Annotated in this window: 48 protein-coding genes; 22 read left to right on the top strand and 26 right to left on the bottom strand. The window is 63.5% G+C overall.

All coding sequences use genetic code 11. The annotated features are described in order from the left end of the window. Positions 1-332 precede the first annotated feature (332 nt). The 4 genes from recA to rimO all read right to left on the bottom strand — a co-directional run bounded on the left by recA (position 333) and on the right by rimO (position 4,582). Positions 333-1,334 (bottom strand): recombinase RecA, encoded by a 1,002-nt coding sequence (gene recA, locus GWP04_02030; protein NIA24328.1) that lies wholly within the window; start codon positions 1,332-1,334, stop codon positions 333-335. Positions 1,335-1,503: 169 nt separating this feature from the next. After that, the gene (thpR, locus tag GWP04_02025) at positions 1,504-2,046 is read right to left on the bottom strand and encodes an RNA 2',3'-cyclic phosphodiesterase (GenBank protein NIA24327.1); all 543 of its coding nucleotides are present in this window, start codon (positions 2,044-2,046) and stop codon (positions 1,504-1,506) included. Further along, positions 2,040-3,278, bottom strand: coding sequence for a competence/damage-inducible protein A (locus tag GWP04_02020; protein NIA24326.1), 1,239 nt, complete (start codon positions 3,276-3,278; stop codon positions 2,040-2,042). Before GWP04_02020 ends, thpR begins: the two co-directional genes overlap by 7 nt. Further along, the gene (rimO, locus tag GWP04_02015; protein NIA24325.1) at positions 3,275-4,582 is read right to left on the bottom strand and encodes a 30S ribosomal protein S12 methylthiotransferase RimO; all 1,308 of its coding nucleotides are present in this window, start codon (positions 4,580-4,582) and stop codon (positions 3,275-3,277) included. Before rimO ends, GWP04_02020 begins: the two co-directional genes overlap by 4 nt. Positions 4,583-4,647: 65 nt before the next feature. Here rimO and GWP04_02010 point away from each other — a divergent pair, with 65 nt between their 5' ends. Further along, the gene (locus GWP04_02010; GenBank protein NIA24324.1) at positions 4,648-5,424 is read left to right on the top strand and encodes an SDR family NAD(P)-dependent oxidoreductase; all 777 of its coding nucleotides are present in this window, start codon (positions 4,648-4,650) and stop codon (positions 5,422-5,424) included. A gap of 44 nt (positions 5,425-5,468) precedes the next feature. On the opposite strand, the gene GWP04_02005 is transcribed toward GWP04_02010, so the two are convergent. The 5 genes from GWP04_02005 to dapA form a co-directional block, all read right to left on the bottom strand. After that, positions 5,469-6,821 carry a hypothetical protein gene (locus GWP04_02005; protein NIA24323.1) on the bottom strand — a complete coding sequence of 451 codons (1,353 nt, stop codon included), beginning with the start codon at positions 6,819-6,821 and terminating at the stop codon, positions 5,469-5,471. Positions 6,822-6,861: 40 nt separating this feature from the next. Then, on the bottom strand, positions 6,862-8,655 hold the full coding sequence (locus GWP04_02000) for an AMP-binding protein (GenBank protein NIA24322.1): 1,794 nt from the start codon (positions 8,653-8,655) through the stop codon (positions 6,862-6,864). Between the two features lie 262 nt (positions 8,656-8,917). Continuing rightward, entirely contained in the window at positions 8,918-11,026 is a 2,109-nt protein-coding gene (locus GWP04_01995) for a DNA translocase FtsK (protein ID NIA24321.1), read from the bottom strand. Positions 11,027-11,320: 294 nt separating this feature from the next. Beyond that, positions 11,321-12,952, bottom strand: coding sequence for an RNase J family beta-CASP ribonuclease (locus tag GWP04_01990; GenBank protein NIA24320.1), 1,632 nt, complete (start codon positions 12,950-12,952; stop codon positions 11,321-11,323). Next, entirely contained in the window at positions 12,949-13,830 is an 882-nt protein-coding gene (gene dapA, locus GWP04_01985; protein NIA24319.1) for a 4-hydroxy-tetrahydrodipicolinate synthase, read from the bottom strand. Before dapA ends, GWP04_01990 begins: the two co-directional genes overlap by 4 nt. A 124-nt stretch (positions 13,831-13,954) precedes the next feature. On the opposite strand from dapA, the gene trxA reads away from it, so the two are divergent. After that, positions 13,955-14,794 carry a thioredoxin gene (trxA, locus tag GWP04_01980; GenBank protein ID NIA24318.1) on the top strand — a complete coding sequence of 280 codons (840 nt, stop codon included), beginning with the start codon at positions 13,955-13,957 and terminating at the stop codon, positions 14,792-14,794. Between the two features lie 12 nt (positions 14,795-14,806). On the opposite strand, the gene GWP04_01975 is transcribed toward trxA, so the two are convergent. Continuing rightward, positions 14,807-15,913 (bottom strand): hypothetical protein, encoded by a 1,107-nt coding sequence (locus GWP04_01975; protein NIA24317.1) that lies wholly within the window; start codon positions 15,911-15,913, stop codon positions 14,807-14,809. A gap of 361 nt (positions 15,914-16,274) precedes the next feature. On the opposite strand from GWP04_01975, the gene GWP04_01970 reads away from it, so the two are divergent. Next, entirely contained in the window at positions 16,275-16,751 is a 477-nt protein-coding gene (locus GWP04_01970) for a peptidylprolyl isomerase (GenBank protein ID NIA24316.1), read from the top strand. A 36-nt stretch (positions 16,752-16,787) separates the two neighbouring features. On the opposite strand, the gene GWP04_01965 is transcribed toward GWP04_01970, so the two are convergent. Both GWP04_01965 and GWP04_01960 read right to left on the bottom strand, forming a co-directional pair. Further along, positions 16,788-17,537: a 4-hydroxy-tetrahydrodipicolinate reductase gene (locus GWP04_01965; protein NIA24315.1), complete on the bottom strand. Its 750-nt coding sequence runs from the start codon at positions 17,535-17,537 to the stop codon at positions 16,788-16,790. Continuing rightward, positions 17,537-18,784: an insulinase family protein gene (locus GWP04_01960; protein NIA24314.1), complete on the bottom strand. Its 1,248-nt coding sequence runs from the start codon at positions 18,782-18,784 to the stop codon at positions 17,537-17,539. Before GWP04_01960 ends, GWP04_01965 begins: the two co-directional genes overlap by 1 nt. A 77-nt stretch (positions 18,785-18,861) precedes the next feature. Here GWP04_01960 and GWP04_01955 point away from each other — a divergent pair, with 77 nt between their 5' ends. The 7 genes from GWP04_01955 to GWP04_01925 all read left to right on the top strand — a co-directional run bounded on the left by GWP04_01955 (position 18,862) and on the right by GWP04_01925 (position 26,241). Continuing rightward, positions 18,862-19,677: a rhomboid family intramembrane serine protease gene (locus tag GWP04_01955; protein NIA24313.1), complete on the top strand. Its 816-nt coding sequence runs from the start codon at positions 18,862-18,864 to the stop codon at positions 19,675-19,677. Further along, the gene (locus GWP04_01950) at positions 19,677-21,713 is read left to right on the top strand and encodes a hypothetical protein (protein NIA24312.1); all 2,037 of its coding nucleotides are present in this window, start codon (positions 19,677-19,679) and stop codon (positions 21,711-21,713) included. Before GWP04_01955 ends, GWP04_01950 begins: the two co-directional genes overlap by 1 nt. After that, positions 21,706-22,704 carry an AAA domain-containing protein gene (locus GWP04_01945; GenBank protein ID NIA24311.1) on the top strand — a complete coding sequence of 333 codons (999 nt, stop codon included), beginning with the start codon at positions 21,706-21,708 and terminating at the stop codon, positions 22,702-22,704. The genes GWP04_01950 and GWP04_01945 overlap by 8 nt, the downstream gene beginning before the upstream one ends. 36 nt (positions 22,705-22,740) lie before the next feature. Beyond that, complete coding sequence (locus tag GWP04_01940; GenBank protein ID NIA24310.1) at positions 22,741-23,811, top strand: TIGR00730 family Rossman fold protein; 1,071 nt, start codon at positions 22,741-22,743, stop codon at positions 23,809-23,811. Positions 23,812-23,942: 131 nt separating this feature from the next. Continuing rightward, positions 23,943-24,677, top strand: coding sequence for a maleylpyruvate isomerase family mycothiol-dependent enzyme (locus GWP04_01935; GenBank protein ID NIA24309.1), 735 nt, complete (start codon positions 23,943-23,945; stop codon positions 24,675-24,677). Then, positions 24,677-25,456 carry a BtpA/SgcQ family protein gene (locus tag GWP04_01930; GenBank protein ID NIA24308.1) on the top strand — a complete coding sequence of 260 codons (780 nt, stop codon included), beginning with the start codon at positions 24,677-24,679 and terminating at the stop codon, positions 25,454-25,456. The genes GWP04_01935 and GWP04_01930 overlap by 1 nt, the downstream gene beginning before the upstream one ends. Next, on the top strand, positions 25,453-26,241 hold the full coding sequence (locus tag GWP04_01925; GenBank protein ID NIA24307.1) for an enoyl-CoA hydratase: 789 nt from the start codon (positions 25,453-25,455) through the stop codon (positions 26,239-26,241). The genes GWP04_01930 and GWP04_01925 overlap by 4 nt, the downstream gene beginning before the upstream one ends. A 5-nt stretch (positions 26,242-26,246) precedes the next feature. On the opposite strand, the gene GWP04_01920 is transcribed toward GWP04_01925, so the two are convergent. Then, positions 26,247-26,885 (bottom strand): hypothetical protein, encoded by a 639-nt coding sequence (locus tag GWP04_01920; protein ID NIA24306.1) that lies wholly within the window; start codon positions 26,883-26,885, stop codon positions 26,247-26,249. A gap of 96 nt (positions 26,886-26,981) precedes the next feature. Here GWP04_01920 and GWP04_01915 point away from each other — a divergent pair, with 96 nt between their 5' ends. Both GWP04_01915 and GWP04_01910 read left to right on the top strand, forming a co-directional pair. Further along, positions 26,982-27,605 (top strand): HD domain-containing protein, encoded by a 624-nt coding sequence (locus tag GWP04_01915; GenBank protein NIA24305.1) that lies wholly within the window; start codon positions 26,982-26,984, stop codon positions 27,603-27,605. Positions 27,606-27,674: 69 nt separating this feature from the next. Then, positions 27,675-28,844 (top strand): DUF4032 domain-containing protein, encoded by a 1,170-nt coding sequence (locus GWP04_01910; protein NIA24304.1) that lies wholly within the window; start codon positions 27,675-27,677, stop codon positions 28,842-28,844. Positions 28,845-28,884: 40 nt separating this feature from the next. Here the strand turns inward: GWP04_01910 and GWP04_01905 are convergent, their stop codons facing one another. Beyond that, entirely contained in the window at positions 28,885-29,649 is a 765-nt protein-coding gene (locus GWP04_01905) for a glucose 1-dehydrogenase (protein ID NIA24303.1), read from the bottom strand. A gap of 84 nt (positions 29,650-29,733) precedes the next feature. Then, the gene (locus GWP04_01900) at positions 29,734-30,243 is read right to left on the bottom strand and encodes a hypothetical protein (GenBank protein NIA24302.1); all 510 of its coding nucleotides are present in this window, start codon (positions 30,241-30,243) and stop codon (positions 29,734-29,736) included. Between the two features lie 68 nt (positions 30,244-30,311). Between GWP04_01900 and GWP04_01895 the strand changes: the two genes are divergently transcribed. Further along, positions 30,312-30,803, top strand: a complete 492-nt coding sequence (locus GWP04_01895; protein ID NIA24301.1) for a universal stress protein — start codon at positions 30,312-30,314, stop codon at positions 30,801-30,803. A 398-nt stretch (positions 30,804-31,201) separates the two neighbouring features. Here GWP04_01895 and GWP04_01890 read toward each other — a convergent pair whose 3' ends face one another. The 9 genes from GWP04_01890 to GWP04_01850 form a co-directional block, all read right to left on the bottom strand. After that, positions 31,202-31,681, bottom strand: a complete 480-nt coding sequence (locus tag GWP04_01890; protein ID NIA24300.1) for a hypothetical protein — start codon at positions 31,679-31,681, stop codon at positions 31,202-31,204. 13 nt (positions 31,682-31,694) lie between these two features. After that, entirely contained in the window at positions 31,695-32,012 is a 318-nt protein-coding gene (gene tusE, locus GWP04_01885; GenBank protein ID NIA24299.1) for a TusE/DsrC/DsvC family sulfur relay protein, read from the bottom strand. 16 nt (positions 32,013-32,028) lie between these two features. Continuing rightward, positions 32,029-32,715, bottom strand: a complete 687-nt coding sequence (locus GWP04_01880; protein NIA24298.1) for a hypothetical protein — start codon at positions 32,713-32,715, stop codon at positions 32,029-32,031. 1 nt (position 32,716) lies between these two features. Then, on the bottom strand, positions 32,717-33,952 hold the full coding sequence (locus tag GWP04_01875) for an FAD-dependent oxidoreductase (GenBank protein ID NIA24297.1): 1,236 nt from the start codon (positions 33,950-33,952) through the stop codon (positions 32,717-32,719). Between the two features lie 16 nt (positions 33,953-33,968). Beyond that, the gene (locus GWP04_01870) at positions 33,969-34,718 is read right to left on the bottom strand and encodes a helix-turn-helix domain-containing protein (GenBank protein ID NIA24296.1); all 750 of its coding nucleotides are present in this window, start codon (positions 34,716-34,718) and stop codon (positions 33,969-33,971) included. A 116-nt stretch (positions 34,719-34,834) separates the two neighbouring features. After that, positions 34,835-36,004: a hypothetical protein gene (locus GWP04_01865; GenBank protein ID NIA24295.1), complete on the bottom strand. Its 1,170-nt coding sequence runs from the start codon at positions 36,002-36,004 to the stop codon at positions 34,835-34,837. 55 nt (positions 36,005-36,059) lie between these two features. Continuing rightward, the gene (locus tag GWP04_01860) at positions 36,060-37,769 is read right to left on the bottom strand and encodes a hypothetical protein (GenBank protein ID NIA24294.1); all 1,710 of its coding nucleotides are present in this window, start codon (positions 37,767-37,769) and stop codon (positions 36,060-36,062) included. A 23-nt stretch (positions 37,770-37,792) separates the two neighbouring features. Beyond that, on the bottom strand, positions 37,793-39,097 hold the full coding sequence (locus tag GWP04_01855) for an aminotransferase class I/II-fold pyridoxal phosphate-dependent enzyme (GenBank protein NIA24293.1): 1,305 nt from the start codon (positions 39,095-39,097) through the stop codon (positions 37,793-37,795). A gap of 194 nt (positions 39,098-39,291) precedes the next feature. Then, positions 39,292-40,119 carry a hypothetical protein gene (locus GWP04_01850; GenBank protein NIA24292.1) on the bottom strand — a complete coding sequence of 276 codons (828 nt, stop codon included), beginning with the start codon at positions 40,117-40,119 and terminating at the stop codon, positions 39,292-39,294. Between the two features lie 80 nt (positions 40,120-40,199). Between GWP04_01850 and GWP04_01845 the strand changes: the two genes are divergently transcribed. The 5 genes from GWP04_01845 (at position 40,200) to GWP04_01825 (ending at position 44,220) form a co-directional block, all read left to right on the top strand. After that, positions 40,200-40,955, top strand: a complete 756-nt coding sequence (locus GWP04_01845) for a lipoate--protein ligase family protein (protein NIA24291.1) — start codon at positions 40,200-40,202, stop codon at positions 40,953-40,955. A gap of 55 nt (positions 40,956-41,010) precedes the next feature. Beyond that, positions 41,011-41,316 (top strand): hypothetical protein, encoded by a 306-nt coding sequence (locus GWP04_01840; protein NIA24290.1) that lies wholly within the window; start codon positions 41,011-41,013, stop codon positions 41,314-41,316. A gap of 145 nt (positions 41,317-41,461) precedes the next feature. Then, the gene (gene aroQ, locus GWP04_01835) at positions 41,462-42,619 is read left to right on the top strand and encodes a type II 3-dehydroquinate dehydratase (GenBank protein NIA24289.1); all 1,158 of its coding nucleotides are present in this window, start codon (positions 41,462-41,464) and stop codon (positions 42,617-42,619) included. After that, positions 42,616-43,248 carry a lysoplasmalogenase gene (locus GWP04_01830; protein ID NIA24288.1) on the top strand — a complete coding sequence of 211 codons (633 nt, stop codon included), beginning with the start codon at positions 42,616-42,618 and terminating at the stop codon, positions 43,246-43,248. The genes aroQ and GWP04_01830 overlap by 4 nt, the downstream gene beginning before the upstream one ends. A gap of 30 nt (positions 43,249-43,278) precedes the next feature. Beyond that, positions 43,279-44,220: a carbohydrate kinase gene (locus GWP04_01825; protein ID NIA24287.1), complete on the top strand. Its 942-nt coding sequence runs from the start codon at positions 43,279-43,281 to the stop codon at positions 44,218-44,220. Positions 44,221-44,281: 61 nt separating this feature from the next. On the opposite strand, the gene dnaE is transcribed toward GWP04_01825, so the two are convergent. Further along, positions 44,282-47,626 (bottom strand): DNA polymerase III subunit alpha, encoded by a 3,345-nt coding sequence (gene dnaE / locus GWP04_01820; protein ID NIA24286.1) that lies wholly within the window; start codon positions 47,624-47,626, stop codon positions 44,282-44,284. Between the two features lie 176 nt (positions 47,627-47,802). On the opposite strand from dnaE, the gene GWP04_01815 reads away from it, so the two are divergent. From GWP04_01815 to GWP04_01800, 4 genes are all read left to right on the top strand, one after another. Next, positions 47,803-48,366: a YbhB/YbcL family Raf kinase inhibitor-like protein gene (locus tag GWP04_01815; protein ID NIA24285.1), complete on the top strand. Its 564-nt coding sequence runs from the start codon at positions 47,803-47,805 to the stop codon at positions 48,364-48,366. Positions 48,367-48,398: 32 nt separating this feature from the next. Next, a complete protein-coding gene (locus GWP04_01810; protein ID NIA24284.1) occupies positions 48,399-49,133 on the top strand; it encodes a hypothetical protein in 735 nt (244 codons plus the stop codon). 199 nt (positions 49,134-49,332) lie between these two features. Then, a complete protein-coding gene (locus GWP04_01805) occupies positions 49,333-50,067 on the top strand; it encodes a 1-acylglycerol-3-phosphate O-acyltransferase (protein ID NIA24283.1) in 735 nt (244 codons plus the stop codon). Then, a complete protein-coding gene (locus GWP04_01800) occupies positions 50,064-50,780 on the top strand; it encodes a 1-acylglycerol-3-phosphate O-acyltransferase (protein NIA24282.1) in 717 nt (238 codons plus the stop codon). Before GWP04_01805 ends, GWP04_01800 begins: the two co-directional genes overlap by 4 nt. A gap of 86 nt (positions 50,781-50,866) precedes the next feature. On the opposite strand, the gene GWP04_01795 is transcribed toward GWP04_01800, so the two are convergent. Continuing rightward, positions 50,867-51,775 (bottom strand): hypothetical protein (locus GWP04_01795; protein ID NIA24281.1); only part of this gene is annotated, 909 nt, incomplete at its 5' end.

Here is a 51,775-nt window from a genome sequence, read left to right as displayed (position 1 = left end):
CGCACTCGGTACTTCGCCCAGAGAAAACCGAGGATCCCGCCGAACGCTACGCCGGCGGCCCCAACGATGATATCCATTGTTTATACGCTTTCTCAGAACCTTCACAACGCAGATGCCGAGCCCGCACGGGCCCGGCACACACACATCCGGTACTTCGATACGTCGGCGTCCTACCGTCGTCTCGTCCGGCCATCCCCCTTCGTTGCAGGTTCTCTGGTGTTTTTTCTCAGTTTCAATTTGTGTTCTTCATGTGTGTGTGTCGTCTGCATCGTACCGCATCAAACTCGCTGCGCACAGGGAGAGATTGTGCCCACATGGAGACGGCCGAGCGTTCACTGCTCCCGAGCTTCTTCTGCTTCCTCGGATTCCTCGGATTCGAGGAGCCCGACCGCTTCGAGCACCTTCGCCTGCAATTGGACGGCGACCTCCGGGTTGTCCTGGAGGAATCGCTTCGAATTCTCACGTCCCTGCCCGAGCTGATCGTTGTCATAGCTATACCAGGCGCCACTCTTGCGAACGATGCCTTCGGCCACCGCTACGTCCAGGAGGCTCCCGACACGAGAGATGCCCTCTCCGAACATGATGTCGAACTCGGCAAGGCGGAACGGCGGGGCAACCTTGTTCTTGACGATCTTGACCCGCACCCGGTTTCCGATCGATGTCTGACCGTCCTTGATCGTTTCGATCCTGCGAATATCGATACGAACCGACGAATAGAATTTCAACGCCCTCCCCCCGGGGGTGGTCTCCGGCGAGCCGTACATCACTCCGATCTTCTCGCGAAGCTGGTTGATGAAGATGGCGGTCGTCTGGGATCGGTGAATGTTGCCGGTGAGCTTGCGCAGTGCCTGCGACATGAGGCGAGCCTGGAGGCCGACATGGGAATCGCCCATCTCGCCTTCGATCTCGGCTCTGGGAACGAGAGCTGCCACGGAGTCGATCACGACGACGTCCAGGGCACCGGATCTGATCAGCATGTCCATGATCTCCAGGGCCTGCTCACCGGTGTCGGGCTGCGAGATCAGCAACTCGTCGATGTCCACACCGAGGGCCTTCGCGTAGAACGCATCCAGGGCATGCTCCGCGTCGACGAACGCCGCGATCCCCCCGTTGCGTTGCGCCTCGGCGATGATGTGCAGCGCCAGGGTCGTCTTCCCACTGCTCTCGGGTCCGAAGATCTCAACGACCCGCCCTCTGGGGACGCCTCCGATACCCAACGCCAAGTCGAGGGAGAGGGCACCGGTCGAGATCGAGGCCATCTTCTCGTGAGCACCGTCACTCATTTTCATGATGGCGCCTTTGCCGAACTGCCGCTCGATCTGCGACATCGCCATCTCGAGGGCCTTGTCACGTTCCACTTGCCTGCTCCCTTCTGGGTGTGATGTCACCGTACGGGGTCGGTGTGACAAATCACATACATGTCATCTTATTGCAGATGCGGCGCAGAGACTAGTCGAACATGTGTTCGCTTCCAAGCATGCCGGCCAAGGCGCTAGAAGGGCACTAGAAAGGAAACACCGCCATTTCCTCGTACCGGGGTCCGCCCGGGCCGAGATGGCTTCGATACAGGACGACACGATCGACGATCCACCCGATCCCGAGAGGAGCGACTTCCTCCAGGAGCCGGCGCACATCCTGGTGCGGACGGATCCGTGACAGGGTCAGATGCGCCCGGAACGGCCGATCCTCCGCTGGCAGCCCGGCGATCTCCACGGCCTGCTCCACCCGTGCGGCCAGACCCTCCAACCGATCCTCTCCTTGCGCAAAGTCGACCCACAGGACGGTTGCTCGCGAAGGCTTCGGGAACGCTCCGAGGCCGCCGAGACGGACGCGAAAGCCCTCGCCCAGGTCCACTTCGTCGAGCGCAGCCATCAACCGGTCACAGCTCGGGTCGTCGACATCTCCGAGAAACCGCAGCGTCAGATGCCAATTGCGGGGGTGGACCGGTCTTCCGGGCAGGGGATGCGCAGCATCGCGAAGGCGGGCGGCGAGGGCCTGCCGAGCATCGTCGGTGAGTGCGACGGCAACGAAAAGTCTCCCTACCACCACGATCCCGTGACCCCGAGACGCGCCAAGTGCAGCGCCGCCGTCGTCGTGTACGTGCGAATGCGTTCTCGATCTCCGGGAAGGTGCAGGGTCCGGGCCCTCGACCCCTCCGGAGTCCTGATCCCCACGACCATGGTTCCCACCGGCTTCTCTTGCGGTTCCGGTCCTGCGGAACCCGTGACCGAGATCACCACATCGGCGTCCAGACGCAGCGCCGCACCCTCGGCCATGGCCAGCGCCGTGCTCCCGCTCACGACACCGCTGCGCTCGATCACCTGCTCCGGCACGCCGAGCAGCGCCGTCTTGAGGTCCGTGGCATAGGCGACGACCGCGCCGCGAAACACACTCGATGCTCCCGGCACCGAGGTCAGCCGCGCGGCAATCATCCCTCCCGTCGCCGACTCGGCCACTGCGAGATGCCATCGCCGCTCCCCCAGGAGACGCAGCAGAACGGTTTCGATGGTGTCCTGGTCGGTAGCGAAGACTCGTGTCCCGAGCCTCGAGCGGACCTCCGCCTCGAGCGGGGCGATCATCGCTTCGGCCTCGGCCTCCGTATCTGCCTTCGCAGTGACACGGATCTTGATCTCGCCGCCGGACGCCAGGAACGCCAGCGACGGGTTGGCCGGTCCGTAGAGGTCGTCGAGGATCTCTGCCACCGTCGACTCACTCGATCCCCAGGTACGAAGAAGCCGACTCTTCAACATCGACGTCCCTTCCCTATCACGCCGCAAGCGGGGCAGGACCTCGTCCTCCAGCAGGGTCTCCATCTCCTCCGGCACTCCGGGAAGCGCGAAGATCCATGTGCCTTCGTGCTCGAGCGCGATACCCGGGGCGGTGCCTTTGGTGTTCTCGAGTTGCACGGACCCCTCGGGCCGTTCCGCCTGGCGAAGGTTGGCCACCGGCATTGTCCGTCCCAGCGCCGCGAACCGCTCACGGAGACGATCGGCGACCTCGTGCTCGAACACCATCGGTCTGTCGGTCGCCTCGCAGATCGATTCCCTCGTCAGGTCATCCTGGGTCGGCCCGAGACCACCGGTGAGGATCACCGCGTCCGCACGCGACATCGCTTCCCTGATCGCCGACGCGATCCGCGTCGTGTTGTCACCCACGACCACCTGGTAGTGGGCGTCGTGTCCCTCCTCGGCGATGCGTCGACCAATCGACGCCGCATTCCCGTTGACGATCTGACCGAGAAGCAGTTCCGTGCCCACGGCGACGATTTCAACGATCACTCCTGCACCTCCCCTTCCAGGTCTGGTCCGTATGCGCCGATGATCTTGGCGCGCACCCGTGCTCCCTGCACCCCACGATCGAGGGTGATCATCCCGTCGATCTCGGGAGCCTCTCTGAAGGACCGCCCGACCGGAACGCCTTCCTCCACCTGGTCGATGAGCACGTCGACCACCTCGCCGACCCGGCCACCCTGGCGCTGTGCCGTGATCCGTTCCTGGACCTGTTGCAGATGCCGAGTCCGCTCCGTGACTTCGATCGGATCGACCTGGTCGGGCAGTAGCGCCGCCGGTGTGCCATCTTCCGCCGAGTAGGGGAAGAAGCCGGCCCAGTCGAGACCCGCCGCCTCCAGGAAGTCGGTCATCGTCTGCACGTCGGTCTCCGTTTCGCCGGGAAAGCCCACGATGAAGCTCGAGCGCAGCGCCGCCTGCGGGGCAGCGGCCCGGATGCGCTCGATCAGCGAGAGATGCCGCTCTCCTCCCCCGGGCCGAGCCATGGCACGCAGGAGTCTCGGCTCCGCGTGCTGCAAACTCAGATCGAAGTAGGTGGCCACCACCGGATTGGACGCGATCTCCTCGATGAGCGACGCCCGTATCTCGGACGGATACAGGTAGAGAAGCCGGAGCCGGTACAGGTCCGCAGTTTCTGCGACGCGATGGACCAGGCCGACGATTCCATCCGGATCGCGCGTATCTCGCCCGTAGGCGGCGAGGTCCTGGGCGACCAGCACGAGTTCGGACACTCCCTCCTCCACCAACCGGGCCGCCTCGGCGGCGATCTCGGCCGCCGGCCGGGAGCGTTGCCTTCCCCGGAACGACGGAATCGCACAGAACGTGCAGACCTTGTCGCATCCCTCGGCGACCTTGAGGTAGGCATACGGCATCGCCGGTGATGTCCTTCGAACTTCGTGCAGAATCGCCATCGGCGACCTCTGGAGCGCGACCGGCTGCCAGTTCGTCATCTTGGCCAGCGTCTCCACGAGTTCGGGATATCGATCGATCCCGACGACGGCGTCGACCTCGGGAATGGCATCGCTGATCTCACTCCCATAGCGCTGGGCCATGCACCCCAACACCACCAGGCTCGCGTCCGGCCGCATGAACCGTTCTACATCGAGGATCGCATCGATGGATTCCCGACGGGCCTCATCGATGAACGCGCAGGTGTTGACCATGACGATATCGGCATCTTCCGGTAAGGACGATGCCCGGAAACCGGCGGCCTCGAGCAGACCGGAGACCTTGTCGGAATCGACCTGGTTCTTGGCGCATCCGAGCGTCGTCAGCCAAACCGAGGGAGAGGACATGGCCACAGGGTACCCCGGCACGGGATCAGACCGGATCCCTAGACTCGGTTACGAAGGAGCTTGCCATGCCCAAGATCGCGCTCGTCACCGGAGCATCACAAGGGATCGGACTCGAGCTTGCGGAGCGTCTGTCGGCCGACGGGTACAGCCTCGTACTCGTCGGGCGCGATCCACACACCCTCGAACTGGCCGCTGCTCAGCTCGAGCTGGATCAGCCGAGTCGCGCCATCATCTTCTCGACAGATCTGTCACAGCCGGGGGCGACCGAACGGCTCGTCGATCAACTCGGCGAGCGGGGTCTCGACATCGAGGTGCTCGTCAACAACGCCGCCTACGGCGCGAGCGGTCCCTTCACGGAGCTCGATCTAGACACCCAGTTGGGGATGATCCGGCTCAACATCGCGTCCCTGACGGAGCTGACCTACCGGCTCGCCGGCCCGATGCTGCAACGCGGCCACGGCAAGATCCTCAACGTTGCGTCCACGGCGGCGTTCGAGCCGGGACCGGGAATGGCGATCTACTACGCGACGAAGGCCTACGTGCTGTCTTTCTCAGAAGCGATCGCAGAGGAACTCCATGATTCCGGTGTGACCGTCACGACCCTCTGCCCGGGCCCGACGGAGACCGGCTTTCAGAGACGCGCCGGGATCGAGGCATCCCGTCTCATCCAGATCGGGATGATGAGCGCCCACGACGTCGCCACAGCCGGGTACGAAGGAATGCTGGCCGGCAAGAGGATCGTCATCCCGGGAGCGTTGAACAAGGCGACCGTCCAGGCGAATCGTATCTTCCCGAGGCGGCTGATGACCCGCATGGTCGGCAGAGTGCTCAGAAACCGCTGAGGCGACTTCGCCGCACCCGGTACCGGGTGCGCAGCGAGCCACTCCTAGAGAAACAGAGCCGGCTCCTCGAAGTTCTCTATCAGCACGGCCATGAAACGCCGGCCGAGGCCGCCGTCGATCACACGATGGTCATACGAGAACGAGAGCGGCGCCATCGGTGCCACCGTCACCTTCCCACCTCGAACGACCGGCCTGTCGACCGCTCTGCCGACCGAGAGGACCGCGGTCGTACCGTACGGGATGATGGGAGTTCCGAATCCTCCCCCCACGGCGCCGATGTTCGAGATCGTGAATGTCGCCCCCGCCACTTCGTCGGGTACGAGAGAGCGTTCCTTCGCCGAGTTCGAGAGGCGCAGCACCTCCGTGGACAGTTCGACCAGGCTCATCTGATCGGCGCTCTTGACGACAGGAACGATGAGACCGTCGGGAGTGTCGACGGCGATGCCGATGTCGTATCGGCGATGGAGTACGAGGTCGTCACCGTCGAGTGTGGCGTTGAATTCGCCAAAGCGCCGCAACACGGGGATCACCGCCAGCACGACCAGTGCTTCCAGCGGGATCTGTCTCTCATGACGCCTTGCGAGGGCGCTGCGCGCGGCAAGCATCCGCGACGCGTCCACCTCGTCGAACGTGGTCACGTGCGGGATCTCTCTCCACGAACGCTTCATGTGTTCAGCGATCGTTCGCCGCAGGCGAGTCATCGGGACCCTCTCTGTCGGGCCTGTGACCGCCGGAGACGGCTGCGTTTCGGTCGAGCGCAGGACATCTTCACGCGTGATCTTTCCGCCCGGACCCGTACCGACGACCGAAGTCAGGTCGACGCCGAGCTCCCTGGCAAGCCTGCGAACGACAGGCAAAGCCTGCACGGTGCCACGAGACGCCACAACCTCGGAGCCGGCTTCGACCGTCCCGACGCTCGACGGGGCCTCGGCCCGTTCATCCGCGCTCCAGGTCTCCCCGGGTTCGCCGATCACCGCCAGAATCGAACCGACCTGCACGGTCTCGCCCTCGGACGCGCCGTGATGCAACACGACGCCGGCGAAGGGAGACGGGATCTCGACAACGGCCTTGTCCGTTTCGACCTCGACGAGCGCGCCGTCCGTCTCGACCGAGCCGCCGACGGGAACGAGCCAGCGGACGATCTCCCCTTCGGTCAGGCCTTCTCCGATGTCCGGCAAACGAAACTCGTGGGCCACGTTCACGCCTCCATTGTTCTGATCGCAGCCCGCACGATACGGCTCGCGTCGAGCAGATGGTGGTTCTTGGTGCGCCGTAAGGGTACGACGATATCCGATCCGCCGGCCTGCCAGAAGTCTGCCGGGACCGGGATGGTCGATCGTTTCGAGAAAGAGGCCCTTCGCGCGAACCGATGGAGGCCTCGTAGACGAGGCCTCCATCGCAACGAAGCATCGGAGTGGGCGACCTGCGCCCACACGCCTACTTGTAGAGCGACTCCAGATCTCCCCCGTACCGCCTCATGACCTCGCGGCGCTTCACCTTCAGCGTCTGAGAGAGAATGCCGTTTTCCTGAGTGAAATCCTCCTCGACGAGGAAGAAGCCCCGCACTCGCTCGTAGGACTTGATGCCCTCGGAGTGCGCTTCGATCTCCAGTGCGAAGAGGTCCCGCACCCGCTCGTCGGTGATCAGTCGCCTCCGGTCGGAAGCGTCGATGCCTTGTTCCTCGGCCCATCTCGCCAACGCGTCGAAGTCGGGAACGATCAACGCGACATTGTGCGGATGGTTCATCCCGTAGATCATGATGTTTGCGATGAACGGTGAGAGGCGTACCTGCTCTTCAATGGGTGCCGGCACGACGTACTTGCCGTTCTCGAGCTTGTACTGCTCTTTCACCCTGCCGGTGATGAACAGATAGCCGTCCTCGTCGAGATGGCCGATGTCCCCGGTACGCAAACCGCCATCTTCGGTGAACACGGCTGCGTTCTCCTCCGGCAGATTGTGATATCCCCGCATGACACAGTGCCCGTAGATGATGATCTCTCCGTCGTTCGGATCGGCCGTTGCTACGTGATCGAGCGCGATTCTGATCCCAGGCACTGCCGGACCCACCGATCCGAACTTACGCTTCTCGGGTGGATTCACCGTCGCCAGCGGCGAGGTTTCGCTCAGGCCGTAGCCCTGCAGCACCACGATGCCGAGGGCATCGACGAACTTGTTCACCTCTGGGGACAGTGCCGCAGATCCGCTCGCCGCATACTTGAGCCTGCCTCCAAACCGCTCACGGATCTTCGAGAAGACGAGCCGGTCGAAGAGCGCATGCTTCACCTCGACCCAAGGGCTGGTCCGTCCAGCCTCGGCCATGTCCATTCTCCGATACTCGTTGTCCAGAGCAGCGTCGAACAGTTTCTTCTTGAGCCCTCCTTCTTCTGCCATGAGGGCTTTCACACCGTCGTACACACGGTTGAAGATGCGCGGAACGGCGATCAACAGCGTGGGTTTCACTTCCATCAAGTTCTCGGCGATCTTTGCCGCCGACTCGGCAATCCCCATCGATCCTCCGGTAGCCAAGATTCCGTGCAGTTCGAGGGTCTGCCCAAAGCTGTGCGCCCAAGGGAGGAACGAGAGGGTTCGATCATCTCCGGTCACAGGCACAACGGAGAGTTCGGCGCTCACGTTGTCCGCCAGATTGGCGTGAGTGAGCAGCACCCCCTTTGGGTTCCCCGTGGTACCGGACGTGTAGATGATGTCCGCGAGATCGTCTCTGTCGACTTCCGCGACAGGTGCAGGCTGGGCGGATCCACGTTCCAGGAGTTCTTTGTAGGTGAGACCTTCATAATCCGGGCCCGCATCGATGACGACGATGTGCTCCAATGTCGGAAACACGTTGCCAAACGCCTTGATCCGGCCGGCGATCTCCTCGTTTGGAACGAAAAGCACCTTCGCTTCGCAGTCCTTGATGATGTATTTCCAGTCCTTGTCGAGTTGGGTTTCGTACATGGGCACGATGGTGCCACCGAGCGTGTACGTCGCCCCGGCGATCACCGCCCATTCGACGCGGTTGTTGCTGATGATGGCGACCCGATCGCCACGTCCGACACCGAGGCTCGCCAACCCGCCTCGCATCTGATCAACCAGCTCACCGAATTCCCGGTAGGTGATCCAGTGCCACTCGTCGCCGGTCTTGGTCCCGAACACCGGACGATCGCCGAAGTTCCGAAAGGCTTGCGTATAGATGTCGACCAGCGTCCCGAATCGCTGTGTTAGCTCGGCCATGGCTCCTCCTGAATCAGCTCCCACACCCCCACAGCTTACGGGGATGGAACCGACTGTGCCGACGTGGCAGCCGAACCCGGACCTCAAGGTTTCGGACAGTCGTGCCGGCGGCATGGAAACCCACGAGAGGAGAGATCGGCAGGGAGCTTGCGCTCGCCCTCGTCTTCCCCGCCGTGATCGGCAATGTTGTGTCCCACCCGACGAATCAGCGGCGTCGAGACAGCCGAGACGGTAGATCGGGCATTGCCCGGGGAAGGTGGTGTCAGCCTTGCGTCCCGGCGCCGGCCAGGAGCTCCTCGAGCTCTTCAACCGTCATCAGGACCGCTCTGGCCTTCGAGCCCTCGGAAGGACCAACGACACCCTTGCGTTCGAGAATGTCCATGAGTCTGCCCGCCCTCGCAAATCCGACGCGCAGTTTGCGTTGCAGCATCGAAGTGGACCCCAGTTGGGACCGTACGACCAGATCCATCGCCTGGCGGAGCAACGCCGCGTCCTCCCCTTCGTCCGCCTCGGCAGCCTCCTGCTGTTGCCTCGCGACCGCTTCTATCACTTGATCCTGGTAACGCGCCTTCTGCTGCTTCTTGACCCAACTGACCACTGCGTGGATCTCATCCTCGCTCACCCAGGCGCCTTGAATTCGCTCGGGCCGGGGATGGGTCGCCGTCGCAACCAGCATGTCGCCCATGCCAACCAGTTTCTCGGCGCCACCCGTGTCGAGAATCACTCTGCTGTCGGCCATCGATGCGACAGAAAACGCCAGGCGGCTCGGGATGTTCGCCTTGATCACGCCGGTGATCACGTCGACGGATGGACGCTGTGTCGCAATCACCAGGTGGATGCCGACGGCCCGCGCCATCTGCGCGATCCGCACGATCGCCGCTTCCACCTGACGGCCGGCAACCATCATCAGATCGTTCAACTCGTCGACGATCACGACAATGTAGGGGAACCGGTCGAATGCATCCCTGTCCAGGGCATCGGCATCCCACTTCTCCCGGTAGCCGACGATGTCGCGCACCTGCGCGTCCGCGACGAGGTCGTACCGCCGGTCCATCTCGGCGACGACCCACTGGAGCGCATCCGCAGCCTTCTTCGGATTCGTGATCACTTTGGTCAGCAGATGCGGTACGCCGTTGTACTGGCCCAACTCGACCCGCTTCGGGTCGACCATGATGAGCCGGACGTCTTTCGGGTTGGTACGCATCAGCAGCGATGTCACCATCGAATTGATGCACGACGACTTGCCCGCTCCGGTCGCTCCGGCGATCAGGATGTGCGGCAACTCCTCGAGATGGAGCAGTGTGGGATTACCGGAGATGTCGAGTCCCAATCCGACGGTGAGTGGATCATCATCCTCTTGGGCTTCTCTGCTTCGCAGGACGTCACCGAGGGTGATGAGGCGGCGTCTGCGGTTCGGGACTTCGACTCCGATCGCGCTCTTGCCGGGGATCGGAGCGAGGAGCCGCACGTCCGGTGTTGCCAGCGCGTACGCGATATCGTGTGCCAGGCTCGTCACCTTGGCCACTTTCACGCCAGGAGCCAGCTCGATCTCATAGCGGGTCACCGTCGGCCCGGGAACGATCTTCGTCAGACGAGCATCAACCCCATGTTGAATGAGAGCGTCTTCGAGTTCTCGGGCCGTCTCCTCCAGCGCTCGCCGGCTGTGGGCTTCTCCGGCACCGACCTTGAGCAGCTCCATCGGGGGCCTGCGATAGCCCTCGCCGGGAGCGGGTTGAGGCATGGGGATGGAGGTCTGGCCCGGGCCCGGTTTGGGTTTCACCCGCGATGCTTTCGGGGGACGAGACGGTTTCTTGGGTGGTTGCTGTGTAACCGCCCGATGCTTTGGCTGCGCCTTCACCTGCCGGATGACCTGGACGCGTTTCGGTTTGACGCCGACCTGCCGGGACCAGGCACGCAGCGCCCCGATGATCTCCACGATGGCGAGCCACATCTGACGAACGGTGCTCCGGGTGAGGATCAGCAGGCCCGCTCCCGTGACGGCGACCAGTACGACGAACGCACCCCAGAAACCGATCACCCTGCGCAGGGGGAAGGCGACGAGCGACCCTACCGCACCGCCGCGTTCCTTCACGAGGTCGATCGATGCGGAGAGCGAGACCGTCCCCGTCATGAGATGGAACAGAGCGAGCGTCCCGATGAAAACGAGGGTGACCCCGGTCGCGATGCGCCCCGAGGGCGACCTGCGCCCATCCGTGATCAAGAGGAATCCGAGGCCGGCGAGTGCAACCGGCACGGCGTAAGACCAGAGACCGAACAGAAGCTCGAGCACGGCGATCGTCCATCTCCCCGCAGGGCCGGCCTGTCCGAAGAACGCGAGTGTGAGCAGGACGGCCAGCACGATCAGCATCATTCCCCAGACATCGTCCGTCTGGCGTCCGAGGTGGTGACGTACACGATCACGAAGGACTGCGAACCGCTTCGCAACCGACGTTTTCCTTGGCGCCTTCGAGCGGCCGCGCGTCGCGCGAGGTGCCTGCTTCTTCTTCCGAGACACCCGCTTCCGCCCGCTTGTTCCCCGGCGGGTGGGTGTCCGGGTTGCCATGTTGTTGCAGACTCTACACCGGGCACGCGGCCGGGCCAATCATTTGAGCGAGCAACTTCGCGCGTTCCGCGCGAACCGGCACGTCGGGATCCGACCGCCGAATCAGAGTTCGAGAACGACCGAGATCACCACGGGCTTGCGGGAGGTCTGCTCACGGATGATCCGACGGACGGTGCTCCGTATGGCCTTCTTGACGACCGCCGCCTCACAGGGGCCCTCACGGGAGGCGAGCTCGGCGAGGATGGCCTTACGGACTTCTGTGAGCAACGCTGCGGGAGCATCCATCAGACCGTGGCTGTGAAGCTCGGGTCCGTAGGTCACTTCAGCGGTTCCGTGACGCACTCCTACGGTTGCGATCACGACCCCGTCATCGCCGAGGTGTCGACGATCCCGGATGACAGACGCGCCTACATCGCCCAACTCCGACCCGTCGAAGTAGACGAAGTCCCCGGAGACTGCCGCCCACTCGACTCGCGTCTCATCACCGTCGAGCACGATCGCGTCTCCGTCTTCGAGGGTGAACACCTCCGGCACGCGCATCTGTCTCGCGAGATCCGAGTGGGCACGAAGATGCCGGTATTCGCCATGGACGGGGACGAACGACCTTGGTCGAACGACGTTGAGGAAGGTCTTCAGCTCATCTTGCGCACCGTGTCCCGAGACGTGGACATGCGAGTTGCGACCGTGATACACGGTTGCGCCGGAGCGCCAGAGCCTGCTGATGACTCGCGACACCGCCGCCTCGTTGCCAGGGATCGGCGTTGCGCTCACCAGCACCGTATCGGTCGGGTCCAGTTCGACGAACTTGTGGCGGCCCGACGCAATGAGCGAGAGGGCCGCAAACGGTTCACCCTGGCTGCCGGTCGAGATCACCATCTGCTTGTGCGGGGGCAGGTCGACCAGATCGACGATGTCCACGATCCGATCCTCGGGAATCTCCAGGACCCCGAGATCTCTCGCCACGCCGCTCACTCGATGCATCGACCGTCCGAGGAATGCGATGGTGCGCCCACTCGCCAGTGCGGCGTCCGCGATCTGTTGAACTCGATGGACATGGGAGGCAAAGCAGGCGGAGATCACCCGTCCAGGAGCATGCTCGACGATCTCGCGAATCGGTGTCGCCAGTGACGTCTCCGAGGGAACGAATCCCGGCTCCTCCGCGTTGGTGCTGTCGGCCAGCAACAGTCTGACTCCCTCACGCCCCAGCGCTGCGAAACCCGGCAGGTCGGTCGGCCGCCCGTCGATCGGCGTCGGATCGAGCTTGAAGTCCCCCGAGTGCACGATGAGACCCTCCGGAGTATCGAAGGCGATCCCTGCGCCCTGCGGCACGCTGTGCGAAACCGGAATGAGCATGAATCGGAACGGACCCTCTTCGACCCATTCACCGTCGGCGACCGGACGCAGATCGGCATCGACGGCGGCCTCTTCGACCCGCTTGGCTGCGAGCGCCACCGAAAACTCGGTCCCATACACCGGCACGTTGATCTCACCGAGAAACTGTCCAAGCGCCCCGATGTGGTCTTCGTGACCGTGCGTGACCACGACACAAGCGACGTCTTTCTTCCGCTCGACGAGCCATCCCCAATCGGGGAAGACGAGATCGACACCGAGCATGTGCTCTTCGGGGAACATGAGCCCACAATCGATGAGGGCGATCTTGCCGTCGTGCTCGATCGCCGCACAGTTGCGACCGATCTCGCCCAGGCCGCCGAGGAACGTGACCCGTACGCTCATAGCTGTTGCACCACCCCGAGTGCGCGCTCAATGGCGGCGACCGTCCCTGCGGAGGCCGCTTGGAGCGGCAGTCTTGGTGCTCCCACCGATCCCCACAGTTTGTCCACGGCCGCCTTCACCGGTGCGGGATTCGGTTCGAGGAAGCACGCATAGAACAGCGGAAGCAGGCCGTAGTTCAGTCGCATCGCCTCGTCGATATCCCCATCGGCGAACGCGGACACCATCCGCCTGATCTGCTTGCCGGCAAGATGAGAAGCGACGGAGACCACTCCGATCGCCCCGACCGTCATCATCGCCAGCGTGTAGCTGTCCTGGCCCGAGTAGATGGCAAAGTCCTCGGGCAGCGCGGCCCTGGCCTGTGCCGTATGATCGATATCCATGACGGCGTCCTTCACCGCGACGATCCGAGGGTGCGCCGCGACTTCCACCAGGGTTGGGACCTCGATCAGCCGACCCGTCCTCCCTGGAATGTTGTACAGCAGCACCGGGAGTTCCGATGCGTCGGCGATCGCCGTGAAGTGGGCGACGATCCCCGCCTGGGAAGGTTTCGAGTAATACGGTGTCACCGCCATCACGCCGTCGCAGCCGACATCGGCGGCACGCTTGGTGAGCTCAGCCGATGCAGCGGTGTTGTTCGTGCCGGTTCCCGCCAGAACGGTCGCCTTCTCGCCGACGGCCTCGACGACAGTGCGGTACAACGCGACCTTCTCGTCGGTCGTCAAGGTCGGCGATTCGCCGGTCGTCCCTGTGACAAGGATCCCTTCGGAACCGTTCTCGACCAGGTGCCTGGCCAGGTTCCATGCCTGCTGGTAATCCACGTTTCCTTCGACGTCGAATGGAGTGATCATGGCGGTGAGTACATCACCAAATGGCGCCATCAGTGTGCCTCCTCTGGTCACTACCAGCAGACTAGGCCAGGAACGGCCATCACCTGAGCCTTGCCTGCCCACAGGGTCCGACACCGTGTTGGTTCGTGCGGCTTGCCGCTACTCTTCGTGAGTCATGGAACCCACATTTGTCAAGAACATCGACACTGCAAGTTTTCCGAGCGAAGTCCTCGAACGAAGCCGAGAGGTTCCCGTCGTCGTGGACTTCTGGGCTGCATGGTGCGGCCCATGCCGGGCACTCGGACCCATGCTCGAGCGACTCGCGGACGAGTACCAAGGAAGGTTCGAGCTGGCGAAACTGGACGTGGACGCCAACCAGAGCCTGGCCGGCCGGTTCCAGGTTCAAGGAATACCGACGGTCATCGCTTTCCGAAACGGCGAGGAGGTCAACCGCTTCACGGGTGCGATCCCCGAGCCACAGATTCGCGCCTGGCTTCGCGAGATCATCCCTTCCGCGTCCGACCAAACGGCTGCGGCCGCGCTGTCGGCCGCCGAGTCCGGTGATGTCACCACGGCCGAACGTCTCTTCCGCGAAGTCCTGGTCGCCGAACCGCTCCATGAGGAGGCAGCGGTCGGACTGGCCGACCTGCTGGTCGCCCAGGGCCGTGCCCAGGAAGCGCTCACACTCCTGGACCCCTTCCCTCCAAGCTCGAAGATCGAACGGCTGCGAGCCATTGCTCGGATCGGCAGCGTCGACACGTCCTCGATCGACGATCTCGAGGCGAAACTCGCAGCCGACCCGGACAATGGCGTACTCCTCGTGCATCTTGGCCGCGCACTGAGCGCAGCAGGGCGCACGCAAGAGGCGTTGGACGCTCTCCTGAGCGCCGTCGCTCTCGGAGGAGAGTCTCGCGAGGAGGGACGCAAGGCCATGCTGGACATCTTCGAGGTCCTCGGACCGGATCATCCGCTGGCCGGCCAGTACCGCCGCAAGTTGGCCAGCGCGCTGTTCTGAGGCCGCACCGACTCAGGGATATACCGTCGCCAGTCCCGCGGAACCGATGACACCGCGGGCGTCACCGATGATCGGTACGAGATGACGCACGAGCGCACCGTCGAGCCCCATCGCGTCGAGTGATCCCTCCGACGCGTCACATCCCCGCCACGTGTGGATGGTCGCGATGCCGTCGACCACATCCAGCAACCGATAACCGTCGATACCTTCCATCCAGGGGGTCTCCAGCGACACTCCCGTTCCGTCGGGCTGCAGGGCCTGAACGTTGGAGGCTCCGCAGTCGCCGGACCATTGGAGCAGGACCTGCCCTTCTGTCGGCCATGCGTCCACATAGCCGAAGTCCACGACCTCGGGGCTCGGCGGCAGTGACGTCAGCGGCACCCCGGGAGTGCCGTCGGTCGGAATCAGCCAAAGCTGGAAGTAGTACCCGTACGTGCTGTCGGCGTTGCGGCATCGTGCGAGCACGGTGTCGGCATCCCACCACCGTGCCGGCTCACATATCCGATCGGCCGGCACCATCAAGTCTCGGAGCGGCTCCCCACTGATCTTCACGTACGCAAGGTCGCTCCCATGGCCGACAACGACCTTCAATCCGTCGTATCCGTACAGCCAACTGAACGTGTCGGACCAGCCCGCGTATGGCCGTTCGGAGACACGAGCGAGCACGGTGCCGCCAAGAGCCCACCGTTCGAGCCACTCGGTCGTTCCGTCACTCCCCCACACGATCAAGTTCTTGCCGGTCGGTCTCGTGAGCCCGACCGGAGGCCACGGCCCGTCCAGAAGCCCGGTCTCGGGGACCTGGACGGTCGTCTTGGATCCGTCACGAAGGTCGGCGACCTGGTAGAAGCGGCCGTCGCCTGTGCTTCCAACCACCAGCAGATGCGTTCCCGCCAGGTCCGCGATCATGTCGGGACCTTCCCCTGCCGGCCACGCGACAGCCTGGTACAACGTCGCATCGGGGGACACCAAGTACGCGAGGACGGGGCGTTCCGCGATATCCCCTGGGCCGATCGGGTTCGCCCGCGATGCGTCGTAGAGAACCACGTGCCAGCCGTCTCCGACCTCACTCCAAGGGATCTCGGAGCCGGCACGGGCCTGAGGGACGTTGGGGCCTGCCACGACCGGCGTCGTTGCGATGGTTGAGGTGGTCGTGGCAGCGGTTGTCGTCGTAGAAGTGGCCGTCGTGGTGGTCGAAGCCTCTGTCGAAGTCGTGACGGTCGCGTTCGTCGTGGCACTCATCGTCGTCGTGACGGTCGTCGACGCGATACCGGTCGTGACGGTCGTCGATGCCGTAGGTGCTTCCGGCGTCCCGGCGCAGCCGGCCAACATCAACAAGAGGGCCACCAACAGTCTTCGAGACACCGCCACCTCCGGTTCACATGAGACTACTCCGGGGAACGTCGATTGTGTCGGCTGCACGGTAACCTGGCGCCTTCCCAACGAGGTACCCATGTCCAAGCAGTATTCCAACCCCCCCGAGATCACGATCGACCTGTCGAAGACCTACACGGCGACACTGCACACGAACCACGGCGATATCGAGATCGAGTTCTTCGCCGGGGAAGCCCCGCAGGCCGTCAACAACTTCGTGTTCCTCGCAGGAGAAGGTTTCTTCGACGGTGTGATCTTTCACCGTGTCGTGCCCGGTTTCGTCATCCAGGGAGGCGACCCGACGGGCACCGGCCGCGGAGGTCCCGGCTATCGCTTCCGGGACGAACTCGATCACCCGAGGACCTACACGCGAGGCACCGTGGCGATGGCGAATGCCGGCCCCAACACGAACGGATCACAGTTCTTCATCTGCCTCAAAGATGTGGGACTCCCCCACGCCTACACGGTCTTCGGCAAGGTGACCGAAGGCATGGATGCCGTCGACGCCATCGCCTCGACACCCCTGCGCGGCGAACGACCCATCGAGGACGCCATCATCCGTTCTTGTGACGTCTCGACGGGATAATTGCCGTCAAGCGTCACCAGAACGGTTGAGAGCGGTTCAGAGGAGGGCGTCGAGGCCAACCGTGACGCCTGGCAACTCTCCGATCCTGCGGACCGCGAGCAAGACGCCCGGCAGAAACGAGGATCGGTCGGTCGTATCGTGGCGAATTCGCAGCACCTCGCCCGCGGCGCCAAACAGCACCTCTTGATGGGCGAGCAGCCCGGGGAGCCGGACCGCATGCACGGGGATGCCCGCGATCGAGGCGCCCCTTGCACCGGGCACGAGTTCGCTCGACTCCACGGCACGTCGCTGTTCGGGGTTCGCTTCGGCGATCCGTGACGCCGTGGCGGCAGCAGTCCCCGACGGGGCATCTGCCTTGCGATCATGGTGCAGTTCGACGATCTCGGCAGCATCGAAGTGCGGGGCCGCCATCTCCGCGAACCGCATCATCAGCACCGCCCCGACCGAGAAGTTGGGAACGATCAGGCAGTTGGGAGGGCCGCTGCCCCAGAACGTTCTCACCGCTTCGATCCGGTCCTCGGTGAAACCGGACGTACCGACGACCGCGTGGACGCCCATCCGCCGCCAGGTCGCCAAGTTGTCCATCACCACGGAGGGATTCGTGAACTCGACAACGACGTCGCACCCCTCGATCGTGCCCGGATCGGTAGAGATCGGCATGGATCCGACCTCCCCGCCCGCCGGATCGAACAGACTGCCGACGGCCAACTCCGGATCCCCGCCGATTGCAGCAGCGACCGCGCGACCCATGCGACCTGCCGCACCAGAAACACCAACCCTCAGCATCACAGAAACCTCTCCACATCTGCCGCATCCAACGGTCCGACAACTCCCAAGGTTCGCGGTCCAGTCAACACCATTTCGGCCACGTTGTGCACATCGTCGGCCGTGACCGCGTTCAACCTGGCGATCCGCTGATCCACCGAGAGATGCTCGATCCCGGCGATCTCCTCCATGCCGAGACGCACCATGCGGCTGTTCGGGTCTTCGAGGGCCAGCGCCATGGAGCCGCGCATCCCGCCCTTCGTTCGAGCCAGCTCCTCCTCGGTGACACCGTCGCGCGTGACACTCGCGAGCTCCCGGTTCAGCAGATCGAGGACCGTGCCCACATTATGCGCCGTGGTGCCCGCGTACACGCCGTAGGCCCCGGCGTCTGCGTACGCCGCCCGGAAGCTATACACGGAGTAGGCCAGTCCGCGATCCTCACGAATGGTGTGGAACAGCCGCGACGACGCCGTACCCCCCAGCACCGAGTCCAGCACTCCAAATGCGTACCTGCGCTCGTCGCCTCTGACCAGCCCCCGGCCTCCCAGTACGAGGTGTACCTGCTCGGTCTCGCGTCGCACCGTCCGAACCCCCGGGCCGGCCGGGGCTTCTTCCAACGAGCGCGTGACCGAACCGCCGTCCCACACTCCGAAGAGACTCCCTGCGAGATCGACGACGTGCCGGTGATCGACATTCCCGACGACCGCCAGCACGGTGGATCCCGCCCGGTATCGCCGACGCCAGTATCCCTCCAGCACTTCGGGCGTGAGGGCTTTGACGGAACCTCTCGACCCAAGCACAGGATGCTCCAGGGGATGCCCGGAGAACACGGCGCGGAAGAACTGCTCATGGGCGAGATCTCCGGGATCGTCGTCGTTCATGTTGATCTCTTCGATCACGACGTCGCGTTCCGAGTCCACGTCGCCGGAGCGGAACGCGGGCCGTTGCAGCATCTGCGCCAGAAGTCCGAGTCCCTCGGCGAGGTCCTCGTCGAGGAGCCGCACCCAGAAGCAGGTCGAGTCCTTGGACGTAAACGCGTTCGCCTCGGCTCCGATCGCGTCGAACCGCCGGGAGATCTCCAGCGAGTCGAGTTCATCGGTTCCCTTGAAGAGCAGGTGCTCGAGAAAATGCGAGGCTCCCCGCTCCCCCGCAAGCTCATCCCTGGTCCCCGTGTCCACCCAGATTCCCACAGCGACAGAGCGAATCTCCGTCATCGCCTCCGTGATGACCGTCAGTCCGTTGGGCAGCACCGTGCGATCGAAGGGCATGGCGTGATGATAGGAGACTCCAGGGTCACCGGTGCTCCTGGCGGAGAAAACCCTGGAAGCCTCTACAGTGGCCCCTTGTGACAGAAGAAACCACCATCCCCGTTTGCTATCGGCATCCGCACCGGCACACACGCCTTCGCTGCGCATCCTGCAACAAACCCATCTGTCCCGAGTGCTCCGTGGACACGCCGGGGGGACAGAAGTGCCCCGATTGCGCCCGGTCCACCACGAAAGTGATTCACGGTCGCGCAGCGGTGACGACGCTGCCGCCGGTCACCGCAGCGCTCCTCGCCATCAATATCGGCCTGTTCATCCTGAGTTCGATCATGCCGTCGGTGTACACATGGCTGGCACAGGCCAATTGGCTGATCCATGCCGGTGAATGGTGGCGACTCGTCACCGGCGCGTTCCTGCACGGTGGGATCATGCACATCTTCTTCAACATGTACGCGCTCTGGCTCTTCGGTCCGCAGATCGAGCGACAGGCCGGTTCGGCTTCGTTCGCCGCCCTGTACGGTGCCTCCCTTCTCTGGGGATCCGCACTGTTCCTGATCATGGTCCCCTCAGGAACCGCGATCGGTGCATCGGGAGCGATCTTCGGACTGTTCGGCGCATGGATCGGCGCCTCATACCGCATACGACACACGCCCGCGGGCAGGCGCCTCTTCCGGCAGCTCGCCGTGCTGCTCGGCATCAACCTGTTACTCCCATTCATCATCTCCGGTGTGGCCTGGCAGGCGCACGTCGGAGGTCTCATCGCCGGTCTGGCGATCGTGTGGGGCTGGCAGAAGGTAGGGATGCGGCGCGACACGGCCCGTGCCCGGTCTGCGGTGGCGATCGCGGCCGCAGCAGCCGCCGTCCTGCTCTCCGTAGTGGCGGTTCTGCTCGGCTGATGGGACAATGGGCGGCTGTGGCACAGAGCCGAACCACTCTCAGCAACATCCTTCCAGCCGACGAGCACGCCATCGAGTCCGTCGTGGCACGCTATCAGTCGGTCGCGCCCGCCGTCACCCGACTCGCCCGGTCGCTGACGGGAAACGACGAGTTGCACGTGCTGCTCGGTCCCAGTCCATCCGTGAGCGCCGACGAGATCGTGCTCAACCCGGCCACCTTCCAGGCTGCGTACGCACGCAATGCCCCGGTGACCCCTCGGGAGGTGGCACTCGCCTCGGCGCTTCATGAGGTCGTTCACCTCATCGCGACGGACCTGACCGAACGGCGACAGGTCCCCGAGTCATGGGGTTTCGACTGTGGAGACGAACCGGTCGACCTCCTCACCGCATTCGCCGGGCATCCCGAGACCGAGGCACTGTTCTTCGCTCTCGAAGATGCTCGGCAGGAAAAGACCAGTCTCGGCCACTATCCGGGGGCCCTTTCGGTTCTGGCGGACCTGTATGACGCCGCGTACCGACCGGCACTTGAAACATCTGGGCCACTCGCTCAGTTCTCCCTCATGTGCTTCCTCAAAACCGGTGGATACGCGGTGGATGTGCAGCGCCTCCACCCGAGAGCGACAGCAGCCCTCGCCGAGGCGGACCTCATCCTCGGTCAGGTCGGTGATGCTCGAGACCCGTGGGAAGTCGCCGATCTCACCACCAAGCTCGTGCAGATTGCCCGGCGACACAGGCTGCTCTCACCGACCGAAGCGAACCATGCCAAGTCGGAAGCGGATGCCATTCGCGACGGAGTCGATGAAGTCCGGCTCCACTCCCCCGTCGTCCAGGACGCAGCAGGCTACGAAAGCACCAGGGATGCCGCCGAGGCCCGGTCGGGAGCCTCCGGACGCAAGGCTCCGTCCCAGTTGGCAGGCGAGGCTTCGACCGATCAGTTGTTGCGAGTCAGCCAGGCCCCGACGATCTACCTGCCCACCGGTCAGAAGGGCAAGCTGCTCGTTTCCCCATTCCCCGTTCGCTTTCGCTCGTTCGCAACGGAAGGACGTGCCGCGATGGCGCACGCCGCCCGCCGTTGGTCGGTAGCACAGCATCGTGTCTCAGGAGAGTTGCATCCCCTGTTCATCGCCAATCAACGGCGTGGACTCAGAGCCGGGTACGACGCCGGCGACCTTTCGCCATACGCCGCCCTGTTCCTCGGTGCCGGGTTGTATCGGCGCATGTACGAGCGGCGGGACCTGCCGACCCGCAGGGCGTATTCGGTGAGTCTGCTCATCGACGGGTCGGCATCGATGTTGCAGCGGTCCGGACATTGGCCGATGGCCGCAGCCACCCTCGGTGCATGGACCCTCGCACACCTTGCCGACGAGCTCCAGGTTGAATTCGAGGTCGCGCTCTTCAACCGTTCGTTTGCGGCCAGGGCCGACGACACGGAGCGATCGTTCACACGGCGCCGCCGCCGAACAATGGGGGGCTTGCGGCAGTCCAGGGGCACTGACGCGCAGCGACTCACCAATACGATCAACCACTATCTGATCAAGACCTTCGATGACTCGTGGCGGGCGACCGAGGATCTCCTGGCAGGATTGTTCTGGACGGCCATGGAACCGGCGAAAGCGGCGGCGTCCGCCCGACGTGACGAGGCCGGAGCGCCGCCCGTCTCCCTGTTCGACAAGGCGGCGAACGTCGACGAGTACAACCTGGTGCACGCCGCCGAGCGGATGGCTCGTCGACGCAGCAACGTCCGAGTGCTCGTCGTGCTGTCCGACGGGATGACGCGGGGCTCCGCCTCCGCCCTGGCCGCGACTGCTCGGGACATCGAGCGGACCGGCACGACCGTTCTCGGCATCGGAATCGGAGACGCTACGGTGCAAGACACCTACGGTCGTTTTGAGATAGCAGGGCAACCCGAAGAACTGACTCGCGCCATGGTCGACGGTGTACGCGGCGCACTGCGCCGCAGCCTCGCCCTCTGGGGTGTCGATACATGGTGGGGCCGAGCAGCAAGAACCCAACCCAAGGAGCCGACCCGTGGCTGACACCGTTACGTTCACCGACCCGACAGGAGAGGGCGAACCGATTCCCCTCGAGGTCTTCGAGGTTGCACGGGGAATCCCCGACCATGCCCAACGCGTAGGAAAGATCCCGGACCCCGACCCCTACTACGTGGATCTGGGCATGTTGTATCGGTTTGCGGCGATCGAGCAGGTACGCCGCACCACGGGACCTGCATTCGTCCCCCTTCACGTCGCCGTCCGTGGGCACATGGGCACCGGTAAGGATCACGACATCGAGCAGTTCGCAGCATTGCTCCGGCTCCCCTACTACCGGATTCCGCTCACCGGCGAAGTGCGGGACGTGACGCTGATCGGGTCGACACAGTTGCACGGTGACGGCAAGGGTGGCACAGAGAGTCGCTGGGAGGATGGGGACATCACCAGAGCACTGCGGGGACCCGCACTCGTGAACCTGTCGGAACTCAACGCAGCCGGTGCCGAGACGCTCTTCGCCCTGCATGGTCTGCTCGACCGCTACCAGAGTCTCGACCTGCCGAACGGAGACACGGTCCGTCTTCGCGACGACGTCCGCCTGTTCGGAACGATGAACCCCACCGATCTGAGGGACTATGCGGGGACCCAGACCCTCAACAAGGCCTTTGCCGACCGATGGGTCATCTGGGAGAAGGACTTCCCCAGCGGAGAACAGCTCGAAGAGATGCTTCGGAGGCGATATCCGGCCCTGAAAGCCGTGTTCGTCGACGCGATCGCTCGACTGGCCGTGGAGGTCAACGAGTCCTTCCAGGCGAGGGACGCCGGTACGAGGGTCGAGACGCCGATGAGTCTGCGGACCGTCCTCGACCGAGTGCCGACCGGACTGGCCGTCTTCGCGAAAGCCGACGATCCGCTGCGCCGGGCGTGGCAGGACTTCGTACTTCCCCACGTTGATCCGTACGACCGGGATCACTATGAGACCGTCTGGAGCGCCGTGGTGCGCAAGGGGCCGTCCGAGCCACCGTTCGAGGACGTCTGATCAGACGAAGCCGAGTTCCTGCGGTACCCTCTGCCGATGCGCCCCTACTCCACAGGACAGGACCACCTTGCCAGAATGATCGATGAGCTTCTCGAAGCCGCCGGCGACGGTGCACACGAGGATCTGGTGAGAGAGCTGATCGTTTCGGCGATCAAGCTGTATCACGACCGCGCCGACCGGGGCGACGTCAAACTCATCAGCGCAGCCGTCAAAGAGATGCGGTACTCGACGCTCGTGTTCTCCCGATATCGCGACATCCCGAAGGTGACCGTCTTCGGATCGGCAAGGACCGCCAAGGGCGAACCGAACTACCAACTCGCCTACGACTTCGCCCGTACGATGGTGCATGAACGTGGCTGGATGGTTGTGACCGGCGCCGGACCGGGGATCATGCAGGCCGGCAACGAGGGTGCCGGGGCAGATCACTCGTTCGGTGTCAACATCCGGCTCCCGTTCGAGGACTCCGCGAATCCATACCTGGACTCGGACCGCATCATCAACTTCAAGTACTTCTTCACCCGCAAGGTCGGCTTCATCAAGGAATCCCACGCCTTCGCCCTGTTTCCTGGAGGATTCGGGACCATGGACGAGACGTTCGAGCTGCTGACGCTGATTCAGACCGGCAAGAGCGACCTGCATCCGATCGTCCTCCTCGAATCCGAGGGAACCGGCTACTGGGAGACATTCAACCAGTTCGTCAAGGAGGATCTTCTGGGCAAGGGCCTGATCTCGCCCGACGACCTCAGCATCTACAAGACGTTCAGCAGTGTGGAAGCCGCCGTTGACGAGATCTGCCATTTCTACGCCAACTATCAGTCGCAACGCTATGTCGACGGCCGGCTCATCATCCGCCTCCATCAGGCGCCGAGCGCCGATCATCTCGAGCGGCTCAACGACGAATTCTCCGACATCGTCGCCAAAGGCGCCATCCAAGTCATCGAAGCCACCCCGGCGGAGATCAAGGACGGGGATTCCCTCGATGCGAGCCGGGTGGCCCTGTATTTCAACCGGCGCTCCTTCGGGCGCCTCCGTCAGCTCGTCGATGCATTGAACGAACTCGTCGAACCGAGACCGGTCGTGCATCCGCCGCCGACCTTCAACATCTGATCGCCGGACCGATCGCCCCTCGGCCGGAGTCTTTCCCGCACCTTTGCGCCGGGTTCCGGAGACGGATGATGAAGGCCTGACACGAGTCGGCTCCGTCTTGGCACTCTTTCGTTGCACTATCCTGTGACATTGTGCGTGAGATCCTTTCAGACTTGGTAGCCGAAGAACAGGCACTCGATCAGTTGTTGCAGAAGATCGCGATCCGCGACTGGAAGCGGAAGACTCCGGCAAACAACTGGTCCATCCAGGACATCGTCGCGTTTCTCGCCTCCTCGGAAGAGTTCGCACTTCAAGTGCTCCAGAAGGGTCGAGCGCCCTTCGTCCAGTCCGAGACCTACGATCTGCTCGAGAATATCGCCACTTCCGGAATCGATCGCGGGCGGTCGATGCGCGCTCAAGATGTCATCGAATGGTGGCGCGGAGCGCGCGCCGGCGTCGTCGATGCTCTCTCGCGAATGACCCGATCCCAACGGGTCCCCTGGTTCGTCGGCGACATCTCCGCTCAGACGTTCGCCACGGCGCGTCTCGCCGAAGCATGGGCATACGGGCTCGACGTTCAATCCGTCGCCGAGACCCAGATGGAGGACACTCCGAGGCTCCGCCACATCGCATGGCTCGCCTGGCGAACCCTTCCGTACGCATTCGAGAAAGCCGGCCATGCCTACACACCGATTCGCGTCGAGGTCATCGGCCCCGGATACGCGAAGTGGGTGTACGGCCCCGAGAACTCCAGCCAGCGCATCAAGGGCTCCGCCGGCGAATGGTGCCGCGTCGCGGTGCAGCGCATCCCGGCGTCGGAGACGTCCCTCACCGTAGAGGGCGAAGTCGCCGAGCTTGCCCTCCTGATCGCCAGCACCGCCATTTGATGCCGGGCCCGCTCATCGGCATGGTGCACCTCGGCGCCCTCGTGGGAGCCCCCCACTTCGCCAACGACATGCACTCGGTCGTCCAGCGCGCCATCGACGATGCCGTCACGCTCGAACGAGCCGGATTCGACGCTCTCCTCGTCGAGAACTTCGGTGATGCTCCCTTCTTTGCCGATGCCGTCCCCCCGGTCACCGTCGCAGCCATGGCACGGGCGCTGAGTGCCGTCATCGAAGCGACATCGATCGCCGTCGGCGTCAACGTGCTCCGAAACGATGCCGTGAGCGCACTCTCCATTGCCGCTGCGTGCGACGCATCCTTCATCCGCGTCAACGTCCTGAGCGGCACCATGTTCACCGATCAAGGTGTGATCGAGGGTCGGGCAGCAGAGCTTTCGCGCCTGCGATCATCGCTTGGCCCGGATATCGAGATCCTCGCCGACGTGTTCGTCAAACATGCCGTTCCACCCCCGGGCCTCACGCTCACGCAGGCGGTGGAGGACCTCTGTGAGCGCGGTGGCGCCGACGCGATCGTCGTCTCCGGCACCGGAACGGGAAGACCGACGGAGATCGCCACCATCGACGAAGTGAGAGCGGCCTGTGGCCGACTTCCCATCTTTGTCGGCTCCGGGGCGAGCATCGAGACGATCGAACAGATCCTGCAGCACGCGGATGGAGTGATCGTCGGGACCGCAATCGAGGTCGACGGCCGCACGACGAATCCCATCGATCCTGAGCGTGCAGCCGCATTCGTTGCCGCTGCCAGAGGGGCTTCGAGATGAGCAACGCAACGCTCCTCTCCGTCGAAGGTCGCGTCGCCACGGTCACGATGAACCGCCCTGCCATCCGCAACGCTCTGACCGGAACGGGTGTCCTGGAGGGCCTCCTCGCCTCGCTCGACACGGTCAAAGACGATTCGGCTTTGTCCGTGCTCATCTTCACCGGCGCGGGCAGCGCGTTCAGCGCCGGCGGCAATCTCAAGGACATGCAGGCCGGCGAGGGAATCTTCGAAGGATCCCCACGACGTATCGCAGAGTCCTACAGGACGAGCGTGCTCCGACTCATGCGCACCGTCGCATCACTCGACCTCGTGACGATCGCCGCAATCAACGGCCCTGCCGTCGGAGGAGGTTGCGATCTCGCCCTCGTCTGCGACCTGAGATTCGCCTCCCATACCGCACGCTTGGGGCAGCCCGCCATCAGCCTCGGCCTCGTACCTGGTGACGGCGGCGCCTGGATCCTCCCCCGGATCGTCGGATGGCAGCGTGCCGCCGAGCTCATCTTCACCGGCAGGCTGATCGAAGCCGACGAGGCACTCGCTCTTGGTCTCGTGCTGGAGCTGACGGATGCCGATCGCCTCATGGAACGCGTCGACGATCTCGCCCACACCATCGCAGCCAAGCCTCCCCACGCCGTTCGGCTCACCAAACGTCTCTTGCGACACGCCAGGAACACCGACTTCGATGCTTTCCTCGACATGACGGCCGCCTTCCAGGCGATCGCCCACCACACACAAGGACATCGCGAAGCCGTCGAAACGATCATGGACAATCGGCGAGAGTCCTGAGCCTGTCAGTCCTTCTTGCCGATCACAAAGCCCGTCTTCACGAGCAGGTTGAGCAGCGCCGGCGCAGGATCCTTGTAGTTCGCCGGCCGCAGAACGTCTTCGAATCGATGCAGATAGTCGAGCATCGTCTCGACGACATGGGTCAGTGAGATGGTGTGCAGATCCGTCTTCGGACTGCGTCCGAATGCGACCAGCCGTGTCCGGACGGTACCGCCGCCCCGGGCGGGGATCTCCGATAGGCCATGGCAGTGCATGGCATCAACGACATCGTCGAAAGACGAGGCGTAGAGCCAATCGAGGCGCCGGAGCACAGAGTGCAACACCTCGCGTCGCTTCAGTCCGGGGTTGAACTCGGCCTGCCCCTCCTTCACCTCACCGAGGATCACGTCGATCACCTCCGGTCCCAAGCGCAGCTCCTCGTCACGAATCAGCAGCATCTGGCAGTCGTGCTCATCGTGGGGATCGCCCTGATACACCTCCCCCGGAAGGCGAAGCCCGACGATGTCGACGTCCGTTGCGGTCTCATAGGTGCCATCGCTGCGCCTGCGCTGCACCTCGAACTCGGTGATCGTCAGATAGCCGTTGATGCGAAGGTACGCCTGCACGAGATTCACCGCGATTTCCATACCTGCATTCTTGCTCACTCTGGGCTCTGTGCACCCGTAGGACGGAATACGCGATGTAGGCCGTACGGCCCATTTTGCGTGACACCACATGCAGCGCGTGGCACACTACGCATTGTGATAGGACTTGGAAGACGCACGGACACGATCGACACGTTCACGGACCTCATCTCGGAGCAGGAAACGTGGCTGGTGGATCATGGAGCACGTGTTGCCCGCATCGCAGCAACCCTTGGGACCCGACTCGGCCTCGGGACCGAACAACTGCGACGACTCCACGTGACGGCCCATTTGCACGATGTCGGCAAGATCCATATCGACAGTCACGTTGTGAACAAACCCGGACCGCTCGCCGACCAAGAGTGGGAGGAGATGCGGCGCCACCCGGCAGAAGGGTTCCTCCTCCTTGAAGGCCTCGTCCACCCCGAGATCGCCACGGCGGTCCTGTTCCACCACGAACGGTTCGACGGAGGCGGTTATCCGCGAGGCCTCTCGGGAACCGCCATCCCCTATCTCTCCCGCATTCTCTTCGTTGCCGACGCCTTCGACGCCATCACCAGTGAGCGTCCGTACCAGGCGGCACTCTCCACAGAGATCGCGCTGGGCGAGATCGAGCTTCACGCAGGCAGCCAGTTCGATCCAGCCGTCGTTGCGGCGATGCTGATGAGACCATCGGGTGCTCACCACCTGAGCCGCTCTCAGACGGAGCGCTCGTCCGGTCTTCCCAGAGCCCTCAGGTAGTCGTAACCGAAGATGCCCGTCGGGTGCGAACGCCGCAAAGGTTGTCTGTCGAGGCACTAACGTTCGCCCATGCCCGAGATCACGATTCGTCCCAGCCACCCGGACTTCCTGGACTTGTCCTGGGATCGGCCCTTGGACACATGGACCTCGACGAGACTCGTCGACCTCCCCCGTGGAATCTCCCGACACGAGGTCAGGTTCGTGTCCTATCGCCATGGCATCTATGCGATCAAAGAACTCCCGACCGACGCAGCCCGTCGTGAGTACGAGGCACTGCGCACCCTGGAAGATCTCAATGCTCCGGCCGTCACCGCGATCGGACTGGTGACCGGGAGGGCAGACGATGCCGCAGCAGAGATCTCGGCAGCACTCGTCACACGCTATCTCGACTACTCCTTCTCGTATCGTGAGCTCCTGCAGGGACCCGGATTCGGCGCCCGTCGTAATCAGATGCTCGATGCGTTCGCCTCACTCCTCGTGCAACTGCACCTCGCGGGATGCTTCTGGGGTGATTGCTCCCTGTCGAACACCCTGTACCGCTGGGATGCGGACGGTCTTGAAACCCGCATGGTCGATGCCGAAACCGCATCCATTCGGCCCAGCCTGACCGACGGCCAGCGTGAAGAAGATCTTGCGATCATGATCGAGAACGTTGCCGGCGGGATGGCCGATATCGCCGCCGAACGAGGGATACCGCTCGACGACGCCGACCTCTCCCTCGGAGAAGACATTGCCGTGCGATATCGCGCCCTCTGGGACGAACTCTCGGCAGTGTGGGTCGTTGGACCCGACGAGCGATTCAAGATCGCAGAGCGAATCAACCGGATCAACGATCTCGGCTTCAACGTGGAAGAAGTCTCTGTCGCCGCCACAGGAGACCGACTCGAGGTGCGGACCCGAGTCGGAGGACGCACGTTCCACGCCAACAAGCTCAAAGAGCTGACCGGCGTCGAAGCGGGTGAACGCCAGGCACGTCAAATCCTCGACGACCTCTACTACTACGCGGTGAAGTTCGAACTCCCCCCTCCCGTCGCAGCCGTCCAGTGGCGGGTCGACGCGTTCGAGCCCACGCTGCAGCGTCTGCGAGACATCCCGGAAGTTCATGATGCCGTCCAGGCCTACTGCGATCTCCTCCGCCATCGCTACCTGATGTCGGTCGACGCCGGATGCGATGTTGGGACAGATGCTGCTTTCGCCGACTGGATCAAAGCCGGGCGGCCCGGCTACCCACCCGAGTGATACCTGATGGGTATCTGGTATCCGGTACCGGATACCCTCCCTACCCGATGCCCGGTCTCGCCCCGGTCATCCCTCCGTCGATCGGAATGGTCACCGCGGTGATCCACGAAGCGGCGTCCGATGCGAGGAACAGGACCGCCGCGGCCACATCTTCCACCTCCCCGAGACACTTCAGAGGATGGAGGCCACCGGCTGCCTCCTCGTTCATCTCCCAGAGAAGCCGTGAGAACTTGGTCTTCACGATGCCCGGCGCGACGGCGTTCACCCGCACCAACGGGGCCATCTCAAAAGCGAGCTGTCGCGTCATGAAAATGAGCGCCGCCTTGGACACGTTGTACGCTCCGAGCAGCGGCCCGGGCATCAGGCCCCCGACCGACGCGATGTTGACGATCGAGCCGCCGTGTTCGCGCATCCACTGCCGCCAGACCTCTCGAGCGAACATGAGCGGACCGCGCTGATTCACCGACCATGTCTTGTCGAGTGCCCCGAGGTCGATGTCGGTGATGTTTCCTGCGACCGGGTTGGTCGCCGCGTTGTTGACGAGGATATCGCAGGAGCCAAACTCACGAATCGTCTGCTGCACGGCGCGCGTGACATGCTCTGCATCGTCGGCGCCTCCGGCCACGGCGATGACACGATCGCCTCCGTCGATCTCTTCCAAGGCCTGCTCGAGCCCTGCCTGCTTCCTGCCTGTGATCACGACTCCTGTGGCGCCGCTGGCGAGAAACTCTCTGGCGATAGCCTCCCCAATCCCTCTGCTGCCGCCTGTGATCAGCGCAACCTTGTCATCGACGCGAATGTCCATGCCCTCACCTCCGGCTCCGTATCGTACCGGACCCGGCCACCGACCTTCTGCGACATGGGCAACCGCCAAGGGAGGACCCGAAACTCAATGTCCTCCTCGACGCACCCCTCCATACTTCATCCGCGTGTCATCCATGGATGCTGCCCGCCCCTGATAGGCCGGATCCTTGCCGGCAGCGACGACCTCGCCAATGAACAGCGTGTGTGTGCCGACATCGACGGCGTCGATCACGGCTGCCTCGATCCACGCGACGGACGCTTCGAAAACGGGCACGCCGGTCACGCCTTCTGTGACGGGCCGGTCGTTGAGGCGCATTCCCTCCTTCGTGGCCGGCTTCGAGAACTTCACAAAGACGCGGGTGTCATCCGGCGACCACAGATTCACGGAGAAAGCCCCACTCTCACTGACGAGCCGGTGCGTCAGCGCCTTCTTGTCGATGGACACGGCTATCGAGACCGGCTCCATGGAAACTTGAGTGATCCACGAAGCCGTCATGGCATTCCACTCTTCCCCGGAGCGCGCTCCAATGAGAGCCAGCGCATTCGGAATCATCCACGTCACCTGGTTGAGCAGCTCGCGAGTCGGCTCGGACATGCGCGCACTGTACCCGACAGAAGCCTCCAGCAGGACCTCTGATCCGAGAACTCGTTTACCCTAGGGGCGTGCATGTGCTGATAGCCACCACGGGTGTGCTTCCCCCGGGCCCCGTCGCGGACCTGACTCTGCGTCTCGCGGGTACCACCGGGGAGGTTTCGGTGCTCACGGTCGTTCCTGCTCCCCAGGAGTTCCTCGATACTCTGGAACTCGAGCTGTGGCATCCGCTCACCGAGTTCCCCCCTGACAGCGAGAGCGAACAGGCACGAACCGCCCGCTATGTGGAGGAACGCGGTGAGCGACTCGCTGCCCCCGTCCTGGCTGCACTGATCGCCAGAGGCATGCTTCCGAACAAGCTCTTCCTGGAGGGATCGGATCCCGCCAAGGTGATCTGCGACACGGCGGACACCATCGGAGCCGACCTCGTCCTCCTCGGTGTGACCCGCAGGTTGTTCAACGACGGTGCATGGAGTTCCGTTTCTGCCGAAGTCATGGAACACACCCACGTCCCGGTGATCCTGGTCCCGCCCGCCGAACACGAGGACGGTCCCCGCTCCTAGGAGTGCAGATCGGCGGGGCACCCTCCGTTTCCAAGGGGGACACCTCCCAGAACCCCCTCCGGCCTCGGCCAAAGCCCCGAGGCCACCTCCCAAGACCCCCTCCGCCGCCGGTGCGGCACCTCCCCCAACGTCGGCCCTGTGGGGGCCTCCTGGGGGAGGAAACAGGCCCTGGGGCCTCCTGGGGGAGGAAGCGGTCGTTCGGGGGAGGAGGCGAACACTTCTCCCCACGGCGAGCAAAGCGAGTTCTGCCGTCTTCCGGTCGCCGCCGAGGGCCGCCACGCCCGCCCTACGGTCTGGCAGCGATGCCGGTCGCGGTACCGAATACCAGATACCGAGTACAGCGAGCGTGGGTAAAACGAAAGAGGGGGCCCTCGCGGACCCCCTCCAACAGTCTGCAATCAGATGAAGATGATCTGGCCACCCTCGGCAATCTGGAGGAAATCGGACGCGTTGAGCACATCCTCCACCTCGTCGTAGAGATCGTCCTCCTTGAATCCAAACATGTCGAATGTCATCCGGCACACATGCAGATGGCCACCCGCATCGGCGATCATCTGAATGAAGTCGCGATGCTCGGGGACGTTCTGTTTCCTCATCATCTTCTTCATCATCGCCGTCGCCATCGCCGTTACTCCCGGCAGGGCGGCAACCGCGTTCGGCATTCCCATCGACGGATTCGCGAGAGGCGTGACCTTGAGACGATCCATCTTCTTCTTCAGCACGGCATCCATGCCGTAGAAAGTGAAGAAGAGGTGCAGCTCGGTCCCTTCGGAGACTGCCGCGTTGGCGAGCACCATCGCTGCGGTCGCCCAGTCCAGACTCCCCTTACTCAGGATGATGCTGACCTTGCGGTCCGTCTCATCATCGAACTTCGGCATCAGTGTTCTCCCTTCACACGCAGCCGGTCGGCTTTGGAAGACCGGATATGTACGCCATCTTCTTGGCAGGCTTCTTCGGAAAGAGCCGATATAGCTGCTTCGTCGTCAGACCCGTCTGCATCGACACTCGCCGGATCGTCGCCGTCTCCCCCGTCTCCGCGTAGTCCTCTCGCAGGAACCGGATCGCCTTCCAATGGTCTTCGGTCAGCGCATCGATGTGGATCTCCTTGGCGAGCTCTTGGGCGAGTTCTTCGCTCCACTCGCTTGGGTCGGTCATGAAACCTTCGTCGTCGACGCTGATCTCATGTCCGGCAATCACTTCCGTTGCCATGGCTTCTCCTTTGTTACTATTTGCCCGGCTGTTCGCCGGAAATCGTTCGAAGGGTCAGCATCAGCTTCGCCAGACCCTTCTTCATCGCCGGATCGCGCATCTGGCGAACCAACGCCCGCCACGTGACGTCTTCCGGAACTTCTTGTCCACGGACCGCCGTCGTCGCGTCTCGAAGCATCGTCATCACTTCGGGCTGAGTCATCTCACGCACCGTCTGAAGGATCAGCACGATGTTGTCGCCCAATGCGCGTACGTCTTCCTCCGTGAAATTGGTGACGATCTTGTCCAGCATCTGTCCGCCGTTTCGGATGAACCCGAAGTAGCCGCGGTGCTCGAGATCCTGCAACGCGTCCATCAGGCTGATGACTCCGCTCTGCGTCAACGGAGTCGCGTCCTCGACGAACTCTTTGATGCTCTCCATCCTGTCGAGGAACTCCTCGAGATTCTTGACGTTCCGCAACAGCTTCTTGACCATGTGGGTCATATCGTCGAGCGTGACGTACTGATCTACCTGTTCGAGCTGACGCACTGCATACCGATATGCCTCGCCGGCGAGCGGCGTGATGTCGGCCATGAGCTCATCTCGCTCCTGGCGACGCTCCCTCGCTACGAGTGCCTCCTCCGTGAGAAACTGCACCTGGGCGGCGAGTTGGTCGATCTTGCGGCTCAGCTCGACGACATCGTCGGTCGTGGTGGTGCTCATCTCAGCTCCACTTCCCCGCCATCGTCATATAGGAGGTGACGGGCATTTCCTTGCCCTTGAGCAGCACGTTCCAGTACATCCACCGGAACATCATCTTGCCCCAGTGGTTCATCTCGGATTCCTGCAGCAACGAGAACGGGCCGACGCCGGGAAGCGGGTACTTGCCCGGAAGCGGCTCCGTGTCGTAGTTGAAGTCGATCAGGAGCCCCTTGCCGAAGCCCGACTCGATGAAGCAGTTCGCGTGACCGTCGAAGTTCTCGAGCATGGGGAGGCCGTCGATGTACCGAAGGAAGTTCTCGGTCCAGATATCGACGGCGAAGTGTGCAACCGACCCCGCCTTGGATGTCGGCAATGCTGCGGCGTCGCCCAGAGCGAAGATGTTGTCGTACTTCTTGGAAACGAACGTCTCTTTGTCGACCGGAATGTGATTCAGTTCATCTCCGAGTCCCGACCGGCCGATCATGTCGGCACCCATGCTCACCGGCACGGTCACGAGCAGGTCATATTCGACTTCGTCCTCGTCGAACGCGACGAGGGTGTTGCGGTCCGCATCGACCCGCTCGGGCATGAAGTCCGAAACCAGCGTGATCTTCTTCTCTTCCAGCATCCCGCCGAGCGCCCGAGAGGCGATCGGCTTCGTGAATGCCCCCGGGAGCGGGGTCACGAACGTCAGGTCCACCTTGTCGCGGATCCCCTGTTCGGTGAACCACCAGTCGGCAAGGAAGATGAACTCCAGCGGAGCGACCGGGCACTTGAACGGGAACTCCATGATGTTGAGCACCAGGCGTCCGCCTTCCCAGGATCGCAGGTACTTGGCGAGGTTCACGGCACCTTCGAGCGTGTAGAACGTATGGACGTTCTCCGGAAGTTTCTCTTCCTCGAGGAGCCCCGGCGTCTGGTCCAGTCTCGGATGCGTCCCGGTGGCAATGACCAGATAGTCGTACTCCAGCCATCGATCTCCCTTGACGAGCTTCACCCGGCTGTTGTCCGCGTCGATCACGTCGATCTCCGAGACGATCATCTCGACACCGGTCGGGATGTAGTCTCGCTTGGCCTTGATGACGTCATTACGTCCGTACATCCCAAACGGGATGAACAGGAACCCCGGCTGGTAGTAGTGCGTCTCCTCCTGATCCACGATCGTGATCTGCCATTCGTCGGGATCGAGATGGTGGCTCATCTTGTTCACCACCATGGTGCCGGCAGTACCGGCGCCCAGGACCAACAGTTTCCTCATTCCTTCAGCTCCTTGTTCATCGCTCGGCGAGGGCGGCAATCGCTTCGAGCTTGCCTCGCAACGACTGGAACTCCGCCGTAATCTCAGAAATCATTGCTGCGATACGCGGCAGTGCCTCCAGCACTTTCTGCCGGGCATCCGCGTCGAGGTCGTACACGTCGTCGACGTGCTCCACGAGGTCCGCCGGATCGGCGCCAAAACCCTGCGCCATCGAGTCCAGCTCTGCATCACTTGGCGGCCATACGCCTGGAGCAATACCGCCGGCAATCACCATCGCCTTCAGTTCGGTCCCCACCCGAATGAACGAGCGCGCGCACATGAGGCCGAGATGGCTTCCCGTGAAGCGAGGTTCGAGGTCGGCGGATCCGGCGAGATCCTGCCATCCCGCGATACATTCGGCGGTTCCTCCGGGAATCTGCGCGACGGTGTTGAACAGCCCGCACGGATTGGACACATCGGTGATCGGAACGCCGTGCATGTCGGTGACGACGAGCATGACCCCAAGCATGTCGGCGAGCAGGTCGATGATCGGCTGGACGCACGAGCCGGGGGCCAAGACGGACCCGTCATCCGGCTCGACGGCACGCGATTCACCGGTGCCTGCGTTGGCAGATATGAGCCAGCGTTCGATGGCTGCCTCCGGAAACCGCCACTGTCGTCCCACCTTGACCGCAGGAAGCGACCCGGCTTCAGCCATGCGGTAGATCGTCGAGCGATCCACCTGGAGCAACTCCTGTAGCTCCTTGGATGTCAGCATGCCGGCCAACCGAGACCTGCCTTTCGTGCAGCACTCTGCATACTCTGCATACTGTGCATAATATCTTGCTGCAGGACTTAGCAGGACCTGCAAAGGTCCCGATCGAAAGGGTCGAAAGTCCCTACCTATCGGCGAGCGCACTCACGCAGATCGAATCCCCGGGCACGCACCTCTTCGAGGAAGCGCAGCGGCGAGACCGCCCGCTCCACGGGGTGTACGCCGACGGGTACCTCACCCCGGGCAATGAGTTCCGCCATGATCGCCGCGTGCCAGCCCGTGAGCCGTTCCATTGCCGAAAAGCCCGTTTCAGGGTCGTACCGGTCGACGAGCTCGAACCGCACAGAGACGTCCCGACCACCGCGTACGCCAATCGCCTCGGCGCGCATCACGCAGACGTCGTGAACGTCGTCACCCTCGAGCTGCGGACCGAGCAGCGCGTGGTAGAGATCTCGAGGGACAACCGGAGTCCCGCCGACATCGACAGGATCCATGGAGAACAGTCCGAGATCCTTGAATGCTCGAAAGGCCGCGTAGTGGCCTGGATAGCGGAGGGTCTTGTTCTCGTAGACCTCCAACTCCCCCGCCATCGTGTACGGGACGGTCGATGTGCCCCCTGAGGTGACGAAGGCCTCGAGCGTTCCCAGGTCATCGAACTCGAGCGTCTCGAACTCGGTGAGCGTATCGACCTCGCTCACCTCGCCGTCGCGAAGCACCAGTGCCGTTCCGTCGTACTCGTTGGTCAAACCGTTGATGTGGAAGAAGAGCGCGTAGCGCCACGGTTCCTTGGGATCCTGCGGCAACCCGCCATCCCAGACCCGGGCCTCACGAGGAACCGCTCCCTGCTCCCGCAGCCGCTCTACCGCAGCCAGCGCAAGTGTGTTGTTGAGCCCCGGACCCATCCCACAGTCCGGAACGATCGCAATCTGCGCGGCTCGTGCCTCCTCGTCGAGGTCGAGTTGATCGAGCACGGTGGCGGTGTGCCCCCCGAGATCCACCATGCCGGTACCCGCTGCGATCGCTGCCCGGGTGCACCCGGGGATGAGCACGAACGGAGTGGCACACAGGAAGACATCCAGCGGCCCCACCAGGCCAACCAGGGCATCCTCGTTCGCCACGTCGATCTCCTCGGCGACCGCGACACTCCTCCCGACGAGGGAGTTGATTCGTGCTGCGGCCCGCTGCGCGACGATCAGATCTCGGTCTGCCAGGATCACTTCCTGCGCATCGCCGTGGACCGCCATGTCGTAGCCGGCAGCCGTCCCTTGGCGTCCCGCACCGATGACTCCGTATCGCATCGCCCCGTCCCTTCTCCGTGTGCAGATCGGAGTGTATGCCTACCGCGGGACAGTCTCAGGCGACAGGTCGAATCGATGGGTCGAGCTTCTCTCCACCCGTTTCAATGATCGTCCGTGGCAAGGTCACGAAGAAACACGAGCCCCCGAGACGTTCGGAACGTCGATACTCGGCCGTCCCTCCGTGGGCCTCGGCGACGGCACGCACGACCGCCAGTCCGATCCCCGATCCGGGTCGCGTGGCATCGAGACGATGGGCACCTCTCTCGAACCGCTCCCAAATGGCCAACTCATACCTCTTCGGCACCCCGGGTCCGTCATCGTGAATCTCGATCACGAGCGCAGAATCCACCCTCTTCGCCACGATATCGACCCGGCCTCTGCCGTAACGAATGGCATTCGACACGAGGTTCACAATGAGTTGCTGCAGCCGCTCGGAGTCCACGAAGACCTCGAGACCGGCGTCCGATTCGACCGTTACGGAGGCCCCGCCGGAATCGACCGTCGCCAACGCGGCGTTCAGGAGGCTTTCGAGGGAAACCTTCGCCGGAGCGATATCGATGCTGTCGAGATTGCCTCTTGCCAGCAGCATGAGATCCGACACGATCCGTGCCATGTAGACCGCCTGCTGATGTACGACGTGCAACAGTTCCTCTCGTTCTTCGGCGTCGAGCGGGGTCGTCTCATTGATCGCGAGGTCCAGGAACCCGACCACGGCCGTCAACGGAGTACGCAGCTCGTGGGAGATCGACGAAACGAGTGCCGCTCGCTGACGCTCGACGAGCGTTCGGTTCTCGCGAATGGCGACACCCTGCCTGACGATGACGAGAGCGCTGACTGCGACCGTTCCCCATAGAAGCGCCCAGAAGTTGACGTCGAGTCGCCCCTGGAGGATGCGCACGACGAGCATGGCCGTCATGGCCGCGGCAAGCGAGTATGGAGCAACCAGCGCAAACAGCGATGACCTGCGAGCCGCGTATTCCTGGCGCTGGGGACGTAGTCGGACCATCAGCGCAGCAGCGAAGAAGAGAATGAGCGCTGCGATGTTGACTGCGTAGACCGGCCTTGCCTCCGCGAACGTGCGCCCGATGCCTGACTCCAGATAGGCCAGATCTGCCACTATCTGGGCGATGAATGCTGCACCAACGAACACCAGCCGAATGTCGAACCGGTAGGCCGTGCGCCGCACGAACACCAGGATGAATACGATCATCGCCACCGCGTCGAGCACCGGATACGCGGAGCCGGCCCATCGCTCCCAGGCAGTGAACGACTGCAACCGCCCGAGCAGGTCGCCGAGCACCAGAAGCCAGGCGATGACGCCCATCGAGATCGCTCCGATGAGCCCGTCGAGCATCACACGCAGTCGCTCCGACCAATCGGAGGCGACCTGTGGGAGGAGCGCAAATCCGACGATCCCGAACGCGTACCCACCGAGAAAGAGGATGTCCGGCGGTCCAAAGGCCGCCATTTCGGCGAGTGAGGAGACAATCGCCACCAGGAGCACACCAGTCGCGATGAGCAGCAGGCCGACACCGACGAGGGTCCACGAGACTCGCTCTCTCCCGTCGAGATGTCGAGCCCCGACGATGAAGGTGACCCCTGCGGAGATGCTTCCGAGGAAGAGGCCGATGGGCCCTGCGGTATCCGCCACGGAGGGAACCATGGCCGATACGGCAGCCAACCCCAAGAGCAGCACGAACACCACCGCAGCCAACCACCGCAGCCACATCGGACGTTGCTTCCAGACGTTCAGAAACGATTGCACGCCGCTATATCGGCATGGGGCCTTCACCGCTGAAGCGGATCGATATGCGGTGACTTCTTCTCCGTCAGATCGATCACGATCTCCGTGTCACCCACGACCTCGGGAACGCGCCTTGCGAGTGCATCGGTGAGCGCCACAAACGCTTCGTCTCGCAGATACAGCGAGTTGGAGAACCGCACGCCTGCAGAACCGATCGGAACTGCCGGATAGCCGGACGGATTGACGTAGAAACCATCCGATTGCAGGCGCTTCGCCACCTCGATCGTGTCATCGGGCGTCCCGATACGGATGAACCACACGGGTGAATCGGCCGCCTCGACGACAGGAAGACGGCGTTGCGCGAGAAGACCGCGCGTCAACTCGATCTGCGTCAGGAGTCGTGCCTGGAGCTCTGCGTACTCGCTGGAGAGGTGAATATCCGCCGAGACGATCGCGGCGCCGAGTTCGGCGGGGTGCAATGGACCGGAGAACGTCATCGTCCCGCCGAGTGTTCGGACGCGTCGCGCCGTCTTCTCATCCGGAAAGACGAGCGCTCCCCCACCCGCGCCGATCGACTTCGAGAGCGACCCTGCGACCACCATGCGCTCACGGATGGGCACCTGGCCCAGCACGTAGCCCCGACCGTGTTCACCCGCCCACCCGAAGCCGTGCGCATCATCGAGGTACACATGCAGGTTCGGGAACCGGTCCATGAGTGCCGAGATCTCACGGACGGGTGCAAGATCCCCGAACATCGAGTAAACACCATCGGCCAGATACCACACCGAAGCGGCCGACGACTGTTCCACGGCATCGGCAAGCGCCTCCATGTCGTTGTGCGGTACTGCGGAGATGGACGATCCGGATGCCTGCAGGATCTGACCGGTCAGGCGAAGGGACTCGTGTGCCTGCGCATCGATCAGAATGTCGGATCCGGTGGGAACGATCAGTGGAAGCGCAGCGAGATGCGCAAGCGTGGTGGTCGGCGCGATGACCACGTGTCCTTCGAACATGCGCTCCAATCTTTCTTCGAGCGCCGTATACAGAGGGAGCGCGGTGAAGGCCGTCGACGATGAATAGACGGGCCCATAGCGTGAGATGGCGTCGATCGCACCTGCCTTGAGACGCGGGTCCAGGTTGAGGCCGAGGTACGACGCCATGCCAAAGTTGAGGAGTTCGCGACCATTGATGGTGATCGTCTCACCCCTGAGGACACGATCCTCCACTCGGACACGGAATACGCCTGCTTTCGCGCCCGCGAGCGAGTCACGTTCGAAGCGTCTGAGGAGTCGCTCTTGACGGTTCGGTGAGGGCATCGGTTTCCATTCGGCCCACCAGCCGTGCCCCATTCCCAGGTCCCCACCTTCGGAGCCACCTCAGTGTACCTGCCCTACATCGTGAGTCGGTTCTTGTCACACCCACGGCACAGGTCCGTCCATGCGGACAGAGCGAGCACGCCTCGAGGTTTGCGTTGCTCCCGCCCGCCGCGGCGCTCCCTACGGAGCATCCCGCGCCGGCTCGATGAGCGGTCAGGATGTTCTCCTCACCCCCGGTGCATTGCCACCAGATTCCGGACCCTCTCGACCGCCCGGTCGAGTATCTCCCCTGCACGATCTTCGTCGATGCGCCCGCGTTCGACCGACAGAGCAACCTGCTCGCGAATCGGCTGGAGCAGTGCATCGATCAGTGCGTCCTCGTCGACACCTCTGCTTTGCGCAATCTCGCCGAGACTCTGACCACTCTCGAGTGCACTTCTCAGATCTTGCGGAGTCATGTCCAAGACGTCCGCGCCGATGCGCAGCGCCCCGAGCCTGGCGAGCCGAGCGCGATGTTCTCTGAGCGCCGCTCGCCCAGGATGCGACGACTCGACGAGATCGGTGATCTGCCCGGTTGCGGCGGCAACCATCTCATCGGCTTGTTCCTGCGTAATCCGCCCTTCTGCGACCTGGTCGGCCAGGCGTTCGGAAAGCTCACCCACGAGTGCGGCCACGATCTCCTCGCCGCTCGACCCTCGACTCTCCGCGATCTGCGCCAGAGTCGCACCGTCTTTGAGCTGGTCTTCGAGTTCGGGCACCGTCATGTCGAGCATGTCGGCGACATTGCGCTCCACCGCCATCGCCCGATCTCGAAAACGTTCCGTGTCACGACGGATCCTCTCCGACCTGATGATCGGAGCAAGCCGTCCGGCGACTGCCTCGGCCTGGGACTCTGTGATGGTTCCGTCGTCGATGAGCGGTCGCAGCGCCGTCACGATCCGCGTCTGGTCGGCCGTCGCATGGTCGCCCTCGACTGCTCCCGCCACGGTGAGGCCTCCGACGAGAAGTCCTACGACGACCAGGACCAGGATTCCGATCTTGGCTACACGTTGCATCAACAACCTCCTTTCCAGCCATTGTGCGCCATGGATGTTCGAGAACTGTTAGGGGAACGTGTTTCTGGGATACTGCGCTGATGTTGCTCATGGATGCCGGGTTTCCCGACCCGCCCGGGTTGGACACCGCCATTTCCCACGCCTTGCTCCTCCAGGTCGCTCGTAGGGAACGAGAGTCGGTCTTGCGTCTGCACAAACCCGGCTCCGTCGTAGCCTTCGGCCGAAGAGACGCCGTCCACCCCGGGTATCGGCGGGCCGTCGCTGCCGCCCTGGCTTCCGGATTCGGCGCCGTGGAGCGACTCGCCGGAGGACGTGCCGCGGTATTCCATCCCGGCACGATCGCGTTCTCGTGGACGGTCCCCGTCGACGACCCTCGCGCCGGCATCAATGAACGTTTCCAGGAGATCAGCACGATCATGGTCGACGCCTTCCGTGTCCTCGGCGCCGATGCTCACGTCGGGGAAGTGCCCGGCGAGTACTGCCCGGGAGCCCACAGTGTGAACATCGGTGGAACACGGAAAGTCATGGGGGTGGGCCAACGGATCGTGTCGGGAGCCGCGCACATCGGCGGGGTCGTCGTCGTCTCCGGCGGTGACCAGGTGGCAGAGGTGCTGATCCCCGTATACGAAGCTCTGTGCATCGAATGGAACCCGGCAACGAGTGGAGACCTCTGTTCTGCCACTCCGGGTATCACGACGGCGGACGTCCAACGTGCCATCCTCGACCAATTCGAGGCCGGCTACACACTCGAGCCTGCCAGGTTGGATGAAGCAACACTCGCTCTCGCCTCGGAACTCGAGCCGCTCCACCGTCCGGCTCACGCCCCACAATCATGAACTCGAAGGCCGCGGTGTGCAGGGTACGCTCCGTCTCCATGTCGAATGGTGACACATGAGAGCCGTCCTCGGCGCCATCGTGACGGTCCTCCTCATCGGCGGAACGGTCGTGATGCTGTCACCGTCGGTGGACGAACCCACCCGTCTCGCCGCAGGCATGGCGGTCCGGGTCGGTGTCCTCTTCGGTGCCGTCTGGCTCGCCTTCCCTGACCTGCGCAGGGTGCGCGCGCGGATCGCCATTCCCCTGGCCGCCGTCGGGCTCGCGCTGTTGTACCGGCCGCGCCTCGCAGCGTTGCTGCTGCCGGTGGCAGTCGCCATCATCGTGCTCACGCCCCGATTCTCGAGAAGGAAGCTCGAATAGACCTGACACACTGCGTCTCTCGAGTCCGATCACGATCCTCGACCCGCAAACACCCCATGTCGATTCGCCGCCCCTCGACGTCGTGATCTCCGTGTCAAACGTCTCCGATCGTCACGGTGGCCGGGAAACTCGATAGCCTTACGCCATGCAACGCATCCTGGTGATCAACGGACCGAACCTGAATCTGCTGGGCACGCGCAGCCCGGAGATCTACGGTACGACGACGCTCACCGACCTCGAGGCCCTTTGCAGATCCTGGGGTACCGAGCTGGGGGTCGAAGTGCGGACCTTTCAGTCGAACCACGAAGGAGCCTTGATCGACGGCCTCCACGAAGCACGTGACGTGTTCGACGGCGTCGTTCTCAACCCAGGCGCCTACGCACACACCTCCTACGCGCTCCGTGACGCGATCGAAGCTGCCGGCATTCCGACGGCCGAGGTCCACATCTCCAACATCAAGGAACGAGAACCGTGGAGGAGCATCTCGGTGACCGCTCCCGCCTGCACCGCAACCATCTACGGCCGCGGAATCCAGGGATACCGGTGGGCGCTCCGTCACCTCGTCTTTGCACACCGAGTTCCGCCGAAGGTCCTTGCCTACGGAGAAGGTCCCGACCAGGTCGGAGACCTGCGGCTCCCTGAAGGACCCGGACCGCATCCCATCGCCGTGCTGTTGCACGGTGGTTTCTGGAGGCGGCAGTGGACCAGAGACCTCATGGATGGTCTGGCGGTCGACCTCGCAGAGAGGGGATTCGCCACCTGGAACCTCGAGTATCGGAGGATTGGTGAAGGAGGGGGATGGCCGGCAACCGTGCTCGACGTCGCACAAGGAATCGATCACATCACTCTTCTCGAAGCCGACATCGACCGATCCCAGGTCGCTGTCATCGGCCACTCGGCAGGTGGCCATCTCGCGCTTGCCTCCTCTGTTCGGACCGATGCAGTCACACCGGCACTCCTGGTTTCACTGGCCGGCATCACCGACCTCGCTGCAGCTCTGCGAGACGGACTCGGTTCCGATGCCGTGGCCGCCTTCATGGGTGACGCGACGTCAAAGACGGCCATCGCCCAGGCATCACCCACAACCATGTCTCCGCTCGGAGCTCGCCAGTTGATCGTCCACGGGACCGACGATGACGCCGTCCCGGTCGACTACAGCCGCCGTTACGTCGATTCGGCCCGGGCGGCCGGAGAGGATGTCGAATACGTCGAGCTTGCATCCACCGGACACATGAGCCTCATCGACGAGCGGAGCGCCGGTTGGTCCGACATTGCCGGTCGGCTCGCGGAGATGCTGCCATGACTTGGGTATTCACTGCCATGACCGTCTTGGCCTTGATAGTTCTGCTCGCCGGCGAGCGTGACAACGTCACCCTTCGCAACGTCGCCAAGCCGGTCGCGTCCGCCGGGTTCCTCGGAGTTGCCCTGAACGCCGGTGCACTCGACACGCACTACGGGACGTGGATCTTTCTCGGTCTCATGCTCGGAGCGGCGGGTGACGTGCTGCTGCTCGGCGCATCACAGGCCGCGTTCCTCGGTGGTCTCATCACGTTTCTCTTGGGGCATGTCGCCTATGTCGTCGGCTTCGCGATGCTCGGCATCGACACCGGCGTGTCCTTTGTCGCCGGAAGCGTCGCACTCGTCGTTGCCGCGTTGATCTTCGTGTGGCTGCGCCCCCACCTGCCGCCTCCAATGGTCGGCCCGGTCATCGGCTACGTCGCCGTCATCTCGACGATGCTCGTCGTTGCGATTGGAGCGACCGCATCCGGAGCGACGCCGATGCTGCTCGCCGGCGCCGTTGCGTTCTACCTCTCGGACCTCTCCGTTGCCCGCGACCGCTTCGTGGCCCCCGGCTTCGTCAATCGCGTGTGGGGTCTGCCCCTCTACTACACCGGCCAGCTCCTCATCGCCTGGTCGGTGATATCGGTCTGAGAGTGCGCGACCACCCGCTACTCTGACCGTGTGATCATCCCGAACGGTGACCTGGATCTCCTCGCCGTGGGAGAGGCCCTCGTTGATTTCATCTCGGAGATGCCTGCCAAGCATCTGCGCGAGGTGGAATTGTTTCGCCGGTACCAAGGAGGCTCTGCCGCCAACGTCGCCGTGAACGTTGCGAAACTGGGCGGCGCGGCCGCGGTCGTCGCCAAGGTGGGCATCGGCGCGTTCGGTACGTTCATCAAGTCCGAGTTGAGAGCGTCCGGGGTCAATACGGACTATCTCCTGATGGATCACCGTGTCCACACGACCGTGGTGTTCGTTGCCCGCACGACCGGCACACCCGACTTCGAGGCACTGCGAGCCGGTGATGCGCAGCTCGGTCCCGGCGACATTCCGGCCGATGCAATCCGCCGATCTCGGATCGTGTATTCGACCGCTTTTGCCCTCTCGCGCCAACCGGAGCGAGTCGCCGTACAACGCGCGTTCGCCTTGGCCACCGAACACGGAAGGCTGACGTCACTCGACCCCAACTACAGCCCGATCGTCTGGCCACAGCGAAACGAGGCACTGAACGTGATCAGGGGGCTGCTCACCCGAACGACCTTCGTGAAGCCTTCCCTCGACGACTGCCGCCGCCTCTTCAACGATGATGTCGAGCCAGGTCTCTATGTGGACCGGTTCCACGACATGGGCGCAAGCACGGTGGTGCTGACGATGGGGGCCGACGGCGTGATCGCCTCGGATGGCCGCCGGAAGTTCTACGTCCCTGCGCGGCCGGTGAAGGTGCGGGACGTGACCGGCGCGGGTGATTCGTTCTGGGGCGGTTTTCTCGTAGCGACGCTCGATGGGCATGATCTCGAGCGCAGCGTCCGATTCGCCGGTGAGGTCGCGGCACGAAAACTCGCTGCGGTCGGGCCGCTCCCGGGCGTGATCGATCGCCGGGAGATCTACGCGTCGATCGGATGAGCCCGGTCTCGTCAATGCCGGCAGGAAGAGGTGCTGCCGGCATAGACGAGAGTCGATGTCGTCACCGAAAATCCCTGGACCGGATTCCCTCGACCGGCCACGCAGTGAACCCGCGTGCCACCAGGTTGGTGACACCGTCTCGATACTCGACGACCCCATCGATCACCAACCCCACGTGGCGCCTGGCCGTCTCGCGATTGGTCTGCCACACCTCGGGTAGCACGACGACATTGAGCAACCCCGTCTCATCCTCGATGTTGAAGAACACCACCCCGTTTGCCGTACCAGGGCGCTGCCGGTGTGTGACGATCCCGCCGACTCGAGTTCGCCATCCGTTGCGGCGGCGCCCCAATACGTCTGCGATGCGGACGCATCCCTGCTCGTCGAGCCGTTCTCTCACGAACTCGACGGGGTGGCGCGGCGACACGCCTGTCGCCCACAGGTCTGCCCGGTGCAGCTCGACATCGTTCATCCCGGGCAACATGGGAGCGTCGACGCCGGGGGCGAGCGCCAGCCGCTCCGGATCGATCTCCGCGAGCGCCCCGGCCGCCCACAGCCCTTCCCTGCGGGACATGCCGAGCGATCCGAGCGCTCCCGCAGCAGCCAACCCCTCGAACGCATCGACCGACAGGCCGGTGCGCTGCGCCAAGTCCCGTGCGTCCCGGAACTCACCACCGATCAATCGTGCAGCTTCGATTCGTCCGATCTCCTCCTCCCCCAGGTTCCGTACGTACCGCAGCCCCATCCGCAGTGCGACCGCAGCACGAACGGGATCGTCGATCGCTCCCCTTCCCAATCGCCACGACTTGCCGTAGTACGTCACCACCTCGTCCGGATCGGCGTCATACGGCTCTACGGTGCAGTCGTGAAAGGAACGATTCACATCCGGTTCCAGGACCACGACACCGTGGCGCTGGGCATCTTGCACCAGCGTATTGGGGCTGTAGAACCCCATTGGGTAGGCGTTCAACAAACCGGTGAGAAACTCGGTCGGCCAGTGATACTTCAGCCAGGCGGACATGTACACGATGTAGGCGAAACTCACCGAATGACTCTCGGGGAACCCGAAGCTGGCGAACCCCTGGAGTTTCTCCCAGATCTCATCCGCCGCTCGCCCGGTGATCCCGTTTCGCTCCATCCCGGCGAAAACCTCGGTACGCAGCCTTTCCATCGCCTCATCGGAGCGTTTGTGGGTCATCGCCGATCGCAACCGGTCAGACTGGCTGCCGTCGAATCCGGCGCAGACCCGGGCGAGTTCCATCAACTGCTCCTGGAAGATCGGCACCCCGAGGGTCTTGGCGAGAATCGACTCTGCCAGCGGATGTGGGTATCGGACCGGCTCTTCACCGTTGCGGCGCTGCAGGTACGGATGCACGGACTGGCCCTGGATCGGTCCGGGCCGGATCAGCGCAACCTCCACTGCGAGGTCGTAGAACGTTTTCGGTTTCATCTTCGGAAGGGTCGCCATCTGCGCCCGGGACTCCACCTGGAAGATCCCGACCGTGTCCGCTGTCGTGAGCATTTCGTAGATGGCCGGTTCCTGCGGGATCGTGGCCAGGTCGATGGCGACGCCGTGCGTATCCGCGATCGTGTCGACGGTGAGGTGAAGGGCATTGAGCATGCCGAGAGCGAGGAGGTCGAACTTGACGATTCCGATCGCGGCGCAGTCGTCCTTGTCCCACTGCAATACGGACCGGTCCTGCATCCGGCCCCACTCCATGGGGACGACCTGCCACAGGGGACGATCGGCGATCACCATTCCGCCCGAATGGATGCCGAGATGTCGGGGGAATCCGTCGAGTCGGTGGCACACGTCGTAGATGAACTCGGCGGTCATTCCCGCCGGCAACGGCGCCTCCAGTCGCAGTTTCGCCGGATTGCGAGTATCGACGTACTTGGACAGGCCATCCACCTGTGCCTGGGTCAGTCCGAAGGCTTTGCCGACATCGCGCAGCACCGAGCGGGCACGGTAGGTGATGACGTTGGCGACCATCGCCGCACGTTCACGCCCGTATCGGCGGTAGCAATATTGGATGACCTCCTCCCGGCGCTCGGCCTCGAGGTCGAGGTCGAGGTCCGGAGGCCGCCCTCGCTCGTCGGAGAGGAACCGCTCGAACGGCAGATGCAGTCGAATCGGGTCGACCCTGGTGAGGCCGATACAACGACACACCGCAGAGTCGGCACCCGACCCACGGATCTGGCAGTAGATGTCCTGGGAACGAGCGAAGTTGACGATGTCCCACACGACGAGGAAGTAGCCGGGAAACCCGAGGCGTTCGATCACGTCGAGTTCGTGTTCGAGCCGTTCTCGTGCCCGCGGTTCGATACCGCCGTCGCAGCCCGGATACGCGCTGCGGGCTCCTTCGAAGGTGAGATACCGCAGGTACTCCATCTCGGAACGGAAATGGCCCGGCATCGGAAAATCGGGAAGCTTTGGTGCAACGAGTCGTAGGTCGAAAGAGAGCACCTCTCCAAGCTCGCCGGCGCGTTCCACCGCCCCTCGATACCTGGCGAAACGCCCAACCATCTCGGAGGGGTCCTTCAGGTACCGCTCGTCGGTGGCGGAGCGGTACCCATCTGCGTCATCGAGGCTTCTCCGTCCCCCGATGGCGGCCAATACGTCGGCGAGATCTGCGTCGCTACGGTCTGCGTAGTGGACGTTGTTGGTGGCGACCACCGGCAGTTGCAGCCGTCGGGCAACATCCCACAGCAGATCGTTGCGGGGATCGTCCTCCGGCATCGCGTGATGCCACAGCTCGACGTGCAGCCTGGATCCGAAGACCTCCCGCAGACGCGCGGCCTCGCGCAACGCTCCCTCCACATCTCCGGCCTGGGACGCCCTGGGCACCGCTCCGTGATGGCAGCCTGTCAGCGCATACAGGCCTCCCTCTCGTGCCGCCTCTTCGAGATCCCGCCAGGTGTAGACGGGACGATCCTTCTTGCCGCGAAATTGGGCTCGGGTCACGAATCGGCTCAGCGCCGCGTAGCCGTCCGCCGACGGCGCAAGGAGTACGAGATGGTCGGTCTGTGGAGTATCCACCGGCTTGGTGCCGTGCATCCGCCTGGTCCGACCCCGCCGGCGGGACCTGGTGTCTCGGCCACCATCCTCTGCGCCGTTCCGTCGGCCAGGAATACCGCTCGCGATGTCCTCGTCCTGCGTCCTCGCGTGCGACGCCCCTGGGTCGGGATCGCCGCGGGCAAGCCCGATTTCCACCCCGTATACCGCGGACAGGCCGGCGCTGCGGGCAGCCTGAGAGAACCGCACCGCACCGTAGAACCCGTCGTGGTCGGTGACCGCCAGTGCCCGGTACCCAAGCGCCGCAGCCCGCTCCACGAGTTCCTCGGGAGGAGAAGCGCCGTCGAGGAAAGAGAAGTTGGTGTGGCAGTGCAGCTCTGCGTAAGTCATACTTCGTTTCTGTCGTACCCACTCCATACTATCGAACGTATGTTCGGTCCGTGGAGCAGGGTCGCCGAGATGCGTGCCAAACCCTCCCCCGTCCCCCGGGGCCTCCTCGGGAAGAAACCAGGCCTGGGCTCTACATCTGTCCGGAAACTCTGTAAGTTGATCATGGAGGAAGACGCATGCGTGCAGCGAGCATCATCCTGGGAATCGCCCTGCTTGCCCCTGCATGCGCCCCGGACACAGATCCGCTCCCCACAAACCCCAGCACAACGACATCGCAAGGAGGAATCATGCGCCTCTCCAGTTCTGCATTCCTGCACAACATGCCTATCCCGTCGCGCTACACATGCGACGGATTCGACGTGAATCCACCACTACAGATCAACGACATCCCGCCAGGCACCCGGAGCCTCGTCCTGTTCGTCGACGATCCCGATGCTCCAGACCCAGAGGCGCCCAAGATGGTCTGGGACCACTGGGTCGTCTGGAACATCGATCCAGCGACGCGCGAGATCGGCGAGGGCTCCGTCCCGGCCGGCGCCGTTCAGGGCAAGAACTCATGGGGCCGCAACAGCTATGGCGGACCCTGTCCCCCGATCGGCACACACCGCTACTTCTTCAAGCTCTTCGCCCTCGACACGACGCTGACCCTGACGCCGGCCGCGACCAAGGCCGACGTCGAGGCGGCATTCGCAGGCCACGTCATCGATCAGACCGAGCTGATCGGCACCTACCATCGATAGCCGTCACCCCTTCGTCTGGTAGCTTCCCGCCGATGAGGAGGACATTGCGAACCGCCGGTTTCATGGTGCTGGCGTGGTCGATGGCAACGGCATACACCAAGCGGCACAACCTGCCAAGCTTCCGAGGAAGCGACGCATCAGGGGTCTTCGGTGATGCCGACCTGGCGGAGTTGTCCATTGTCGTCCTCGGCGACTCGAGTTGCACCGGCCCGGGGCTCGAGCACCCGGAAGACATCTGGATCCAGCGCATCGGACGCGAACTCGGACAACGCTTCCGCGTGACGCTGGACAGCTTCGCCATCGGCGGTTCGAAGGCACGAGACGTGCTGGCCGATCAGGTCCCGAAGGCACTCAAACGTCGTTACGACCTTGCGATCGTATCGGTCGGAGGCAACGACATGATTTACGGCGTCCCCATCGCGAGGTTCCATCGGCAGCTGGCTTCCATCGTGGATGCCCTCGCACCTTCGGCCGGAGCGATCGTGCTCTCCGGCGTTGGCGACATGGGCAGCATCCCTCGCCTTCCGCTCCTCCTCAGGCAGCCCGCACATGCCAGAGGGCGTGCCGCCGACCGGGCCCATGCCCAGGTTGCAGAGCATCGGCCCAATGTCTTCAAAGTGCCGCTGTGGAACTCCGCCGAGGCGTTCCGTACAGACCTCACCCTGTGGTCCCCCGACCTGTTTCACGCGAGCAGCAAAGGTCATGCTCTGTTCGCCGAAGCGGCACTGCCTACGATTGCCGAGGCACTCGAGTACGTCGGACGGTAGGTGTCAGTCATCAGTCATCAGCGCGTTCCCGGCAAGAGGGTGCCGCGTCAACTACTGAGAACTAACCGTCCAGCTTCCAGCGGCCCGAGGCACACGATCGGGTAGAGCTGCGAGCCACGGGAGGCCGAGGAACGCCAGGAAGACGATCTCGCGAAGCATCCTGTCTCCCGCCTACGCGCTTCGACTACGCTGCCGCCCCATGAGGCTGCCATCTCCGGTCCGCACGACCATAACGGTGGTCAACGGGCTGCTCGTCACGGCGATAGCTTCGATTGTCGTCACGATCGTCGGGTTGATCCGCCCCGACTCCCCCTGGGTCGACAAGATCGCGCGCGCCTGGGCCAAGGCCTGCCTGTGGCCGTCCGGCACGCACCTCGACATTCGGGGAGTCGAGAACGCAAACCCCAATACCTCATACGTCGTGGTGTCCAATCACCAATCCACGCTCGACATCATGGCGCACTTCCTTGCTCTCCCGGTACCGATCCGTTTCCTCGCGAAGAAGGAGCTCTTCTCCGCGCCGCTGCTGGGATGGGCGTTGAAGGCGATGTCCATGGTGCCTGTCGACCGGAGGTCACACAACTCCTACCGAGAGGTGAAAGAAGGGGCGCTACGAGTTGCAGAGCTCGGCAAGTCGATCATCGTCTATCCGGAGGGAACCCGGACCAGAGACGGCGATCTGCTCCCCTTCAAACGGGGTGCCTTCGCCATTGCCATCCATACCGGCCTTCCCATCCTCCCGACGACCATCTACGGTGCACGCAAAGCCTGGGTTCCGAATCGAAAGAGAATCGACGGAGGACCGATCATCGTGTCCATCGGAGTTCCCATCCCCACTGCCGGACTGACCGACGACGACATCAGCCGCCTGAGAGACGAGACGAAAGGCGTCATTCAGCACACCCTCGACGAACTCTCCCGGGAGAACCCATGATCGATGTCATTAGAACCGGTATCACGTACCTTCTGATCTTTCTGGGAACGTTGATCGTCACTCCGGCGTTCATCATCATCGGGTGGATCAACCCGGCAAGCCCCTGGATGGAGCGTTTCGCCACGTTCTGGTCACACCTTTGGCTCGTCGGGCTTAACGTTCGACCTGAGGTGGAAGGTGCAGATCGAGTTGACCCGTCGGGCTCATACATCGTCGTCGGCAATCACCAGTCGAACCTCGATCCGGTGATTCACTTCCTCGCCCTCCCAGTACCCCTTCGTTTCCTTTCCAAGAAGGAGCTGTACTCGGTTCCCATATTCGGCATCGCCATCAAGGCATTCGGCATGATCAAAGTCGACCGGGACCAGCCATCGATGGACTACATCAACAAACAAGTGGACAAAGCGGTGGCGCGCGGCAGATCGATCATCATCTACGGAGAGGGCACTCGCAGCAAGACCGGTGATCTGGGACCGTTCAAGAAGGGACCCTTCGTCATCGCTATCCAAACGGGACTGCCGATCGTGCCGGTTGCCATCGAAGGAACAAACGCCATCTGGCCGCCAGGAGCAAAGATGATGCACCCGGGTCCGGTCAAACTGGAGATCGGCGAACCGATCAAGACGACCGGCCTCACACTCGCCGACGTGGATGACCTCCGGGATCGGGTACGAACCTGGATCGCAGCATCGCTCGAACGGCTCGGCGGCTGAACTCCTCATACCCGCCCCGCGGTCTGGCAGCAACTCTGGCGGCACCAAGTACCGAATAGCAGTTGCGGCTCGCGAAGCGAGCCTCCTCAGTCATATAGCCCGGCCAGATAGCTTTTCCCCTCGCGGACATCACAGAGCAGAGCACCGGTGGAAGTGACCATCTGGTAGCGACTCGCAGCGGCCTCGCCGGCCCACCATCGTCCCGTCACACGCCATGGCCCCGCCCATGAGAGCACGCTCTCCCACCTGCTTCGCAACCGCACACGCACCGGCATGCCGGCATCCCATTCGATCTCAACCGGCCGCGGATCAGGGATGACCAACGCGGGAGACGGGGTGGGAATCGCTCCTCTCCAGGGCACCTCGTCTCGATGTGTACGAGGCTGCTCCTCACCCCATCGCCGCCAGAGAACCCGTTGAGAAGGAGCTCTCCCTCCCCGAGGTGTTGCCTGAAGGACCGCGTCGGGCCCGACGAGTGCCTGGACGCGAGCGATGGCACGCTCTGCTTCGATCCGAACGGCGATGTTCTCGAAGAGGGTCAACGGTCGACCTTCCCCAGACAGGTCTGCCGGTGCAATGCGCATCCGAACGACCCCTCCCGGAATACCCGCAGTTTCGATCCAGGCACGCAACTGCCACCATGTCCGTTCGGTCAGCGCCGACTCATCGAACGGATCGCTGCTCCGCCACACCCGGTGCCGCTCGGTGCCGTCCGCGGCGGCGGCCGAGATCTCGATCCGGTGCGGAGCGACCCCGTGAGCAACGAGCATGCCCATGAGACGATGCGCAAGCGTGCGAGCGGCAAACCCGACCTGTTCGAGCAGCAGGAGTGGTTCTTCGAACCGTATCTCGACAGCGAGATCCTGTGGAATCTCCCGCGGGACGGGTACCCGATCCTCTCCGCCGGCGAGCCGGTGTGCGGCTGCCCCGATGTTCCCGAACCTCGAGAGAACGGCCGCCCTGGGCAGACGAGCCAGATCGCCGAGAGTTCCGAC

The organism is Gammaproteobacteria bacterium, assembly GCA_011682695.1.
Classification (GTDB): domain Bacteria; phylum Actinomycetota; class Acidimicrobiia; order Spongiisociales; family UBA4744; genus BMS3Bbin01.
The sequence above is the reverse complement of the archived record's forward strand: the minus strand, read 5'-3'. Positions and strand labels throughout refer to the sequence as shown.

Bases quoted from the DNA above. Each gene is read 5' to 3' on its own strand.
- recA (NIA24328.1), bottom strand. From the start codon at position 1,334: ATGGCGATGTCGCAGATCGAGCGGCAGTTCGGCAAAGGCGCCATCATG.
- rimO (NIA24325.1), bottom strand. From the start codon at position 4,582: ATGTCCTCTCCCTCGGTTTGGCTGACGACGCTCGGATGCGCCAAGAAC.
- GWP04_02010 (NIA24324.1), top strand. From the start codon at position 4,648: ATGCCCAAGATCGCGCTCGTCACCGGAGCATCACAAGGGATCGGACTC.
- GWP04_02005 (NIA24323.1), bottom strand. From the start codon at position 6,821: ATGGAGGCCTCGTCTACGAGGCCTCCATCGGTTCGCGCGAAGGGCCTC.
- GWP04_02000 (NIA24322.1), bottom strand. From the start codon at position 8,655: ATGGCCGAGCTAACACAGCGATTCGGGACGCTGGTCGACATCTATACG.
- GWP04_01995 (NIA24321.1), bottom strand. From the start codon at position 11,026: ATGATGCTGATCGTGCTGGCCGTCCTGCTCACACTCGCGTTCTTCGGA.
- GWP04_01990 (NIA24320.1), bottom strand. From the start codon at position 12,952: ATGAGCGTACGGGTCACGTTCCTCGGCGGCCTGGGCGAGATCGGTCGC.
- dapA (NIA24319.1), bottom strand. From the start codon at position 13,830: ATGGCGCCATTTGGTGATGTACTCACCGCCATGATCACTCCATTCGAC.
- trxA (NIA24318.1), top strand. From the start codon at position 13,955: ATGGAACCCACATTTGTCAAGAACATCGACACTGCAAGTTTTCCGAGC.
- GWP04_01965 (NIA24315.1), bottom strand. From the start codon at position 17,537: ATGCTGAGGGTTGGTGTTTCTGGTGCGGCAGGTCGCATGGGTCGCGCG.
- GWP04_01960 (NIA24314.1), bottom strand. From the start codon at position 18,784: ATGCCCTTCGATCGCACGGTGCTGCCCAACGGACTGACGGTCATCACG.
- GWP04_01950 (NIA24312.1), top strand. From the start codon at position 19,677: ATGGGACAATGGGCGGCTGTGGCACAGAGCCGAACCACTCTCAGCAAC.
- GWP04_01940 (NIA24310.1), top strand. From the start codon at position 22,741: ATGCGCCCCTACTCCACAGGACAGGACCACCTTGCCAGAATGATCGAT.
- GWP04_01930 (NIA24308.1), top strand. From the start codon at position 24,677: ATGCCGGGCCCGCTCATCGGCATGGTGCACCTCGGCGCCCTCGTGGGA.
- GWP04_01925 (NIA24307.1), top strand. From the start codon at position 25,453: ATGAGCAACGCAACGCTCCTCTCCGTCGAAGGTCGCGTCGCCACGGTC.
- GWP04_01910 (NIA24304.1), top strand. From the start codon at position 27,675: ATGCCCGAGATCACGATTCGTCCCAGCCACCCGGACTTCCTGGACTTG.
- GWP04_01905 (NIA24303.1), bottom strand. From the start codon at position 29,649: ATGGACATTCGCGTCGATGACAAGGTTGCGCTGATCACAGGCGGCAGC.
- GWP04_01900 (NIA24302.1), bottom strand. From the start codon at position 30,243: ATGTCCGAGCCGACTCGCGAGCTGCTCAACCAGGTGACGTGGATGATT.
- GWP04_01890 (NIA24300.1), bottom strand. From the start codon at position 31,681: ATGCCGAAGTTCGATGATGAGACGGACCGCAAGGTCAGCATCATCCTG.
- tusE (NIA24299.1), bottom strand. From the start codon at position 32,012: ATGGCAACGGAAGTGATTGCCGGACATGAGATCAGCGTCGACGACGAA.
- GWP04_01880 (NIA24298.1), bottom strand. From the start codon at position 32,715: ATGAGCACCACCACGACCGACGATGTCGTCGAGCTGAGCCGCAAGATC.
- GWP04_01875 (NIA24297.1), bottom strand. From the start codon at position 33,952: ATGAGGAAACTGTTGGTCCTGGGCGCCGGTACTGCCGGCACCATGGTG.
- GWP04_01865 (NIA24295.1), bottom strand. From the start codon at position 36,004: ATGCGATACGGAGTCATCGGTGCGGGACGCCAAGGGACGGCTGCCGGC.
- GWP04_01855 (NIA24293.1), bottom strand. From the start codon at position 39,097: ATGGGGCACGGCTGGTGGGCCGAATGGAAACCGATGCCCTCACCGAAC.
- GWP04_01850 (NIA24292.1), bottom strand. From the start codon at position 40,119: ATGCAACGTGTAGCCAAGATCGGAATCCTGGTCCTGGTCGTCGTAGGA.
- GWP04_01845 (NIA24291.1), top strand. From the start codon at position 40,200: ATGTTGCTCATGGATGCCGGGTTTCCCGACCCGCCCGGGTTGGACACC.
- GWP04_01840 (NIA24290.1), top strand. From the start codon at position 41,011: ATGAGAGCCGTCCTCGGCGCCATCGTGACGGTCCTCCTCATCGGCGGA.
- aroQ (NIA24289.1), top strand. From the start codon at position 41,462: ATGCAACGCATCCTGGTGATCAACGGACCGAACCTGAATCTGCTGGGC.
- GWP04_01830 (NIA24288.1), top strand. From the start codon at position 42,616: ATGACTTGGGTATTCACTGCCATGACCGTCTTGGCCTTGATAGTTCTG.
- dnaE (NIA24286.1), bottom strand. From the start codon at position 47,626: ATGACTTACGCAGAGCTGCACTGCCACACCAACTTCTCTTTCCTCGAC.
- GWP04_01815 (NIA24285.1), top strand. From the start codon at position 47,803: ATGCGTGCAGCGAGCATCATCCTGGGAATCGCCCTGCTTGCCCCTGCA.
- GWP04_01810 (NIA24284.1), top strand. From the start codon at position 48,399: ATGAGGAGGACATTGCGAACCGCCGGTTTCATGGTGCTGGCGTGGTCG.
- GWP04_01805 (NIA24283.1), top strand. From the start codon at position 49,333: ATGAGGCTGCCATCTCCGGTCCGCACGACCATAACGGTGGTCAACGGG.
- GWP04_01800 (NIA24282.1), top strand. From the start codon at position 50,064: ATGATCGATGTCATTAGAACCGGTATCACGTACCTTCTGATCTTTCTG.